The sequence below is a fragment of the Enterobacter vonholyi genome (genome assembly GCF_008364555.1).
In the GTDB taxonomy this organism is placed as follows: domain Bacteria; phylum Pseudomonadota; class Gammaproteobacteria; order Enterobacterales; family Enterobacteriaceae; genus Enterobacter; species Enterobacter vonholyi.
Genome location: NZ_VTUC01000006.1, coordinates 799,007 through 856,677 on the forward strand (window position 1 = coordinate 799,007; position 57,671 = coordinate 856,677).

At 56.0% G+C, this 57,671-nt stretch carries 49 protein-coding genes, 2 tRNA genes and 1 other RNA gene (2 of these 52 running past the window's edge); 18 read left to right on the forward strand and 34 right to left on the reverse strand.

Annotated features, from left to right (window positions below; genetic code table 11):
* On the reverse strand, positions 1 to 587 hold the 5' portion of the coding sequence (gene leuE / locus F0319_RS12555) for a leucine efflux protein LeuE (protein WP_045404924.1). The gene continues 49 nt to the left of window position 1, outside the view; the window shows 587 of its 636 coding nt (coding positions 1-587); its start codon is at positions 585 to 587; the stop codon falls past the left edge of the window.
* 110 nt (positions 588 to 697) lie between these two features.
* The gene (locus tag F0319_RS12560) at positions 698 to 871 is read right to left on the reverse strand and encodes a YciY family protein (RefSeq protein WP_086379783.1); all 174 of its coding nucleotides are present in this window, start codon (positions 869 to 871) and stop codon (positions 698 to 700) included.
* Positions 872 to 1,015: 144 nt separating this feature from the next.
* On the opposite strand from F0319_RS12560, the gene cls reads away from it, so the two are divergent.
* Together cls and F0319_RS12570 are read left to right on the forward strand one after the other, a co-directional pair.
* A complete protein-coding gene (gene cls / locus F0319_RS12565) occupies positions 1,016 to 2,476 on the forward strand; it encodes a cardiolipin synthase (protein ID WP_008502791.1) in 1,461 nt (486 codons plus the stop codon).
* A gap of 33 nt (positions 2,477 to 2,509) precedes the next feature.
* Positions 2,510 to 2,839 carry an HI1450 family dsDNA-mimic protein gene (locus F0319_RS12570; RefSeq protein ID WP_006810881.1) on the forward strand — a complete coding sequence of 110 codons (330 nt, stop codon included), beginning with the start codon at positions 2,510 to 2,512 and terminating at the stop codon, positions 2,837 to 2,839.
* A gap of 31 nt (positions 2,840 to 2,870) precedes the next feature.
* Here F0319_RS12570 and F0319_RS12575 read toward each other — a convergent pair whose 3' ends face one another.
* The 7 genes from F0319_RS12575 to F0319_RS12605 all read right to left on the reverse strand — a co-directional run bounded on the left by F0319_RS12575 (position 2,871) and on the right by F0319_RS12605 (position 10,757).
* A complete protein-coding gene (locus F0319_RS12575) occupies positions 2,871 to 3,740 on the reverse strand; it encodes an ion transporter (protein ID WP_188035101.1) in 870 nt (289 codons plus the stop codon).
* A 14-nt stretch (positions 3,741 to 3,754) separates the two neighbouring features.
* The gene (gene oppF, locus F0319_RS12580; RefSeq protein WP_045404928.1) at positions 3,755 to 4,759 is read right to left on the reverse strand and encodes a murein tripeptide/oligopeptide ABC transporter ATP-binding protein OppF; all 1,005 of its coding nucleotides are present in this window, start codon (positions 4,757 to 4,759) and stop codon (positions 3,755 to 3,757) included.
* On the reverse strand, positions 4,756 to 5,769 hold the full coding sequence (oppD, locus tag F0319_RS12585; RefSeq protein WP_008502788.1) for an ABC transporter ATP-binding protein: 1,014 nt from the start codon (positions 5,767 to 5,769) through the stop codon (positions 4,756 to 4,758). Before oppD ends, oppF begins: the two co-directional genes overlap by 4 nt.
* Positions 5,770 to 5,780: 11 nt before the next feature.
* Positions 5,781 to 6,689 carry an oligopeptide ABC transporter permease OppC gene (oppC, locus tag F0319_RS12590; RefSeq protein WP_008502787.1) on the reverse strand — a complete coding sequence of 303 codons (909 nt, stop codon included), beginning with the start codon at positions 6,687 to 6,689 and terminating at the stop codon, positions 5,781 to 5,783.
* Positions 6,690 to 6,701: 12 nt separating this feature from the next.
* Positions 6,702 to 7,622, reverse strand: coding sequence for an oligopeptide ABC transporter permease OppB (oppB, locus tag F0319_RS12595; RefSeq protein WP_008502786.1), 921 nt, complete (start codon positions 7,620 to 7,622; stop codon positions 6,702 to 6,704).
* An 84-nt stretch (positions 7,623 to 7,706) separates the two neighbouring features.
* Positions 7,707 to 9,338 (reverse strand): oligopeptide ABC transporter substrate-binding protein OppA, encoded by a 1,632-nt coding sequence (gene oppA, locus F0319_RS12600; RefSeq protein WP_111965934.1) that lies wholly within the window; start codon positions 9,336 to 9,338, stop codon positions 7,707 to 7,709.
* 771 nt (positions 9,339 to 10,109) lie between these two features.
* Positions 10,110 to 10,757, reverse strand: coding sequence for a YchE family NAAT transporter (locus tag F0319_RS12605; protein WP_008502784.1), 648 nt, complete (start codon positions 10,755 to 10,757; stop codon positions 10,110 to 10,112).
* A 478-nt stretch (positions 10,758 to 11,235) separates the two neighbouring features.
* Here F0319_RS12605 and adhE point away from each other — a divergent pair, with 478 nt between their 5' ends.
* Positions 11,236 to 13,914: a bifunctional acetaldehyde-CoA/alcohol dehydrogenase gene (gene adhE / locus F0319_RS12610; RefSeq protein ID WP_059446810.1), complete on the forward strand. Its 2,679-nt coding sequence runs from the start codon at positions 11,236 to 11,238 to the stop codon at positions 13,912 to 13,914.
* Between the two features lie 68 nt (positions 13,915 to 13,982).
* Here the strand turns inward: adhE and tdk are convergent, their stop codons facing one another.
* Complete coding sequence (gene tdk, locus F0319_RS12615; RefSeq protein ID WP_111965933.1) at positions 13,983 to 14,597, reverse strand: thymidine kinase; 615 nt, start codon at positions 14,595 to 14,597, stop codon at positions 13,983 to 13,985.
* A 549-nt stretch (positions 14,598 to 15,146) separates the two neighbouring features.
* Between tdk and hns the strand changes: the two genes are divergently transcribed.
* A complete protein-coding gene (gene hns, locus F0319_RS12620) occupies positions 15,147 to 15,560 on the forward strand; it encodes a histone-like nucleoid-structuring protein H-NS (RefSeq protein ID WP_008502781.1) in 414 nt (137 codons plus the stop codon).
* A gap of 203 nt (positions 15,561 to 15,763) precedes the next feature.
* On the opposite strand, the gene galU is transcribed toward hns, so the two are convergent.
* The 3 genes from galU to rssA all read right to left on the reverse strand — a co-directional run bounded on the left by galU (position 15,764) and on the right by rssA (position 18,880).
* Positions 15,764 to 16,672: a UTP--glucose-1-phosphate uridylyltransferase GalU gene (gene galU / locus F0319_RS12625; protein WP_008502780.1), complete on the reverse strand. Its 909-nt coding sequence runs from the start codon at positions 16,670 to 16,672 to the stop codon at positions 15,764 to 15,766.
* 200 nt (positions 16,673 to 16,872) lie between these two features.
* The gene (gene rssB, locus F0319_RS12630) at positions 16,873 to 17,886 is read right to left on the reverse strand and encodes a two-component system response regulator RssB (protein WP_127731313.1); all 1,014 of its coding nucleotides are present in this window, start codon (positions 17,884 to 17,886) and stop codon (positions 16,873 to 16,875) included.
* Positions 17,887 to 17,977: 91 nt separating this feature from the next.
* Positions 17,978 to 18,880 carry a patatin-like phospholipase RssA gene (gene rssA, locus F0319_RS12635; protein WP_149367100.1) on the reverse strand — a complete coding sequence of 301 codons (903 nt, stop codon included), beginning with the start codon at positions 18,878 to 18,880 and terminating at the stop codon, positions 17,978 to 17,980.
* 114 nt (positions 18,881 to 18,994) lie between these two features.
* Here rssA and F0319_RS12640 point away from each other — a divergent pair, with 114 nt between their 5' ends.
* From F0319_RS12640 to F0319_RS12660, 5 genes are all read left to right on the forward strand, one after another.
* The gene (locus tag F0319_RS12640; protein WP_149367101.1) at positions 18,995 to 19,453 is read left to right on the forward strand and encodes a YchJ family protein; all 459 of its coding nucleotides are present in this window, start codon (positions 18,995 to 18,997) and stop codon (positions 19,451 to 19,453) included.
* 46 nt (positions 19,454 to 19,499) lie between these two features.
* Entirely contained in the window at positions 19,500 to 20,342 is an 843-nt protein-coding gene (purU, locus tag F0319_RS12645; protein WP_023312104.1) for a formyltetrahydrofolate deformylase, read from the forward strand.
* A 158-nt stretch (positions 20,343 to 20,500) separates the two neighbouring features.
* A tRNA-Tyr gene (locus F0319_RS12650) sits at positions 20,501 to 20,585 on the forward strand.
* A 35-nt stretch (positions 20,586 to 20,620) separates the two neighbouring features.
* A tRNA-Tyr gene (locus tag F0319_RS12655) sits at positions 20,621 to 20,705 on the forward strand.
* A 45-nt stretch (positions 20,706 to 20,750) separates the two neighbouring features.
* Positions 20,751 to 20,881, forward strand: a non-coding RNA gene (locus tag F0319_RS12660) — RtT sRNA.
* A 96-nt stretch (positions 20,882 to 20,977) separates the two neighbouring features.
* Here the strand turns inward: F0319_RS12660 and F0319_RS12665 are convergent.
* Positions 20,978 to 21,421 carry an Lrp/AsnC family transcriptional regulator gene (locus F0319_RS12665; protein WP_149367102.1) on the reverse strand — a complete coding sequence of 148 codons (444 nt, stop codon included), beginning with the start codon at positions 21,419 to 21,421 and terminating at the stop codon, positions 20,978 to 20,980.
* Between the two features lie 107 nt (positions 21,422 to 21,528).
* On the opposite strand from F0319_RS12665, the gene F0319_RS12670 reads away from it, so the two are divergent.
* Positions 21,529 to 22,425, forward strand: coding sequence for a DMT family transporter (locus tag F0319_RS12670; RefSeq protein ID WP_149367133.1), 897 nt, complete (start codon positions 21,529 to 21,531; stop codon positions 22,423 to 22,425).
* On the opposite strand, the gene narI is transcribed toward F0319_RS12670, so the two are convergent.
* The 5 genes from narI to F0319_RS12695 form a co-directional block, all read right to left on the reverse strand.
* On the reverse strand, positions 22,422 to 23,099 hold the full coding sequence (gene narI, locus F0319_RS12675) for a respiratory nitrate reductase subunit gamma (protein WP_023312107.1): 678 nt from the start codon (positions 23,097 to 23,099) through the stop codon (positions 22,422 to 22,424). The genes F0319_RS12670 and narI overlap by 4 nt on opposite strands.
* Positions 23,099 to 23,809, reverse strand: coding sequence for a nitrate reductase molybdenum cofactor assembly chaperone (gene narJ, locus F0319_RS12680; protein WP_149367103.1), 711 nt, complete (start codon positions 23,807 to 23,809; stop codon positions 23,099 to 23,101). Before narJ ends, narI begins: the two co-directional genes overlap by 1 nt.
* Complete coding sequence (narH, locus tag F0319_RS12685) at positions 23,806 to 25,341, reverse strand: nitrate reductase subunit beta (RefSeq protein ID WP_149367104.1); 1,536 nt, start codon at positions 25,339 to 25,341, stop codon at positions 23,806 to 23,808. Before narH ends, narJ begins: the two co-directional genes overlap by 4 nt.
* Positions 25,338 to 29,081 carry a nitrate reductase subunit alpha gene (locus F0319_RS12690; RefSeq protein ID WP_149367105.1) on the reverse strand — a complete coding sequence of 1,248 codons (3,744 nt, stop codon included), beginning with the start codon at positions 29,079 to 29,081 and terminating at the stop codon, positions 25,338 to 25,340. The genes narH and F0319_RS12690 overlap by 4 nt, the downstream gene beginning before the upstream one ends.
* Before the next feature lie 381 nt (positions 29,082 to 29,462).
* Positions 29,463 to 30,860: a NarK family nitrate/nitrite MFS transporter gene (locus F0319_RS12695; RefSeq protein ID WP_014884177.1), complete on the reverse strand. Its 1,398-nt coding sequence runs from the start codon at positions 30,858 to 30,860 to the stop codon at positions 29,463 to 29,465.
* 309 nt (positions 30,861 to 31,169) lie between these two features.
* Between F0319_RS12695 and narX the strand changes: the two genes are divergently transcribed.
* Positions 31,170 to 32,966: a nitrate/nitrite two-component system sensor histidine kinase NarX gene (gene narX / locus F0319_RS12700; RefSeq protein WP_111965926.1), complete on the forward strand. Its 1,797-nt coding sequence runs from the start codon at positions 31,170 to 31,172 to the stop codon at positions 32,964 to 32,966.
* Complete coding sequence (gene narL, locus F0319_RS12705; RefSeq protein ID WP_008499531.1) at positions 32,959 to 33,609, forward strand: two-component system response regulator NarL; 651 nt, start codon at positions 32,959 to 32,961, stop codon at positions 33,607 to 33,609. Before narX ends, narL begins: the two co-directional genes overlap by 8 nt.
* Positions 33,610 to 33,612: 3 nt before the next feature.
* Here narL and F0319_RS12710 read toward each other — a convergent pair whose 3' ends face one another.
* The 7 genes from F0319_RS12710 to nasR form a co-directional block, all read right to left on the reverse strand.
* The gene (locus tag F0319_RS12710; protein WP_149367106.1) at positions 33,613 to 35,019 is read right to left on the reverse strand and encodes a YchO/YchP family invasin; all 1,407 of its coding nucleotides are present in this window, start codon (positions 35,017 to 35,019) and stop codon (positions 33,613 to 33,615) included.
* Positions 35,020 to 35,066: 47 nt separating this feature from the next.
* Entirely contained in the window at positions 35,067 to 37,592 is a 2,526-nt protein-coding gene (locus tag F0319_RS12715; RefSeq protein WP_149367107.1) for a nitrate reductase, read from the reverse strand.
* A complete protein-coding gene (gene nirB, locus F0319_RS12720; RefSeq protein ID WP_149367108.1) occupies positions 37,589 to 41,575 on the reverse strand; it encodes a nitrite reductase large subunit NirB in 3,987 nt (1,328 codons plus the stop codon). Before nirB ends, F0319_RS12715 begins: the two co-directional genes overlap by 4 nt.
* 13 nt (positions 41,576 to 41,588) lie before the next feature.
* Complete coding sequence (locus F0319_RS12725; protein ID WP_033145769.1) at positions 41,589 to 42,377, reverse strand: ABC transporter ATP-binding protein; 789 nt, start codon at positions 42,375 to 42,377, stop codon at positions 41,589 to 41,591.
* A 9-nt stretch (positions 42,378 to 42,386) separates the two neighbouring features.
* Positions 42,387 to 43,265 carry a nitrate ABC transporter permease gene (gene ntrB / locus F0319_RS12730; RefSeq protein ID WP_111965922.1) on the reverse strand — a complete coding sequence of 293 codons (879 nt, stop codon included), beginning with the start codon at positions 43,263 to 43,265 and terminating at the stop codon, positions 42,387 to 42,389.
* Positions 43,266 to 43,267: 2 nt separating this feature from the next.
* Entirely contained in the window at positions 43,268 to 44,515 is a 1,248-nt protein-coding gene (locus tag F0319_RS12735; RefSeq protein ID WP_149367109.1) for a CmpA/NrtA family ABC transporter substrate-binding protein, read from the reverse strand.
* A gap of 227 nt (positions 44,516 to 44,742) precedes the next feature.
* Entirely contained in the window at positions 44,743 to 45,927 is a 1,185-nt protein-coding gene (nasR, locus tag F0319_RS12745) for a nitrate regulatory protein NasR (RefSeq protein WP_149367110.1), read from the reverse strand.
* A gap of 72 nt (positions 45,928 to 45,999) precedes the next feature.
* On the opposite strand from nasR, the gene F0319_RS12750 reads away from it, so the two are divergent.
* From F0319_RS12750 to F0319_RS12760, 3 genes are all read left to right on the forward strand, one after another.
* The gene (locus tag F0319_RS12750; protein WP_008499522.1) at positions 46,000 to 46,353 is read left to right on the forward strand and encodes a DsrE/DsrF/TusD sulfur relay family protein; all 354 of its coding nucleotides are present in this window, start codon (positions 46,000 to 46,002) and stop codon (positions 46,351 to 46,353) included.
* Between the two features lie 106 nt (positions 46,354 to 46,459).
* Positions 46,460 to 48,244, forward strand: a complete 1,785-nt coding sequence (locus tag F0319_RS12755) for a methyl-accepting chemotaxis protein (RefSeq protein WP_115875486.1) — start codon at positions 46,460 to 46,462, stop codon at positions 48,242 to 48,244.
* Between the two features lie 211 nt (positions 48,245 to 48,455).
* Positions 48,456 to 48,695: a DUF1883 domain-containing protein gene (locus F0319_RS12760; protein ID WP_111965917.1), complete on the forward strand. Its 240-nt coding sequence runs from the start codon at positions 48,456 to 48,458 to the stop codon at positions 48,693 to 48,695.
* 30 nt (positions 48,696 to 48,725) lie between these two features.
* Here the strand turns inward: F0319_RS12760 and F0319_RS12765 are convergent, their stop codons facing one another.
* Positions 48,726 to 49,421 carry a gamma-glutamylcyclotransferase gene (locus F0319_RS12765; protein ID WP_061097960.1) on the reverse strand — a complete coding sequence of 232 codons (696 nt, stop codon included), beginning with the start codon at positions 49,419 to 49,421 and terminating at the stop codon, positions 48,726 to 48,728.
* Between the two features lie 177 nt (positions 49,422 to 49,598).
* On the reverse strand, positions 49,599 to 49,829 hold the full coding sequence (gene chaB, locus F0319_RS12770) for a putative cation transport regulator ChaB (RefSeq protein ID WP_045908986.1): 231 nt from the start codon (positions 49,827 to 49,829) through the stop codon (positions 49,599 to 49,601).
* Between the two features lie 270 nt (positions 49,830 to 50,099).
* Between chaB and chaA the strand changes: the two genes are divergently transcribed.
* Positions 50,100 to 51,200, forward strand: a complete 1,101-nt coding sequence (gene chaA / locus F0319_RS12775; RefSeq protein WP_039024239.1) for a sodium-potassium/proton antiporter ChaA — start codon at positions 50,100 to 50,102, stop codon at positions 51,198 to 51,200.
* 91 nt (positions 51,201 to 51,291) lie between these two features.
* On the opposite strand, the gene kdsA is transcribed toward chaA, so the two are convergent.
* From kdsA to hemA, 6 genes are read right to left on the reverse strand one after another with little or no spacing between them, the layout of a single operon-like run.
* Positions 51,292 to 52,146: a 3-deoxy-8-phosphooctulonate synthase gene (gene kdsA / locus F0319_RS12780; RefSeq protein WP_104950756.1), complete on the reverse strand. Its 855-nt coding sequence runs from the start codon at positions 52,144 to 52,146 to the stop codon at positions 51,292 to 51,294.
* Positions 52,147 to 52,182: 36 nt separating this feature from the next.
* The gene (sirB1, locus tag F0319_RS12785; protein ID WP_024907069.1) at positions 52,183 to 52,992 is read right to left on the reverse strand and encodes an invasion regulator SirB1; all 810 of its coding nucleotides are present in this window, start codon (positions 52,990 to 52,992) and stop codon (positions 52,183 to 52,185) included.
* A 3-nt stretch (positions 52,993 to 52,995) separates the two neighbouring features.
* Positions 52,996 to 53,388 (reverse strand): invasion regulator SirB2, encoded by a 393-nt coding sequence (sirB2, locus tag F0319_RS12790; RefSeq protein ID WP_149367111.1) that lies wholly within the window; start codon positions 53,386 to 53,388, stop codon positions 52,996 to 52,998.
* Positions 53,385 to 54,215: a peptide chain release factor N(5)-glutamine methyltransferase gene (prmC, locus tag F0319_RS12795; RefSeq protein WP_149367112.1), complete on the reverse strand. Its 831-nt coding sequence runs from the start codon at positions 54,213 to 54,215 to the stop codon at positions 53,385 to 53,387. Before prmC ends, sirB2 begins: the two co-directional genes overlap by 4 nt.
* Positions 54,215 to 55,297 (reverse strand): peptide chain release factor 1, encoded by a 1,083-nt coding sequence (prfA, locus tag F0319_RS12800; protein ID WP_021240360.1) that lies wholly within the window; start codon positions 55,295 to 55,297, stop codon positions 54,215 to 54,217. The genes prmC and prfA overlap by 1 nt, the downstream gene beginning before the upstream one ends.
* A gap of 41 nt (positions 55,298 to 55,338) precedes the next feature.
* Positions 55,339 to 56,595, reverse strand: a complete 1,257-nt coding sequence (hemA, locus tag F0319_RS12805; RefSeq protein WP_024907067.1) for a glutamyl-tRNA reductase — start codon at positions 56,593 to 56,595, stop codon at positions 55,339 to 55,341.
* A gap of 201 nt (positions 56,596 to 56,796) precedes the next feature.
* Between hemA and lolB the strand changes: the two genes are divergently transcribed.
* Together lolB and ispE are read left to right on the forward strand one after the other, a co-directional pair.
* Positions 56,797 to 57,408 carry a lipoprotein insertase outer membrane protein LolB gene (gene lolB / locus F0319_RS12810; protein ID WP_047651182.1) on the forward strand — a complete coding sequence of 204 codons (612 nt, stop codon included), beginning with the start codon at positions 56,797 to 56,799 and terminating at the stop codon, positions 57,406 to 57,408.
* Positions 57,405 to 57,671 carry the 5' end (the start) of a 4-(cytidine 5'-diphospho)-2-C-methyl-D-erythritol kinase gene (ispE, locus tag F0319_RS12815; protein ID WP_111965913.1) on the forward strand. 603 nt of this gene lie beyond the right edge of the window, so the window shows 267 of its 870 coding nt (coding positions 1-267); the start codon lies at positions 57,405 to 57,407; its stop codon lies beyond the right edge, outside the window. Before lolB ends, ispE begins: the two co-directional genes overlap by 4 nt.

A 57,671-nucleotide genomic window follows, 5' to 3' on the forward strand; every position in this document is an offset into this window, starting at 1 on the left:
ATTAGCCCGTTCCCCAGCTTTGCCAGTTTCTTTTTTGTTTTCAGATAACGTGTGACAAACGCACCGGAGAAGATCAGGAAGCTCATGTACATAAAGCTTATCAACTCCAGCGTCGTCGCAAGGATCAGGAAAGAAGTGCCGGTACTCTTCGCATTCACGTCAATGAACTGAACGAAGAACGATACGTAGAACAGAATCGCTTTGGGGTTGGTCAGGCTTAACACCAGGGAACGTTTCATGATCATACTGGCAGGTTCGGGGCCGCTCTCATGCGCGTTTTTTTGACGGTTTACCACCGACCAGAGCATTTTGCCCCCCAGCCAGAGCAGATAGAAAGCCCCGAGATAGCGCACGATATTAAACAGTACCGGCGTGGTCTGGATTAATGCCGCGACGCCCGCCCATGCGAGAAACATCAGCACCGCATCGCCAATAAATACGCCCGTAGCGGCGAGATACCCTTTTTTAACACCGTGACCGATCCCGGTTTTTAGCACGAACAGGGTATTCGGTCCTGGCACCAGAACGATAAAAAATGCGCCAACAACATACGTCCAGAAATTCAGTACGCCAAACTCCGCAAACACTTCTCCCTCCTTTTGCTAAACACAACAGGAACAACGCTGCAAATACGCTATCCCCAAAAAATCAGACGCTATAAAATCAGCGGGCACCAGTTACGGTGCCCTCATGTTTCTCAGATATCCTGGACTGCGAACAGCAACGCATTGCGGTGCCGCGTCAATCCACATTTTCTGATGGCGTGAATACGCATATTGCGGCGGGATTGTGCTTCCAGCCAACGAGCCTTGCGACGACTCACCTGTCGCAACATGCGCCAGCGCCCTACTTCTGTTCTACTGCGCTTCATGTCTACAACTCTTAAACTAACTGAGCCGCCATTATAAACCCAACCCGGCAGCAAACCAGCGCTTTTACCTGGCGTTTTTATTTGCCAGATGAATCCTGATGCGTACACTCATAACAATACGCTTTCAAAAGGATTTTTTTACCTATGACAACCTTCTACACCGTGGTGAGTTGGCTGGTCATTCTGGGATACTGGCTGTTAATCGCGGGTGTGACATTACGCATCCTGATGAAGCGCAGAGCCGTACCCTCTGCCATGGCCTGGCTTCTGATCATTTACATCCTCCCGCTGGTGGGAATTATTGCCTATCTCTCTTTTGGTGAGCTTCATCTTGGTAAACGCCGTGCCGAGCGCGCCCGTGCCATGTGGCCCTCCACCGCGAAGTGGCTGAACGATCTTAAAGCCTGCAAACATATTTTTGCCGAGGAGAACAGCAGCGTCGCCTCCTCACTGTTTAAGCTGTGCGAGCGCCGCCAGGGGATTGGCGGCGTTAAGGGCAATCAACTGCAGCTGCTGACCTCGTCTGACGACGTCATGCAGGCGTTAATCCGCGATATTCAGCTGGCTCGTCATAATATCGAGATGGTTTTTTATATCTGGCAGCCCGGCGGGATGGCTGACCAGGTCGCTGAGTCGCTGATGGCCGCCGCGCGGCGCGGCATTCATTGCCGCCTGATGCTTGACTCCGCGGGTAGCGTGGCATTTTTCCGTAGCCCCTGGGCGGGCATGATGCGTAATGCCGGGATCGAAGTGGTTGAAGCGCTGAAGGTGAATCTCCTGCGCGTGTTTCTGCGCCGGATGGATCTCCGCCAGCATCGCAAAATGATCATGATCGATAACTATATTGCCTACACCGGCAGCATGAACATGGTCGACCCGCGCTTCTTCAAACAGGACTCAGGAGTAGGTCAATGGGTTGATTTGATGGCGCGAATGGAGGGGCCGATTGCCACCTCGATGGGCATCGTTTATTCCTGCGACTGGGAGATTGAAACCGGCAAGCGTATCCTGCCGCCGCCGCCGGACGGCAATATTATGCCGTTTGAGGAGGCCAGCGGTCATACCATTCATACCATTGCTTCCGGGCCGGGCTTTCCGGAGGACTTGATCCATCAGGCGCTGCTGACGGCAACCTACTCGGCGCGTGAATATCTGATCATGACGACGCCCTACTTTGTCCCCAGCGACGACCTCCTGCACGCGATCTGTACAGCCGCGCAGCGCGGTGTCGATGTGAGCATCATTTTGCCGCGCAAAAATGACTCTCTCCTGGTTGGCTGGGCCAGCCGGGCATTCTTTAGCGAACTGCTGGCCGCCGGGGTGAAAATTTACCAGTTTGAAGGCGGATTGCTCCACACCAAGAGCGTGCTCGTCGACGGTGAGCTGAGCCTGGTGGGCACGGTCAACCTGGATATGCGCAGCCTGTGGCTCAACTTTGAAATCACGCTGGTCATTGATGATGCCGGCTTTGGTGGCGATCTCGCGGCGGTGCAGGATGATTATATCTCCCGCTCGCGTCTGCTGGATGCCAGACTGTGGGTAAAACGTCCGCTGTGGCAGAGAATTGCCGAACGACTGTTTTACTTCTTTAGTCCGTTGCTGTAAAACGTGCCCAACGATGTTAAACAGGTAGTCATCATGGAAATGGATCTGAACAATCGCCTGACCGAAGACGAAACGCTCGAGCAGGCCTATGACATTTTTCTCGAACTGGCGGTTGATAACCTCGATCCCGCAGACGTGATCCTTTTTAATCTGCAGTTCGAAGAGCGCGGCGGTGCCGAGCTGTTTGACCCTTCAGAAGACTGGGCTGAGCATGTGGATTTCGACCTGAACCCTGACTTTTTTGCCGAAGTGGTAATTGGGCTGGCAGATGAAGACGGTGGTGAAATTAACGATATTTTCGCTCGCGTCCTGCTGTGTCGAGAGAAAGACCATAAGCTGTGCCATATACTCTGGCGCGAATAATAAAAAAGGCTGCGATTGCAGCCTTTTTTATTTACTCCGGCAACGCACTTCCGCAGCGGTTACAAAACCGCGCGTCATGATCATGTTCACCCTGCTGGCAATGAGGACACTTGCGCTGCTGCTTGCGGCTCTGAAACGCGCTGCTCATGTGTGTGGTAATAAGTCCAGTCGGAATGGCAATCACCGAATAGCCAATCAAAATCAGCACTGACGCCACAATGCGGCCCAGCGGCGTGTGGGGAGTAATATCACCATAACCCACGGTCGTGACGGTCACAATCGCCCAGTAGACGGAGGCATTGAGCGTCGTAAAGCCATATTTGGGACCTTCTATTAAATACATCAGCGCGCCGAAAACAATCATGACGATGGCAATAAACGAGTAGAACAGAATGAGCTGATGCCGTGCGCTGACGATTGCACTCCAGAACACGCGCAATGAGGGCATAAAACGAAGTAATTTCAGAATACGTAATACGCGAATAACGCGCATCGCTCGCCAGGCAAAGACATAGCTCAGGCTGATTTCCGGCCACAGCCACATGACGTAGAGCGGCAGAATGGTGGCTAAATCAATAAATCCCCAGAAGCTGAAAACATATCGGGCCGGGTTGGGCCAGGCTATTACCCGGAGGAGATATTCAGCGGTAAAAACCAGGGTAATCGCCAGCTCAAGCCAGACAAAGATGTGCCATTCGTCAAACGTCAGGTGATATTGCGTCCCGGCACCCGATTCAATAAAGATGACGACCACGCTGAGAAGCGCAAATAAACCGCAAAGACCTTCGAAGCGACGTCCGGATACCGTTTCAGGATCGAATAAAAAATGATAAAGCCGCCGACGGGCTGACGTTAATAAACGCGACACAGTAACCTCGCAAAAAATAAGGGCTGACATCATGTCAGCCCTTGCGATTATAACGGGTCTACTTTCAGGCAGGAAACCGCATGTCGGAAACTGCCTTCCAGAACTGGACGCGTTTTCGCACATTCCGGCCCGGCCATTGGGCAGCGCGTGCGGAAGACGCAGCCCGACGGTGGGTTAATCGGTGAGGGCAATTCACCTTCCAGCAGCTGGATGGTCTTATTCTTTTCCAGATCCGGATCGGGGATTGGCACAGCGGACATCAGCGCTTTGGTGTAAGGGTGCAGCGGATTGTGGTACACCTCGTCATAGGTACCCAGCTCCACGGCGTGACCCAAATACATCACCAGCACGCGGTCTGAAATGTGTTTCACTACGGCCAGGTCATGCGCGATGAAGATCAGCGACAGCCCCATTTCACGCTGCAGCTTCTGCAGCAGGTTAACCACCTGTGCCTGAATGGACACGTCCAGCGCGGAAACCGGCTCGTCGCAGATAATCAGCTTCGGTTCGAGGATCAGCGCACGGGCGATACCAATACGCTGGCACTGGCCGCCGGAGAATTCGTGCGGGTAGCGGTTGATGAGGTTAGGCAACAGGCCGACTTTCATCATCATCGCCTTAACGCGATCGCGCACTTCCTGACGAGACATCTTCGGATGATAGGTCCGCAGCGGCTCGGCAATAATCTCGCCGATGGTCATACGCGGGTTAAGGGATGCCAGAGGATCCTGGAAAATCATCTGGATATCGCTGCGCACCTCGCGCCACTCGTCGGGTTTCATGCCCAGCAGATCTTTACCCAGCCAGGCAACTTTGCCGTCGGTCGCTTTTACCAGACCGATAATGGCGCGCGCAAAGGTCGATTTACCGCAGCCGGACTCTCCGACCACGCCCAGGGTTTCCCCTTCGTACAGGCGCAGCGTAACGCCATCCACCGCTTTCAGGGTCTTCGACGGCTGCCAGAACCACTGTTTTCCGTCTTTAATGTCGAAATGCACCTTAAGGTCAGCAATTTCGAGCAGCACGTTGCGTTTTTCATCTAATGCGTTCATACCAGCTCCTCCTGCGGCTTAAAGCAGGCGCGCAGACGGCCTGGTGCAAACTCTTCCAGCGGCGGAGCGCTGTTGCAGATTTCCATCGCGTGCGGGCAGCGCGGCTGGAACGGACAGCCTTTCGGCAGGCGCAGCAGGTTTGGCGGGTTGCCAGGAATGGTGAGCAGGGATTCCCCTTCCGCATCAAGACGCGGCACCGCGTTCAGCAGGCCAATGGAGTACGGGTGAGCTGGCTGATAGAAGACATCGCGCGCTTTGCCATATTCCATCGTTCGCCCGGCGTACATCACCAGCACTTTGTCACATATGCCCGCCACCACGCCCAGGTCGTGGGTAATCATGATAATCGCCGTGTTGAACTCACGCTTCAGCTCGTTCAACAGGGTCATGATTTGCGCCTGAACGGTAACGTCCAGCGCGGTAGTAGGTTCGTCGGCAATCAGCAGCTTAGGCCGGCAGAGCAGCGCCATCGCAATCATCACGCGCTGACGCATACCGCCAGAGAACTCGTGCGGGAACATGCGCATGCGCTTGCGTGCCTCCGGCATTTTCACCGCATCGAGCATTTTGACCGACTCTTCAAAGGCTTCGGCTTTGCCCAGACCTTTGTGCAGCATCAGGACTTCCATCAGCTGCTCACCAACGCGCATGTACGGGTTCAGCGAAGTCATCGGATCCTGGAAAATCATCGAGATCTGTTCGGCGCGCAGCTTGTTCAGCTCTTGCTCCGGCAGGTTGAGGATTTCACGACCGTTGAATTTCGCGGAGCCCCCAATCACACCGTTTGCTGCCAACAGGCCCATTAAAGCAAAGGCGGTCTGAGATTTCCCGGATCCGGATTCACCGACGATGCCGAGCGTTTCACCCGCGCGCAGGTTAAAGTTGAGATCGTTCACGGCGGTCACATCCCCGTCAGGGGTCTTAAAGGTGACGCGAAGATCTTTTACGTCCAGCAGAAGGTCGCTCCGCTGCTGCGCCTGTGGCGCGGTTGCCGTTTCAATAATTGTCATGACGGCGCTCCTTAACGGTCTTTAGGGTCGAGGGCATCACGCAGGCCATCGCCGATAAAGTTAAAACAAAACAGGGTAACGACCAGGAAACCCGCCGGATAAAGCAGCAGCCACGGTGACACTTCCATTGAGTTTGCGCCATCGCTGAGCAGCGCGCCCCAGCTGCTCAGCGGCTCTTGTGTACCGAGCCCCAGGAAACTCAGGAAAGATTCAAACAGGATCATGCTTGGCACCAGGAGTGAGGCATAGACCACCACCACGCCCAGCACGTTAGGAACGATATGGCGAACCACGATATTCCCTGTAGAGACACCGCCTACCTGCGCCGCTTCGATAAACTCTTTGCGTTTGAGACTCAGCGTCTGGCCGCGAACAATACGCGCCATATCCAGCCATGACACCATCCCGATGGCCACGAAGATCAGCAGGATATTCTGACCAAAGAAGGTCACCAGCAGGATGACGAAGAACATAAACGGGAAGGAGTTCAGGATTTCAAGCAGACGCATCATCACCGAGTCCACTTTGCCGCCAAGGTAGCCGGACAGAGAGCCATAGAGCGTCCCCACGATCACCGCCACCAGAGCGGCAGCAATACCGACCATAAGAGAGATACGACCACCGATAGCGACACGCACCAGCAGATCGCGTCCTGAGGAGTCCGTGCCAAAATAGTGGCCAGACTCCATATCCGGCGCGCTGGACATCATGCCCCAGTCGGTGTCGAAATAGGTAAATTGCGACAGCATCGGCGCCAGGGTCACAAACAGCGCGATGATCACCAGAACCACCAGACTCGCAACCGCCGCGCGGTTGTGCATAAAGCGACGGCGCGCGTCCTGCCAGAGGCTACGACCTTCCACTTCCAGTTTTTCACTGAAGTTTTCCAGCGCCTCGCTGTTTTTCTTACTCAACATCATGGCGTGCTCCAGTTAGTAACGGATTTTCGGGTCGATGACGGCGTACAGGACATCAACGATAGCGTTAAAGAGAATGGTCAGCGCACCGACGAGAATAGTCAGGCTCAGTACCAGCGAATAGTCGCGGTTAAGCGCGCCGTTAACAAACAGCTGGCCGATGCCCGGCAGGCCGTAAATTGTTTCGATAACCATCGAGCCGGTAATGATCCCGACGAATGCCGGTCCCATGTAGGAGAGCACGGGCAACAGTGCCGGCTTAAGCGCGTGGCGGAAGATAATCCGACGCATCGGCAGCCCTTTAGCACGCGCGGTACGAATGAAGTTCGAGTGCAGCACTTCGATCATTGAACCACGGGTGATACGCGCGATACTGGCGATGTACGCCAGAGATAATGCCACCATCGGCAAAATCATGAACTTCAATGCCCCGCCGTTCCAGCCGCCGCCAGGCAGCCACTTCAGCGTAATGGCAAATATCATCACCAGTAATGGCGCAACAACGAAGCTGGGTATGACTACCCCGGTCATCGCCACCCCCATTACGGCATAATCCCATTTGGTATTTTGTCTGAGCGCGGCGATAACGCCTGCGGTGACCCCGAAAACGATCGCCAGAATGAATGCCGCAGCACCCAATTTCGCCGAAACCGGGAAGCTGGAGGCCACCAGGTCGTTAACGGAATAGTCTTTATATTTAAATGACGGTCCAAAATCACCGTGGGCCAGCTGCTTCAGGTAATTGAAGTACTGGGTAGAGATAGGATCGTTTAAGTGGTATTTCGCTTCGATATTCGCCATGACTTCTGGCGGCAGCGTACGCTCACCGGTAAATGGACTTCCCGGCGCGAGGCGCATCATGAAGAAGGAAATCGTGATAAGAATAAATAGCGTTGGAATCGCTTCAAGACAGCGACGTAGGATAAATTTCAACATTGCCCGTACCTTCTGGCGTGTGCCTATATAGTGTGACGTTGGTTAGACACCGTGGGGCGAGCGAGCCCGCCCCACTCATTGCCATTAATGCTTGATAATATACAAGTTTTTAACGTAGATATTATCCATCGGGTCTTTACCGGTATACCCACCTACCCACGGTTTCACCAGACGGGCGTTAACGTAGTAGTAAACCGGAACGATCGCGGAATCTTTATCCAGCTGCTGCTCGGCTTTAGAGTACAGTTCTGTACGTTGTGCTTCGTCAGTGGCTTTCAGCGTGTCGCCAATCAGCTTGTCGAATGCCGGGCTCTTATAGTGCGCGGTATTGTTTGAGCTGTCACTCAGCATGGTGTTCAGGAAGGAGGTCGGTTCGTTATAGTCCGCACACCAGCCAGCACGCGCCACGTCAAAGGTACCCTGATGACGGCTGTCGAGGAAGGTCTTCCACTCCTGGTTCTCCAGCTTCACGTTCGCGCCCAGGTTCTTTTTCCAGATCGAGGCGACGGCGATAGCCAGTTTTTTGTGCAGATCGGAGGTGTTGTACAAGAGGCTGAAGGTTAGCGGCTTATCTGCGGTGTAGCCCGCTTCGGCCAGCAGTTTCTTCGCTTCTGCGTTACGCTGTTCCTGAGTCTGTTTGAACCAGTCTGGCTCGGTCAGTTTTGCGCCATCGGTGTATGGAGGGGTATAGCTGTACGCAGGCAGATCGCCCTGGTTTTTCACTTTGTTCACGATGATATCGCGATCCAGTGCCAGCTTCAGCGCGGTACGAACACGTACGTCGGTAAACGGTGCTTTCTGGTTGTTGATTTCATAGTAATAGGTGCACAGGTACGGATCGACGTGAACTTCTTTAGGGATCTCTTTCTTCAGTTTCTGGAACAGTTCAATCGGCATGTTGTTATAGGTCATGTCGATTTCACCGCTGCGGTAGCGGTTAACGTCAGTCACTTCGGACGAAATTGGCAGGTAGGTCACCTGATTAATAACGGTTTTAGCGTTGTCCCAGTATTGCGGGTTACGCTCAAGCACCATACGCTCGTTGACCACCCAGTCTTTCAGCTTATAGGCACCGTTGGTCACGATATTGGCAGGCTGGGTCCATTTCTCACCAAATTTTTCCACGGCAGATTTTGGTACCGGGGAGACGGACGGGTGAACCAGCAGCTTATAGAAGTACGGAACAGGTTCGCTCAACGTCACTTCGAAGGTATTGGCATCGATCGCTTTAACGCCCAGATCGGTGATTGGTTTTTTGCCCGCGATGATGTCATCAATATTGGCGATGTGGCCATATTGAAGGTAGCTCGCATACGGAGAGGCGGTAGTAGGATTCGCCAGACGCTGCCAGCTATAAACGAAATCTTCAGCCGTGACCGGCGTACCGTCGGACCATTTCGCATCCTTACGCAGATGGAAGGTCCAGACTTTGAAATCTTTGTTTTCCCATTTTTCTGCGACACCCGGTGCCGGGTGGCCGTCTACGTCTGTCACCAGCAGGCCTTCGAACAGGTCGCGGTTAACGTTAGACTCAGGAACACCTTCAATTTTGTGCGGGTCAAGAGACTGAACTTCCGCACCGTTGTTACGCACCAGCGTCTGTTTCTCAGCCAGTTGAACACCTGCAGGAACGTCCGCAGCCATTGCAGCGTTGCCCGCGATTAGCGCAGTTAAAATCCCCGCCGCTACCAGATTTTTTTTTGTGATGATGGACATTGTGTTGGTACTCCACTCATTATAATGACTGGCCTTCGCCAGCTGTGTAATCCCCTGTTGGGGCCTGTACAGCGCAGGAGTTTTTTTTGCTGCTGTCAGGTTCTTCTTTTACTGCTTGCTATCACCGACTTTTTTATTACTGACCGCTCGTATGGCCGTCTTGCGTCGATTCTTTACAGGCCTCCCCTGTTTGAGGCCTGGGCTTGGATATCTGAGATGAGAACCATATGAAAATAATTCTCATCTGCTTGTTTTATGCTGCAAAATATTAGGCCGGAAAGTATCAAATGGCGTAAACGTGCGCCAATACATTTTGCAAATTTGTTAAGCAATTCTCTTTTACGGTGAGTACCGTATCGTTGAGGGCAGCCTTGCCGGACATTGAACATCACAAGAAAAACATGACATTCAATAGGATAGAGAAAATTTTCTCTACAAGCGCGTCGCTGCGCTATTATCGAGTGATTTTGTACAAAAATTTAACAACTGGTTATTATTTAGCACATTCATCTAGGGGAATGTTGAAATTACTAATATCATTTCGGTTATCTCTCAGCAAGCCCCAGAGTATCATGTGAGTAAAATAACAGAGCGATCGAAGATTTTCTGTGCAGGCGGGTTTTAGGGGGATTAATAACTTGTTGAAATACAAGCAATGAACATTATTAGTAGAATTTATTATGATATGTGAGCATTTCAACTTTAGTTATAGGATTTACTGATAATGACGTAAAAAAACGGAGCTGTTGCTCCGTTCTTTCATACGAAATATCAGTGCAGCAAACCGGGGAAAATGCTTTTAATTCCCGTCACGATAAATTCAATCCCTAACGCCATCAACAGCAGGCCCATGATACGCGTTATGACGTTAATTCCCGTCTGCCCCAACAGGCGTACAAGCCAGGGCGCCATGCGGAACACTCCCCAACAACAGAGCGCAAAAATGGCAATTGCGACGGAAAAACCGATCAGGTGCATCAGGCTATGGTAACGCGTCCCCCAGACAATGGTTGAACTGATGGCACCAGGACCGGCCATGAGCGGTAAGGCCAGTGGCACCACGCCAATACTTTCGCGGATGGCAGTTTCTGACTTCTCCTGCTTGTTCTGCTTATCCTCGCCGAGCTTACCGCTGATCATGGACATAGCGATGGTTACCACCAGGATCCCACCCGCAATACGGAAAGAATCGATTGAAATCCCGAACAGTTGAAGAATCGTGTCTCCAAGAAAAAGGGAGGTCAGCAATATGATAGCGACCGACAGGTTAGCGGTAAGGTTGGTCTTGTTCCTGGCCGCCGCCGTCTGGTAACTCGTCATACTAATGAAGACAGGAATGATCCCCACCGGGTTGACCAGGGCAAACAAACCAATAAAAAATTTAAAATACGTTGGAAAATCAAAGAGCGTTTGGATCACGTTTTGCTCCGCTTATACACATGCCCGGGACCGACAATTTGTCGTGAGAAATCGCGCTGAAGATACCCTTTTTATCAGCATACTTCACTTGAAATCTGTACCAAAACGTTATCATTTCAGGATGTTAAACATATGTATAATCAATGATAGCGTTGCTTCCAATACTTACTTAATTATTTAACACTGGAAAAATCTCAAAGAAATAACCCTGCTGAAAGGTATCAGCTTGGGGAAAAATTGACACAGATCATGATTTCAGTACTCAGAAGTGAGTAATCTTGGTTACACCCCCAGGGAGGTCACCTGACAAAAAGGGATGATGCTAAGGTAAGGCTCTTTTAGTAAATTAGTGTGCTGACGCAGAAAGTAACTCTTTGTTTTACTTTGTGTTACGCAAGTCGTATCGGCTCTGTCTATACTGTGTGACGTATCGAGCGCTGGTTTACTAAAAGAGTTTAAACATTATCAGGAGAGCATTATGGCTGTTACTAATATCGCTGAACTGAACGCCCTCGTCGAGCGCGTTAAAAAAGCCCAGCGTGAATATGCCAATTTCACCCAAGAACAGGTTGATAAAATCTTCCGCGCGGCCGCACTGGCTGCTGCAGATGCTCGAATCCCTCTCGCTAAAATGGCCGTTGCCGAATCCGGCATGGGTATCGTGGAAGATAAAGTGATTAAAAACCACTTCGCTTCCGAGTATATCTACAACGCCTATAAAGATGAGAAAACCTGTGGCGTGCTGTCTGAAGACGACACCTTCGGTACCATCACTATCGCTGAACCTATCGGCATTATCTGCGGTATTGTTCCGACCACTAACCCAACGTCTACAGCTATCTTCAAATCACTGATTAGCCTGAAGACCCGTAACGCAATCATCTTCTCTCCACATCCACGTGCGAAAGACGCGACTAACAAAGCTGCGGATATCGTCCTGCAGGCGGCGATCGCAGCTGGTGCACCAAAAGATCTGATTGGCTGGATCGACCAACCTTCCGTTGAGCTCTCCAATGCGCTGATGCATCACCCGGACATTAACCTGATTCTGGCGACCGGTGGTCCTGGCATGGTTAAAGCCGCATACAGCTCCGGTAAACCAGCCATCGGTGTTGGCGCCGGTAACACCCCTGTTGTTATCGACGAAACCGCTGACATCAAACGAGCCGTTGCGTCTGTACTGATGTCTAAAACCTTCGATAACGGCGTTATCTGTGCATCTGAACAGTCTGTTGTTGTCGTAGACTCTGTTTACGACGCAGTTCGTGAACGTTTCGCCAGCCACGGCGGCTACCTGCTGCAGGGCAAAGAGCTGAAAGCAGTTCAGGACATTATCCTGAAAAATGGCGCGCTGAACGCCGCTATCGTGGGTCAGCCAGCGTACAAAATCGCTGAACTTGCAGGCTTTACCGTCCCGGCTACAACCAAAATCCTGATCGGTGAAGTGAAAGTTGTCGACGAGAGCGAGCCGTTTGCACACGAAAAACTGTCTCCTACGCTTGCCATGTACCGTGCGAAAGATTTCGAAGACGCGGTAGAGAAAGCTGAGAAGCTGGTTGCCATGGGCGGTATCGGTCACACGTCTTGCCTGTACACCGACCAGGATAACCAGCCAGAACGCGTCGCTCACTTCGGTCAGATGATGAAAACTGCGCGTATCCTGATCAACACCCCTGCTTCCCAGGGTGGTATCGGTGACCTTTACAACTTCAAACTCGCACCTTCCCTGACTCTGGGTTGTGGTTCCTGGGGTGGTAACTCCATCTCTGAAAACGTTGGTCCAAAACACCTGATCAACAAGAAAACCGTTGCTAAGCGAGCTGAAAACATGTTGTGGCACAAACTTCCGAAATCTATCTACTTCCGCCGTGGCTCACTGCCAATCGCGCTGGATGAAGTGATTACTGATGGCCACAAACGTGCGCTCATCGTGACTGACCGTTTCCTGTTCAACAACGGCTACGCTGACCAGATTACCTCTGTGCTGAAAGCGGCTGGCGTTGAAACTGAAGTGTTCTTTGAAGTTGAAGCTGACCCTACCCTGAGCGTTGTACGTAAAGGTGCTGAGCTGGCTAATTCCTTCAAACCAGATGTGATTATCGCACTGGGCGGTGGTTCCCCAATGGATGCCGCGAAAATCATGTGGGTCATGTACGAGCACCCTGAAACCCACTTCGAAGAACTGGCGCTGCGCTTTATGGATATCCGTAAACGTATCTACAAGTTCCCGAAAATGGGCGTAAAAGCCAAAATGATCGCGGTAACCACTACTTCCGGTACCGGTTCAGAAGTTACACCATTTGCGGTAGTAACAGACGATGCGACAGGTCAGAAATACCCACTGGCTGACTACGCGCTGACCCCAGACATGGCTATCGTTGATGCAAACCTGGTAATGGAAATGCCTAAGTCACTGTGTGCGTTCGGTGGTCTGGATGCGGTAACTCACGCCCTGGAAGCCTACGTTTCTGTACTGGCATCTGAGTTCTCTGACGGTCAGGCTCTGCAGGCTCTGAAACTGCTGAAAGAAAACCTGCCAGCGTCCTACAATGAAGGGTCTAAAAACCCGGTAGCACGTGAACGCGTTCACAGTGCAGCAACCATCGCAGGTATCGCGTTTGCCAACGCCTTCCTGGGTGTTTGCCACTCAATGGCGCACAAACTGGGCTCACAGTTCCACATTCCTCACGGTCTGGCGAACGCCCTGTTGATCAGCAACGTTATCCGTTATAACGCTAACGACAATCCAACTAAACAGACTGCTTTCAGCCAGTACGACCGTCCACAAGCACGTCGTCGCTATGCTGAAATCGCTGACCACCTTGGCCTGAGCGCACCGGGCGACCGTACTGCTGCGAAGATTGAGAAACTGCTGGCATGGCTGGAAAGCCTGAAAGCTGAGCTGGGTATTCCTAAATCTATCCGTGAAGCAGGCGTTCAGGAAGCTGACTTCCTCGCTCATGTAGATAAGCTGTCTGAAGATGCCTTCGATGACCAGTGTACTGGTGCTAACCCGCGCTACCCACTGATCTCCGAGCTGAAACAGATTCTGCTGGATACCTACTATGGTCGTGAGTTCAAAGAAGGTGATGTTGCCGCTGTGAAAACAGAAGTTCCTGTCATCAAAGCTGACAAGAAAGCGAAGAAAAGCGCTTAATTGACAGCAGCAGATGAAAAACCCGCCTTAATGGCGGGTTTTTTTATGTCTGAATAACAAGACTGACATTATTTTCTGTTGTCGTGCTGAATCGCCGTCAGCGAGCCTACAGACAACGCTTCTTTATAATGCTTACGGCAGACCGAAACATAGCGTTCATTACCGCCTATCACCACCTGCTCACCATCTGCATAAGGTTTACCAGCCTGGTCAAGACGAAGCACCATACTGGCTTTACGACCGCAGAAGCAGATTGTTTTCAATTCAACAAGTTTATCCGACCAGGCGAGTAAGTACTGGCTCCCGGCAAAGAGCTCACCGCGAAAATCCGTGCGCAGACCGTAACAAAGAACGGGGATATCAAGCTCATCGACCACTTCTGACAGGGCATATACCTGTTCACGCGTCAGAAACTGGCTCTCATCGACCAGGACACAGTGAATCGGCTGTGCAGCATGTTCTGCATGAATGTCTTCAAACAGATCGGTTTTCGGGTTAAAAAGCCTCGCAGGCGACGAGAGTCCTATTCTTGAGCTCACCTTCCCTGCACCAAAGCGATCGTCAATTTCAGCCGTATAAACAACGGTACGCATCCCGCGCTCCTGGTAATTGTACGAGGATTGCAGCAACGCGGTGGATTTCCCGGCATTCATTGCCGAATAGTAGAAATAAAGTTGTGCCATTGGCCGTAAAACCCTAATCAATGTGTAATATTCCCGATGAGTCATTGTACCATATTTTGTCTGGTCATCAGCGATGTAGCACACAGGGGAAGCGTTTCAGCGAGGAGTTTACAACCTTCTTTTTATGAAAATAGCCCGTTAAAACATGTAGTAAACACCCTCTCCTCGGCCAATATGTTATATGTTCAGCAAAACATAACACTGCTTTTTATAGTGGAATCCCCGTTCATTAAAATTCACTATTTATTAACTATTTCAGTCTTAACATCACGGAGGGGAACTAATACAAAAGGCTGATATTTCTCCGCCGCAACTATAATTCCTGCGGGAAATGTCACAAAAAAAAGACACAATCGACCGGGTTAAGCAGCTTCCGGTGATAACAACCGAGACTGCTGGGCGGTGAAATTTAAGTTAGCGTAATTAATAATAGCGCCATTATTTAGTATTTTTTGAATTCCTTACATTCCTGGCTATTGCACAACTGAATTTATGGCTCTATTATTAGGTCAACAAACCACCCCCCATTATAAGTTTGAGATTACTACAATGAGCGAAGCACTTAAAATTCTGAACAACATCCGTACTCTTCGTGCGCAGGCAAGAGAATGCACCCTCGAAACGCTTGAAGAAATGCTGGAAAAATTAGAAGTTGTAGTTAATGAACGTCGCGAAGAAGAAAGCGCTGCAGCGGCTGAAATCGAAGAGCGTACTCGTAAACTGCAGCAATATCGTGAAATGCTGATTGCTGATGGTATCGATCCAAATGAATTGCTGAACAGCATGGCTGCCGCTAAAACCGGTACTAAAGCCAAGCGTGCGGCACGTCCTGCTAAATATAGCTACGTTGACGAGAACGGCGAAACTAAAACCTGGACTGGCCAGGGTCGTACTCCTGCTGTAATCAAGAAAGCGATGGATGAGCAGGGTAAACAGCTGGACGACTTCCTGATCAAGGATTAATCGAGCCATATTCAGAAAAATCCCGCATATTGCGGGATTTTTTTTTAACCTAAATTTGTCGCATACATCCTCTTACACTCTGTCATAAAGCATTATTTAGCAATTTCATCGACTGTACTTTCAGACAGGTTTTTGGGAGTGTTATGGGCATAAAAAAACCGGTGGGCAATGCCTCACCGGTTTCGAACATTTACAACCGTGGCTTATTTCTTAATACCTACGCTCTCTTTGAGCCAGGTTTTAAATTCTTCACCAAGGGTATTGTGGCGGATACCATATTCAACAAACGCCTGCATATAACCGAGCTTATTACCGCAGTCATGGCTCTTACCTTTCATATGGTAGGCCTCAACGGTCTCTTTCTCGATCAGCATATCGATGGCATCCGTCAGCTGGATCTCATCACCCGCTCCTGGAGGCGTTTTAGCCAGCAGAGGCCAGATTTCAGCACTCAGGACATAGCGACCTACAACGGCAAGGTTTGAAGGCGCTACGTCGGCTTTAGGCTTCTCTACGACACCAACCATTGGCACACTTTCGCCCGGCTCAAGGTTAACGCCTTTGCAGTCAACCACACCGTATGCCGTTACGTCTTCAACAGGCTCAACCATAATCTGGCTACTGCCGGTTTCGTCGAAACGTTTGATCATTTCAGCCAGGTTATCCTGAGAAAGATCGGATTCGTATTCGTCCAGAATTACGTCAGGCAGAATTACCGCTACAGGCTCATCACCTACAACAGGATGCGCGCACATAACAGCGTGGCCCAGACCTTTAGCCAGGCCCTGACGAACCTGCATAATGGTGACGTGTGGAGGGCAAATAGATTGAACTTCTTCTAAGAGCTGACGCTTAACACGCTTTTCCAGCATGGCTTCAAGTTCAAAGCTTGTATCGAAATGGTTTTCGATAGAGTTTTTAGATGAATGCGTAACCAGCACAATTTCAGTGATGCCGGCTGCGATACATTCATTAACGACATACTGGATTAATGGCTTATCAACCAGAGGCAGCATCTCTTTAGGAATCGCCTTAGTTGCTGGTAACATCCTGGTCCCCAATCCCGCTACCGGGATAACGGCCTTTCTGACTTTCGAATTTAGGGCAGCCATTCAAATTCTCCTGAGCTGTTCAAGTTTTGAACTTTTATGCAATAAATAACGCGTTGAGTATATCAGCCTCGCCCCGCAGTCCGGGTCTGAAAAGAACGCGTTGCCGATCAATTAGGACAAATACGCATGAATCTGGGCAGCGATAGTAGCACTCCCCGTAAAACACAGGTAAAGCAATCTTAAAATTAAGATCCAATTGCTTATTCCGTGGACAACATTAAGCGTAGCCGTCCCCCGGCGCCCCAAATTTGGCACTGCCAGGAGGAACAGCGGTGGCTAATTTGATTAAGATATGCCGTTCCCAATGTCCCAAGCGGCACGCCATTACTCACCTGAATATGATGTTCACCGGTATTCAGTGAAGCGTTGAGACCTGCTGAGACGAGGATCAGATTTTTTAAACCGCTGTGGTAATAGCCGACCAGCAGCGGGAACTGTCCAGGTAAATTGGCCTGACGAAAAAGCTGGTTTACTTGTTTGAGTAAACTGCCTAACTCCGGTAGCCGTTGTCCCTGATGCGATAACTGTTCCTGCAACAAACCATTAAATAGAGCGCGAAGAAGTAACGCGGCTAATACACCGTTATCCCCTGCCCGGGTGACATCCAGAGAATAAAACGCAAGGTCGGTATCAGATAAAGGTGCGATATCCAGCACCAGTCCGGGCTGGTCAGCAGCTACCAGCTGGCGATAATTTACGCGACAGTGTGAAATAGTTTGCTGCACGGGCGGCTGGAGCTCTTGCAATAGTTTCGCCGCAGCAGGCGGATTACTCACCAGGGCATCCCAGTCCTGGAAAAGACGCTCCTCTTCCTCTACTCGGGAATTAAACATATTGGGATAAAGGCACGCCAGGACCGTTTCACGCAGCCGGTTCAGATCCTTGACCGGTTTAAGCAGAATATCCTGGACGCCAAGACGTAATGCTTTGGCAATATCCGCCATATTCTCTGTGGCAGAGATCACCAGAATCGGCGTCTGGTTACCTTCGTTACGCAGATGTTCAACCAGCTTCAGTCCATTCATGCGCGGCATCGCTATGTCGCAAATCATCAAATCGGGCGTAATGCCGATCATTTTTTCCAGGGCATCGATGCCATCTTCAGCCAGTGACGTCATTGCGCCCAGCGAGGATAACCACGAATCCAGTAGCGATCGGAAAACGGGCTCGTCTTCAACAATCAAAATGTGTTTTCCGGCCAATGGCTGCGTCATGGTTCCTCCCCTGGCTGACAGTAACTAAATAGTGGCATGCGATCGGCACTATCGCCTGTCAGATTTTGCTGAAGTAGTCAAAAAAAGGTGCTTAACGTGCGGTCTGCACAAAAGGCAACAATTCGTCTATTTTCTTTTCGACGGCTAACGAGCCCGCTGCGATGGCGGCCTCAGCCCGATGGAAATCAAGAGTAGAGATTTGCGGACAGTACGGCTGAATAAGGATATCCGGAGGGTCGCCTGCCATACGGTTACGTTTAAGGCGATTCTCGAGTACCTGTATTGACGTGGTCATGATTTCTATCGCCGTCGGCGCGGTAACCGAGCGTCGCGCGGCCATACGCCCGATTCTGCCGCGCAGGCGCTCGTGCCAGGCCAGTTTCTCGTCCTCGGCATCTTCGCTCTGCAGATTGACCGGCATGAGGTCCTGTTGCATCAGGTGGGCATCGTGCTGCAGATCGACGGCAATCACGATATCCGCCCCCATTGCACGGGTCAGAGAAATGGGAACCGGGTTAACGACGCCACCATCGACAAGCCAGTAACCGTTGTGTGGGACAGGCGCCATGAGCCCCGGCATACTGCAGGAGGCGCGCACGGCAAGATGGATATCCCCTTCGGTTAGCCAAAGTTCGCGTCCTGTACTGAGGTTCGTCGCGACGGCGCCGAAAGGCATCTGACAATCAGTGAAGTCTTCGAGAGGCATAACCTGGCGGAACTGGTTAAAAACGCGTTCGCCGCGCAACAGTCCACCACGCTGCCAGGAGAGGTCCATCAGACGCAGCACGTCCCAGTAGCTGAAGGAACGCACCCAAGTCTCGAGTTCCGTAAGCTTTCCGCACGCGTAAGCGGATCCGACAAGCGATCCGATTGAACATCCTGCGACAATATCTACGGCAATGCCCATCTTGTTTAAGGCATTAATCACGCCGATGTGTGACCATCCCCGGGCTGCACCTGAGCCCAGCGCCAGTCCAATTTTAACCTTTCTCATTAGCCCTGTTTTACTTCCCCTGGATTCCTGACATAGCGTCAACGCAACAGCTCAGTTAACATAGTGCTACCCGAAGCGTTTTACGCCTTTATTTTTTGTTCCAGGAAGAGAATCGTGTCTCAACTCTGCCCTTGTGGTAGCGCTCTGGAGTATAGCCTATGTTGCCAGCGATATCTGTCTGGCGATCAGGTTGCACCAGACCCGTCACACCTCATGCGTTCACGTTACACTGCTTTTGTGATCAAAGACGCAGACTACCTGATTAAAACCTGGCATCCCTTCTGCCACGCTGCCGAATTCAGAAAGGACATCGAAGCCGGCTTCGCGAACACGCAGTGGCTCGGCCTCACCGTCTATGAATCCTCTCCAGGCAGTCATGTTGATGAAGGTTACGTCAGCTTTGTAGCCCGTTTTAACGAGAATAATAAACCGGGGGCCATTATCGAACGTTCCCGGTTCTTAAAGGAAAGCGGGCAGTGGTATTATATTGACGGAACGCGCCCACAGTTTGGTCGTAACGATCCCTGCCCGTGTGGTTCAGGTAAAAAATTTAAAAAGTGTTGCGGGCAGTAATGCCTGACAACCCAGACTTCGCAAATACAAACAGGATTTCCCGGCGATGCAATCATTACAACGTAAAGTTCTGCGCACCATCTGTCCCGATCAAAAAGGGCTGATCGCACGAATTACCAACATTTGCTATAAACATGAACTGAATATCGTGCAGAACAACGAGTTCGTTGACCACCGTACCGGCCGCTTCTTTATGCGTACCGAACTGGAAGGTATTTTCAACGACACCACTCTGCTGGCCGATCTGGACAGCGCGCTTCCGGAGGGTTCCGTGCGCGAACTGACCCCAGCCGGTCGACGCCGCATCGTGATCCTGGTGACCAAAGAAGCACACTGTCTTGGCGACCTGCTGATGAAAGCAAACTACGGCGGTCTGGACGTCGAAATTGCTGCCGTTATTGGCAACCACGAGACGCTGCGCACGCTGGTCGAACGCTTTGATATTCCGTTCGAGCTGGTCAGCCACGAAGGCCATACGCGTGAAGAACACGACGATTTGATGGCCCAGGCCATTGAAGCGCATAACCCGGACTACGTGGTGCTGGCGAAATACATGCGCGTGTTAACGCCATCTTTCGTGGCGCGTTTCCCGAACAAGATCATCAACATTCACCACTCGTTCCTGCCGGCCTTTATTGGTGCGCGTCCATACCACCAGGCGTACGAGCGTGGCGTTAAGATTATTGGCGCGACAGCCCACTACGTGAATGACAACCTGGACGAAGGTCCCATCATCATGCAGGACGTGATTCATGTGGATCACACTTACACCGCTGAGGACATGATGCGTGCAGGGCGTGACGTTGAGAAGAATGTGTTAAGCCGCGCGCTGTATCAGGTGCTGGCCCAGCGTGTCTTCGTTTACGGCAACAGAACCATCATTCTTTAATCTTTCGGAAAATGAATTGATTAGCTTTGCGCCTTTACGGATAAAAAGCAGGCAAACAGCTTCATTTCCCTAAAGGAATGCTTTACAGGGGCGTCTCATTTGATATGATGCGCCCCGCTTCCAGCAGGAAGCAGGCCAGTAAAAAAGCATTACCCCGTGGTGGGGTTCCCGAGCGGCCAAAGGGAGCAGACTGTAAATCTGCCGTCATCGACTTCGAAGGTTCGAATCCTTCCCCCACCACCATCTCTCAGCACGACCTCAAAAATTGAATTACCCCTGGTGGGGTTCCCGAGCGGCCAAAGGGAGCAGACTGTAAATCTGCCGTCATCGACTTCGAAGGTTCGAATCCTTCCCCCACCACCATCACTTCAAAATGACTCTGAATCTCCTTTTTGCACCAGGCATCATGCCTTTCCGTAAAGGGGAAGGATGAGAAGCTTCGACTAAGATTCGATTCGAGCGCAGCGAGAAAGCGTTGCCGCAGGCAACGACCCGAAGGGCGAGGCGCAACGCGCCGAGTAATCCTTCCCCCACCACCATCACTTTCCCGAATAATCCAAAAAATCAATTTAAAACTAAACCGAATCCGTCGTTGCAGGCCAGGTAAGGCACAGCCGCCCCCCGGCAACAGATGGTTACATCGGTGGCAAACGACGCATGACCGGTGAACTTTTCACAATCGACGTATTACACTGGGCATGTTCCGCCAGCCCATCCAGCAGCGCATCAAGCTGTTCGATTGATCGCACCACCAGCCTGATGACAAAGCAGTCCACCCCGGTCACCTTGTCGCTCTCAATACACTCCGGCATCGCCTGAATATACTTATCCACCTTATGCAACAACCCCGGCAAAGGCCGCACGCGCACCAGCGCCTGCAGCGTATACCCCAGCGCCGCCAGGTTCACCCGAGCACCATAACCCTGAATCACACCGCGCTCTTCCAGCCTTTTAAGACGTTCTGCCGTGCTGGGAGACGTCAGACCGATGCGGCCGCTGAGCACCTTCAACGACATGCGCGCATCCTCAACCAGGCAGGCTAAAATTTGTCGGTCTATATCATCAAGAAGGTAATCCATCGCTTTCACCTAATTTTAAAAAGCCATTACTGCATTTCACCTTATCTCATCCCTGTAAAACCCGACAGCGATTTTCGACAATAACGTCATTACTCAGGAGGTGGATGATGCGTGATTTACATAAAGGCGTCTGGCAAATGAGCCTGGCGATGTTAATTTCCGGCTCTATCGGTGCGTTTGTTTTGCTCAGCGGCCTGCCGGTGACGGAAGTGGTGTTCTGGCGCTGTCTTATCGGGGCAATGGCGCTTTTTATTTTTATCCGGGTGAGTCAAAAGCCCTTTAGCCTCCTCACCCGCACCACGCTGATGCTGGCTATTCTCGGCGGCGTAGCGCTCGTGGTGAACTGGCTGCTGCTCTTCGCGGCCTATGAACGGATCTCGATTGGTCTTTCGACCGTGGTCTATAACACCCAGCCGTTTATGCTGGTCCTGATGGGAATGTTTTTAGGTGAACGCGTCAGCCTGGTGAAATGGGGCTGGCTGTTCCTCGCTTTCGGCGGCGTGGTGATCTTGCTCTCCAGCGAGCTGACCGGCGCGCATGGCAGTGAATGGCTCGCCGGAATCGGCCTGGCAATGGCCGCGGCCTTCTTCTACGCGCTGACGGCAATCATTGCGCGCAAGCTGAAAACAATCGCGCCGCAGCATATTGCCTTTATCCAGGTGCTGACGGGCGTCGTGATGCTTTTGCCGTTTGCCAGCATGCCGTCATTCTCAGGTGATTTTCCCTGGCCGATCCTGCTGACGCTGGGCATCGTCCATACCGGCATTATGTACCAGTTGCTCTACAGCGCGATCCAGAAGCTGCCTACGCCCATTACCGGCTCCCTGTCGTTTATCTATCCGGTGGTGGCGATCGTTGTCGATAATCTGGTGTTCGGACACTCGCTGAACCTGACGCAGCTCGCGGGCGGCGCGCTGATCCTTTTTGCTGCAGCGGGCAACAACCTGGGCTGGGGCGAAAAAAAACCCCGCGAGTGCGGGGTTGGTATCAAAACGGCGAATTAGCGACGGGCGCGCACAATCTGGTATTTGCGCGTCAGGTACTCCACCGGCGCGCTCCAGATATGCACCAGACGAGAAAACGGGAACAGCACAAACAGCGTCATTCCCAGCACCAGGTGAACGCGGAAGATAAACGCCACGCCGTCCAGGTGCGCGGAGGCTCCGCCGTGGAAGGTCACCACGGACTGCGCCCAGCCGACCAGCTTCATCATTTCGCTCCCGTCCATATGCTGTGCCGAGAACGGAATGGTCAGCAGGCCCAGCGCGCACTGCACCATCAGCAGGGAGAGGATCAGAATATCCGCGGCGGTCGTGGTCGCACGCACGCGCGGGCTGAACAGGCGACGTTTCAGCAGCAGCAGGCCCCCCACCAGAGTCATCACTCCGCAGGCACCACCGGCGATCATCGCCATCTTCTGCTTCACCTCAATCGGTAGCCATGCTTCATACATCCAGTGCGGCGTCAGCATGCCGAGGAAGTGACCGGCAAAAATCCCCAGAATACCGATGTGGAACAGGTTAGAGCCCACATGCATCCCTTTACGATCCAGCATCTGGCTGGAGGCCGCACGCCAGGTGTACTGGCCGTAGTCGTAGCGCAGCCAGCTTCCCACCAGGAACACGGTGCCCGCGATATACGGGTAAATGTCAAAGAAGAACATATTCAGGAAGTGCATTAGTGCCGTCCTCCGTTAGAGATATTCAAATATTGCGGGGCAACCGCGCCGGCAAAGCGACGCTGGTGGGCGGAGATTTCAGACTCGCCGCAGTTCTGGTCAGCAAAGAATTTCACCTGCTCTTCTTCCCAGACCGCATCCAGCGCTTGTGGAGTATCGTCCCGTGCTTCATCCGCGATTTTCTCCGCCACTTTTTCACTGTCGACCGAGGCGTTGGCCAGCTTCACCAGCAGATCGAACAGCACCGCATAGCAGCTCTCGCGCTGCTGAAGACGCGCGCCGAGCAGCGCCAGGATCGGCGCGACATCCTGCAGACCACCCAGCGCCTCCTCTTTCGGCAGCTGCGCCAGGTACTCCAGATACAGCGGCAGATGATCCGGCAGCTCGCGGCTGTCGAGCTGCAGGCCGTGCTGTTCGTACTGGGCCATCAGGTCCACCATCGCCTGCCCGCGGTCACGGGACTCACCGTGAACGTGTTCAAACAGCAGCAGCGAGGTCGCACGCCCCCGGTCAAACAGCTGGCTGTAGTCCGACTGGGCATCCAGAAGGTCGCGCGCCAGCAGATCGCGGAGGAAAACGCCAAGCCGCTGGGCATCGTCTTTATCCAGGTTTTCAGATGACGCGAGCGCGTCAAAGAGCTCCTGCTGATGCTGCGCAAGCGCAGCATCCGGGTACTCGAGCAGGCGCGAAACAATGACAAGTTCAATCATGAGTGCGGCTCCGTTTTACTGGTCACATCCATGGCGTCGATGCGGCGGCTGTTGAACAGGTTGAATTTGCTGTCTGAACCGTGGCAACCGTCGCCAAAGGTAAAGCCACAGCCATTTTTCTCCGGGAAGGCCTCGCGGGCCAGCTCTCGGTGGCTGCTCGGCACCACGAAACGGTCTTCGTAGTTGGCTATCGCCAGATAGCGGTACATCTCTTGCGCCTGCGCTTCGGTCAGACCGACCTCTTCCAGCGCGCGGGTATCGATCACGCCGTCTACGGTTTCCGCACGTTTAAAGTGACGCATCGCCAGCATACGCTTCAGCGCGAGCAGGACCGGCTGGGTGTCCCCTGCGGTCAACAGGTTCGCCAGGTACTGAACCGGAATACGCAGGCTTTCAACGTCCGGCAGGATGCCGTTGCTGCCCAGTTCGCCCGCGTCAGCCGCGGACTGAATCGGCGACAGCGGCGGCACGTACCAGACCATCGGCAGGGTGCGGTATTCCGGGTGCAGCGGCAGCGCGAGCTTCCAGTCCATTGCCATTTTGTACACCGGTGACTGCTGCGCCGCGTCAATCACGCTCTGCTGCACGCCGTCCTTCAGCGCCTGCTCAATCACCTTCGGATCGTTCGGATCGAGGAACACGTCCAGCTGACGCTGATACAGATCTTTCTCGTGCTCGGTGCTCGCGGCGTTTTCAATCGCGTCCGCGTCATACAGCAGCACGCCGAGGTAGCGAATACGGCCTACGCAGCTTTCTGAGCAGACTGTCGGCATTCCGGCTTCGATACGCGGGTAGCAGAAGATGCACTTCTCAGACTTGCCGCTTTTCCAGTTGAAGTAGATTTTTTTGTACGGACAGCCGGTGATGCACATACGCCAGCCGCGGCACTTGTCCTGGTCGATCAGCACGATGCCATCTTCTTCACGCTTGTAGATGGCACCGCTTGGGCAGGTCGCCACGCACGCCGGGTTGAGGCAGTGCTCGCACAGGCGCGGCAGATACATCATGAAGGTGTTTTCGAACTGGCCGTACATCGCCTTCTGCATATTCTCGAAGTTCTGGTCTTTGGCGCGTTTCTCGAACTCGCCGCCCAGAATCTCTTCCCAGTTTGGACCGCTGACGATCTTGTCCATGCGCTGACCGGTGATCAGCGAGCGAGGACGGGCAATCGGCTGGTGTTTGCTTTCCGGCGCGTTGTGCAGGTTCTGGTAGTCGTAATCAAACGGCTCGTAGTAATCGTCGATGCCCGGCAGGTGCGGGTTGGCGAAGATTTTTCCCAGAAGCCAAGCGCGGTTGCCCATGCGCGGCTGCAGCTTGCCGTTGATTTTACGGATCCAGCCGCCCTTCCACTTCTCCTGGTTTTCCCAGTCGGTCGGGAAGCCGGTGCCCGGCTTGCTTTCCACATTGTTGAACCAGGCGTATTCCATACCTTCACGGCTGGTCCAGACGTTTTTACAGGTGACCGAGCAGGTATGGCAGCCGATGCATTTATCCAGATTCAGCACCATGCCGACTTGTGAACGAATTTTCATTTTACGCTCTCCTGTACCTGGTCATTACCTTCGCCGTCTAACCAGTTAATGTTCTTCATCTTACGTACCACCACGAACTCATCGCGGTTCGATCCTACGGTGCCGTAGTAGTTAAAGCCGTAGGCCAGCTGTGCATAACCACCGATCATGTGGGTCGGCTTAGGCGTAATGCGGGTCACGGAGTTGTGGATCCCGCCGCGCTGCTCGGTGATCTCTGAACCGGGCAGGTTAACGATACGTTCCTGCGCGTGGTACATCATGGTCATCCCGGCCGGTACGCGCTGGCTCACCACCGCACGCGCCGTCAGGGCGCCGTTGCTGTTGAACACTTCAATCCAGTCGTTATCTTCAATACCCAGGTCTTTGGCGTCCGTTTCGCTCATCCAGACAATCGGACCGCCGCGCGACAGGGTCAGCATCAGCAGGTTGTCGCTGTAGGTGGAGTGGATACCCCACTTCTGATGCGGCGTCAGGAAGTTCAGCGCCTTCTCAGGGTTACCGTTCGATTTCGCGCCCATCACCGCTTTCACGGAGCGGGTGTCGATTGGCGGACGGTAAACCAGCAGGCTTTCACCGAAGTCGCGCATCCACTGGTGATCCTGATACAGCGACTGACGGCCTGACAGGGTGCGCCACGGGATCAGCTCGTGAACGTTGGTGTAGCCCGCGTTGTAGGACACATGCTCATCTTCCAGGCCTGACCAGGTCGGGCTGGAGATAATCTTGCGCGGCTGGGCCTGAATATCGCGGAAGCGGATTTTCTCTTCCTCTTTATTCGCCGCCAGGTGCGTATGGTCGCGACCGGTGAACTCGCTCAGTGCCGCCCAGGCCTTCACCGCAACGTGGCCGTTAGTTTCCGGGGCCAGGGTCAGGATCATCTCTGCAGCATCAATCGCCGTGTTCAGCATTGGCTGGCCTTTCGCCGGGCCGTCCGCTTTGGTGTAATTGAGCTTGCGCAGCAGATCCATTTCGCTCTGGGTGTTCCAGGCGATCCCTTTCCCGCCGTTACCGATTTTCTCCATCAGCGGGCCGATAGAGGTAAAGCGCTCGTAGGTTGCCGGGTAGTCGCGTTCAACCGGAATAATGTGCGGCGCGGTCACGCCCGGGATCAGGTCGCATTCGCCTTTTTTCCAGTCCTTCACGTCCAGCGGCTGCGCCAGTTCGGCGGCAGAGTCGTGCTGGATTGGCAGCGTCACCACGTCGGTCTCTTTGCCCAGGTGCCCCACGCAGACTTCGGAGAATTTCTTCGCGATGTCTTTGTAGATATCCCAGTCGCTTTTCGATTCCCACGCCGGGTCAACGGCCGCAGACAGCGGATGAATAAACGGATGCATATCCGAGGTATTCATGTCGTCTTTTTCGTACCAGGTCGCGGTTGGCAGCACGATGTCGGAGTACAGGCAGGTGCTGGACAGACGGAAGTCGAGGGTTACCACCAGATCCAGCTTGCCGTCGAGACCGTTATCTTTCCACTCCACCTCTTCCGGCTTCACGCCGCCCTGCTTGCCGAGATCTTTCCCCTGGATACCGTTTTCGGTACCGAGCAGGTATTTCAGCATGTACTCGTGGCCTTTACCGGACGAGCCCAGCAGGTTGGAGCGCCAGATGAACAGGTTGCGCGGGTGGTTTTTACCGTTCTCCGGCTGTTCCGCCGCGAAGCGGATTGAGCCATCCTTCAGCGATTTCACGGTGTAATCCACCGGCGACATGCCCGCTTTCTTCGCCGCTTCCGCAATGCGCAGCGGGTTAGTGCCCAGCTGCGGCGCCGATGGCAGCCAGCCCATGCGCTCGGCGCGCACGTTGAAGTCAATCAGGTGGCCGCTGTAGCGGGATTTATCCGCCATCGGCGAGAGCAGCTCCTGCGCGGTGACCGTTTCGTAGCGCCACTGGCTGGAGTGGTTATAGAAGTAGGAGGTGCTGTTCATGTGGCGTGCCGGACGCTGCCAGTCGAGGGCAAACGCCAGCGGCTGCCAGCCGGTCTGCGGACGCAGTTTTTCCTGGCCCACATAGTGCGCCCAGCCGCCGCCGCTCTGACCAACGCAGCCGCAGAAGATCAGCATGTTGATCAGACCGCGATAGTTCATATCGAGGTGATACCAGTGGTTCAGACCGGCACCGACGATGATCATCGAACGGCCGTGCGTTTTGTCCGCGTTTTCTGCGAACTCGCGTGCGATACGGGTAATGTGCGCGCGTGGCACGCCGGTAATCTGTTCCGCCCAAGCCGGAGTGTAGGCCTTCACGTCGTCATAGCCGGTTGCGCAGTTTTCATCGCCCAGACCGCGCTCCAGACCGTAGTTCGCCATGGTCAGGTCATAAACGGTGGTGACCAGCGCGGTAGAGCCGTCGGCCAGCTGCAGGCGCTTAACCGGCAGTTTGTGCATCAGAACGTTTTTCAGTTCAACCTTGTTGAAGTGCTCTGAACCTTCGCCGCCGAAGTACGGGAACCCGACCTCGGCGATCTCATCCTGGCTGCCCAGCATGCTGAGGCGCAGCTCAGTCTCTTCGCCGGTGGTGCCGTTACGTTGCTCAAGGTTCCACTTGCCCTTCTCGCCCCAGCGGAAGCCGATAGAGCCGTTTGGCGCCACCAGCTCGCCGTTGCTGTTATAGGCAACGGTTTTCCACTCAGGATTATTTTCCTGACCCAGCGCGTCCACCAGATCGGCAGCACGCAGCGTACGTCCTGCGGCATAGTACCCGTCACGCTCTTCCAGCATGACCAGCATTGGCATGTCGGTGTAGCGGCGGACGTAGTCGGTGAAGTACTGGCTTGGCTTATCAAGATGGAATTCGCGCAGCATGACGTGACCCATCGCCATCGCCATCGCGGCATCGGTACCCTGTTTCGGTGCCAGCCACAGATCGCAGAGCTTGGCGATTTCCGCGTAGTCAGGGGTGACCGCCACGGTTTTGGTGCCTTTGTAACGGACTTCGGTAAAGAAGTGCGCATCCGGCGTACGCGTCTGCGGCACGTTAGAGCCCCAGGCGATGATGTAGCTGGAGTTGTACCAGTCGGCGGACTCCGGCACGTCGGTCTGTTCGCCCCAGGTCTGTGGAGACGCCGGCGGCAGGTCGCAGTACCAGTCGTAGAAGCTCAGGCAGGTACCGCCGATAAGTGACAGATAGCGCGCGCCGGAAGCGTAAGAGACCATCGACATCGCCGGGATCGGCGAGAAGCCCGCCACGCGGTCAGGACCGTAGGTTTTGACGGTGTAGACGTTGGATGCGGCAATCAGCTCGTTCACTTCTTTCCATGAGGAGCGAACGAAACCACCGCGACCGCGAGCCTGCTTGAAGCTTTTTGCTTTGTCCGCGTCTTCGATGATGGATGCCCAGGCATCCACCGGATCGCTGTGCTGCACTTTCGCTTCACGCCACATCTTCATCAGGCGCTTGCGCATCAGAGGGTATTTCAGACGGTTAGCGCTGTAGAGATACCAGGAGTAGCTGGCGCCACGCGGGCAGCCGCGCGGTTCGTGGTTTGGCATATCCGGGCGGGTGCGCGGGTAGTCGGTCTGCTGCATTTCCCAGGTCACCAGACCATTTTTAACGAAAATCTTCCAGCTGCATGAGCCAGTACAGTTCACGCCGTGGGTCGAACGGACGACTTTGTCATGCTGCCAGCGCTGACGGTAACCGTCTTCCCAGTCCCGGTTGGTATCCAGAACCTGGCCGTGCCCATCGGCAAAAGTTTCACCTTTCTGTTTGAAGTAGCGAAACCGGTCCAAAAATTTGCTCATCGGGTATCTCCTGTATGGAGCCTGTGGCTCTCTAAATCGACATTGCTGATTTGCAGCGAAGGTAACGCCCTGAAAGAGGGGGATAATTGATAACGATCAAGACGAGGAGGGACTCTCAGGCGAGGGGTTACACCGAATACCACCAAAGCGGTATCTTCAAAAAATTCATATCTATATGAAAAATAACGTTAATTTTATTTCATCGTACAAAAAGCCAGTCGAAATTTAACATCTCAGGTATTAAGGGGTAGACCCACCTGCAAAGCGATGGCGATCGCAGTGTCACCGCAGGCGTCCACCGTAAAAGCCGTAAGTATGTTGTAACTATTATTCAGGCTAAAAAAAACGCGGCCCGAAGGCCGCGTAAACGGATAATCACACTTACTTATTTTTCTTGGTATTTCGGCCATATACCAGCCACGTAATCACAACGCAGGCGATATAGAAGACGAGGAAAACCTTCATGGCACCGGCCGGAGAGCCGGTCAGATCCAGAGAGATACCGAACGCTTTCGGGATAAAGAAGCCGCCAATCGCGCCGATGGCTGAGATAAAGCCCAGCGCCGCAGCCGTATCCGTCGCCGCTTCGCGCATTGCCTGCTCTTCGCTCCCGCCCTGCGCTTTCACGCGGTCCATCGTCAGCTTACGGAAGATCACGGAGATCATCTGGAAGGTGGACGCACTCCCCAGCCCCGCCGTCAGGAACAGCACCATAAACACGCCGAAGAAGGCGATGAAGTTACCGCCCTGTCCGTCGGCCGGCAGCGTGAGGAACAGCAGCGCGCAGAAGACCGCCATCACCACGAAGTTAACCAGCGTCACGCGGGTACCGCCCAGACGGTCAGACACCATGCCGCCCAGCGAGCGAGCGAGGGCGCCAATAAATGGGCCGAAGAAGGCGAATTGCAGGATCTGCACGTCCGGGAACTGCGTTTTCGACAGCATCGCGAAGCCCGCCGAGAAGCCGATAAACGAACCGAAGGTCGCCAGATACAGCAGCGCCATCACCCAGAGGTGTCCACGCTTCAGCACCGGCAGCTGTTCGCTCAGCGACGCCTTCGACGCGGACAGGTCGTTCATAAAGAACCAGGCTGCGAGGGTGAAGACCACCAGGAAAGGTACCCAAATCCAGGCGGCGTTCTGCAGATAGAGGGAAGAACCATCCGCCTGCTCAACGCCACCGCCGCCAAAGGCCGCAAAAATAGAAACAGAGATCGCCAGCGGGGCAATCAGCTGCATCACGCTCACGCCCATATTGCCCAGACCGCCGTTAATACCCAGCGCGCCGCCCTGCTTCGCTTTCGGGAAGAAGAAGCTGATGTTTGCCATACTGGAGGCGAAGTTCGCACCCGCAAAACCGCACAGCAGGGAGATAATCACGAACACGCTGAACGGCGTAGAGGTATCCTGCACCGCGAAGCCGAGCCAGACGCAGGGGACGATCATGATGCCCGTACTGAATGCCGTCCAGCGACGGCCGCCAAAGACCGGCACCATAAACGCGTAAGGCACACGCAGCAGCGCGCCTGACAGCGACGGCAGCGCGGTCAGCATAAACAGCTGATCGGTCGTAAACGTAAAACCCACTTTCGGCAGGTTTACCGCCACCGCACTAAACAACATCCATACGCAAAACGCCAATAACAAACACGGCACGGAAATCCAAAGATTCCGGCTTGCTACACGATGGCCGCGCTGTTGCCAGAACGCCGGATCCTCTGGACGCCAGTCTGTAATAACGGCACCATTTTCCCTTTCGGGAGCGGATGAGTGACTCATAGACACCTCTGATTCTCGAATGATGCTGCAAACATTAGGGTTTTAGGGCGGCGGTAAGTTGATATAAATCAAAGGAAAAGTGGGAGGATTTGCGGCGCAAAATAAGGTCTCACCCTTAGTGAGTAGGCTAATTCGGTAAAAAAGACGTGGTTTTTCACGGCACTGACGGTTCCTGGCTACTCCCACCTCCTTCCCCCTACTCCGTTGGCAATTTAGGGGTAATCCTTTATTGGTATGGGTATACTCCAGGGTATGCACCAGAATAGCGCCATTCCTGCAAGCAGGCCACGTCAGGAGCACGCCACCTCTATGTTAAAAAGATGTTTATCTCCGCTGACGCTCGTGAATCAGCTAGCCCTGATTGTTTTGCTGTCCACCGCCATCGGCGTGACCGGCATGGCGATCTCCGGCTGGCTGGTACAGGGAGTACAGGGTAATGCGCATGCCATCAACGAGGCAGGCTCGCTACGCATGCAGAGTTATCGCCTGCTGGCGTCGGTCCCCCTGACGCAGGACGATCGGCCTCTGATTGATGAAATGGAGCGCACGGTCTTCAGCCCCGAGCTGGAAAACGCCGCCATCCGCGCCGGTCAGCAGTCCCAGCTTAACGCCCTTCAGGGTTACTGGCACACCCAGCTGCAGCCCGGGCTGAAACAGGCTCGCAGCACAGAAACCGTTGCGCAGGACGTTGCGGGGTTCGTCTCACGTATTGATGCGCTGGTCTCCGCTTTTGACCAGACGACCGAATTACGCATCGACCGGGTGGTGATGGTGCACCGCGCAATGGCGCTGTTTATGGGGCTGCTGCTGATCTTCACCATCGTCTGGCTCCGCGCGCGGCTGCTGAACCCGTGGAAACAGCTGCTGGCGATGGCCCGCGCGGTGACCGCACGCGATTTTACCCAGCGCACGCACATCAGCGGGCGCAACGAGATGGCCATGCTTGGCCAGGCGCTCAACACCATGTCGGCAGAGCTCTCCGAGAGCTACGCGGTACTGGAACAGCGCGTTCAGGAAAAAACGGCGGGACTGGAGCAGAAAAACGAGATCCTATCCTTCCTGTGGCAAGCCAACCGCCGTCTGCACATGCAGGTGCCGCTATGCGAGCGCCTCTCTCCGGTGCTGAACGGCCTGCAAAATCTGACCCTGCTGCACGACCTTGAGCTGCGCGTCTACGACGTGGAAGACGAAGATAACCATCAGGAATTTACCTGCCAGTCGGATATGTCGTGCGATGACAAAGGCTGCCATCTTTGCCCTCGTGGCCTGCCGCCGCTGACGTCCGGCGGCACCACCCTGAAGTGGCGCCTGACCGACAGCCACACTCAGTACGGTATTCTGCTGGCAACGCTGCCAGCCGGGCGTCACCTGAGCCACGACCAGCAGCAGCTGGTCGATACGCTGGTCGAACAGCTAACGGCCACGCTGGCGCTCGACCGGCATCAGGAAAAGCAACAGCAGCTTATCGTCATGGAGGAGCGCGCAACCATCGCCCGCGAGCTTCACGACTCTATCGCCCAGTCGCTCTCCTGTATGAAAATGCAGGTGAGCTGCCTGCAGATGCAGGATGCAGAGATGCCGGAAAGCAATAAGCAGCTGCTTAGCCAGATCCGCAACGAGCTGAACACCTCCTGGGTGCAGCTTCGCGAGCTGCTGACCACCTTCCGCCTGCAGCTGACCGAGCCGGGCCTGCGTCCGGCGCTGGAGGCCAGCTGTCATGAATTTAGCGCCCGGCTGGGGTTCCCGGTGAAGCTTGACTACCAGCTGCCGCCGCGGTTTGTCCCCTCCCATCAGGCCATACATTTACTGCAGATCGCCCGTGAAGCGCTGAGCAACGTGCTCAAGCATTCCGGCGCGACGGCGGTAACGGTCACCGTCAGCCAGCACAACAACCAGGTGAAGCTTACGGTTCACGACAACGGCCGCGGCGTGCCGGAAAATGCCGAACGCACTAACCACTATGGTTTAATCATTATGCGAGACCGCGCCCAAAGCCTGCGCGGTGATTGCCAGGTTCGCCGGAGAGAGACGGGCGGCACGGAAGTTGTCGTCACCTTTATTCCCGAGAAACCGCTTACAACTGCTCAAGGAGAAACCCATGACTAATCAGGAACCGGCATCCATCCTGTTGATCGACGACCATCCGATGCTGCGTACTGGCGTAAAACAGCTGGTCAGCATGGCACCCGATATCACCGTGGTTGGCGAAGCCAGCAACGGCGAACAGGGCATTGAGCTTGCCGAATCCCTCGATCCCGATCTGATCCTGCTCGATCTGAATATGCCGGGCATGAACGGTCTGGAGACCCTCGACAAGCTGCGGGAAAAATCGCTTTCCGGGCGCATCGTCGTCTTTAGCGTGTCGAACCATGAAGAGGATGTGGTCACGGCGCTGAAGCGCGGGGCGGATGGTTATCTGCTCAAAGACATGGAGCCGGAAGACTTGCTTAAAGCGCTGCAGCAGGCTGCGGCAGGCGAGATGGTTCTCAGCGAAGCCTTAACGCCGGTGCTGGCCGCCAGCCTGCGCGCCAACCGCGCCACCTCTGACCGCGACGTCAGCCAGCTAACGCCGCGCGAGCGCGACATTCTCAAGCTCATTGCCCAGGGGCTGCCGAATAAAATGATCGCCCGTCGTCTGGACATCACGGAAAGTACGGTCAAAGTGCACGTGAAGCATATGTTGAAGAAAATGAAGCTTAAATCCCGCGTCGAAGCCGCGGTGTGGGTGCATCAGGAACGCATTTTTTAAGGGCTACTCATCCGGCAGCAGCTTCCAGCGCGGATCGTCGTCAGGCAATGCGACCAGCGGCTGCACCACAGCAAGCGCGATCTCATTGGACGAGACGCGCTGGCCTTTCTCATCTTCCACCACCGCCGACAGGTGCCAGCGGTTTGTCGCCCCTTCGCTGTCATCCCAGGCAGGCATAATCACGCTCCAGCCGTCTGTGCTGTTGCTTTTCGCCGGTGACGTCAGGCTCAATGCCTGCGTATCCCCCTGCCAGTGGATCTGACGAATGCCGTGCGTGCTGCGGACCTGGAGCTTCAGCATGACGGTCTCGCCCCCTTTCAGATCCCACGGCGGCGTTGCCAGCCACACGGACAGCGTTTTGCGCTGACGGAACTCCATCACCGGCAGGCTATTACGCTCCGGCGAGTCGTAGCGGCTTCCGCGGAGGGATCGCGTGGCGGCGACTTCACCGGCGGAAAGCTGTTTCACCAGCGGCACGCCAAAGCGATAGTTGAGCTTCAGCCCGAGGTTATTCTGGCTCTCGCCGCTTTCGCCCTGCTTGTGCCCGGCAGTCAACGTGACCAGCGGGACGGGGGTGTAGTTAAGCCCCAGATTCACCGCTACCGGATTGTGGTAGCCGGTTCCGCTGTTGAAGAGATCGACGTTATCGCCAAAGTATTGCTCGAAGCTGATGCTGGTGTTCAGGTGATGGAACCACGGCAGCCAGGCTTTAGCGGTGACGTCATAGCCGCGCGCCATGCGCTGCTCCTGGAGGTCAGAGCGATCGCGCCAGCCGGCAAAGGGCTGATAATAGTTGGCTGACAGGCGCAGATTTTCCCCCCACGCTTCCGCGCCCAGCCCGGCACGCTGCAGGTTTTCATCCAGCAGGTTATCGTAAAAAGTGTTGTAACCCAGCAGCCATTTCCCGGCGACCCAGCGCTGGCCGATTCCAGCGTTACTCACCAGGCCATCCGTCTGCTGGGTCAGGCCAAGCTGGCTCCAGCTTAGATAACGGTTGTTATCATTCCACGGGATAAACCAGCTCCCGCTGCTGCCGTTAAATTTGCCATCGTTATCCACCAGTAAGTTCACGCTGGCGTTCCCCCAGGGCGAAAGCCAGGATTCAATCTGCTGGTTCACTTCGCCGCTTACCGCGTCTCGCACCTGACCAAACGCGAACTGACGCGCCTGCTCGCTCGTTGTCAGGCCATTGTCGGTCATGCTGGCTTCACCAAAGGCTTTCGCCATTTCGGCCAGATGCTTCTCCCCCTCGCCGGTTGGGGCGGCCATACCGAGGTCGGGCAGATTATCCCCGTCATTATCAAAGGGATTTTGTACCTGCTGGATAAAGGAATTCGGCGCACCGTGAACGGCTCCGACCGTAAGAAGGGGGAGTAAAAACAGCAAACGAATGCGAGACGATACAGCCATCAACGTCGTCAATAAGAACCTGTGTTTATGAATAAACTCTTATTATGTTAACGCGATAAGCCCTGAAATGCAGTCCTGGCGGACATTTCAGGATTATCCTGAAACAGCCCTTTCAGCTCCGGCACGCAGGAACCACAGTTCGTACCACAGCGCAGCTTCGCCCCCAGCGCGTTGACGGAATCACACCCTCCGACGATCGCCTCCCGTATCGCATTTTCCCCGACGCTGAAACAGCTGCAGATGATGCGTCCCGGATCCGTTTCCTTCCCGACGCTCTGTCCGTTCAGCAAGGCGTGACGTTCTGAGGCCAGCACGGGTGGGGATTGAAAAGCGGCCTCAATCACCGTATGCGCCAGCGCCGGTAACGCGGTGCCCTCCCAGAAGCCCAGCATCAGCTGGCCTTCATGCCAGGCCAGCACGCTGCTGCGTTCGCCGGTTTGGGCAACCTGCAGCTGCCAGCCCCGGACGCCGGCGTATTCCATTACCCTCGACAGCAAAGGTTTATCGCACGCCACCGTCAGACGTAAGGCTTTGCGCCACCAGTAAACGGAAGAAGGCATTTCCGGCCATTCCCGGGCATAGAGTTCCCCCTGCCAGGCAGGCTGCCATGGCAGAATTCTGACCGCGGTTTGTTTACTCTCCGGCTGGCCCGAAACCGGATCGCAGCGCCCTTCCACCAGCGCATTCACCTTTCCCTGGCGGGCAAACTCAGCGTTCCAGTGCATCGGGGCAAACGCCTCGCCTTCCCGTATCCCGTCATTGATTCGTACTCTGACGACCATCACGCCGCGCGGCGAGCTAATTCGCGCCAGCTGGCCGTCGCACAGGGAAAGCCGAACGGCGTCTGCGGGGCAAACCTCAACAAACGGTTCGGCGATATGCTGCATCAGTCTGGCTACGTATCCCGTTCGGGTCATGGTATGCCATTGATCGCGGATGCGCCCCGAGTTAAGAATCAGCGGGTACAACGCGCTGACCGTCGCACCGTGCGACAGAGGATTAACGGGAACAATGTTTCGACGCGGGAAATCCCCCGTCGGCCACTGATAAGGCTCAAGCTGATCCCACTCCTCACGGGTTAGCGCAGCCAGGTCATGAAGATTCAATGCCCGCGCGCCGTCATTTTCAAAGGCCGTCAGCGCCGCATGTTCGCAAAAAATCTCGTGCGGATGTTGCCAGGCAAAGGCCTCGCCGTAGCCCAGCCGCTTCGCTACCTGCGCGACGATCCACCAGTCCGGCTTCGCCTCGCCCGGCGCAGGCAGAAACGCGCGCTGGCGTGAAATGCGCCGCTCGGAATTGGTCACCGTCCCGTCCTTTTCTCCCCAGCCCAAAGCCGGAAAACGGATATGGGCGAACCGGCTGGTGTCGGTATCGTTCTTCACCTCAGAGACCATCACCAGCGGGCAGCCCGCCAGCGCCTGACACACCGCGTGGCTGTCCGGCAGCGACACGGCGGGGTTAGTGCCCATAATCCACACCGCCTTCACCTCACCGCGGGCAATGGCGTCAAACAACTCCACCGCCATCAGCCCCGGCGTCTGCGCCAGCCGTTCCGTTCCCCAGAAACGCGCCACCCGCGAAAGATCGTTCGGCTCAAAGTTCATGTGTGCCGCCAGCTGGTTCGCCAGCCCGCCAACTTCCCTTCCGCCCATCGCGTTTGGCTGTCCGGTCAGCGAAAACGGGCCGCAGCCCGGACGGTTGAACTTCCCGCTGGCAAGATGAACGTTAATAATAGCGTTACACTTGTCGCTGCCGCTGGCGGACTGGTTGATACCCATGGTGTAGAGCGTAATTGCGCGAGGCGCGGTGATAAACCAGTCGTAAAAGGTACCAATGTCTTCTGACGGAAGATCGCAAAACGCCGCCACGCGGGCAATCGGCCACGCCTCGGTCCCCTGAATCAGATTGAGCAATCCTACAAACAGGCCGGCGTCGCTGCCGGGGGCGAGCGCCAGATGCAGGTCAGCAATATCACAGGTGGCGGTTCTGCGCGGATCGATTACCACCACCTTCATCTGCGGGTTGTTGCGCTTCGCCTGCACCAGCCGCTGATAGAGCACCGGATGCGTCCAGGCCGCGTTTGAACCCACCAGCACCACCAGATCGCTGTTTTCGACGTCCTCGTAGCTGCACGGCACCACGTCTTCGCCGAAGGCGCGCTTGTAGCCAACCACCGCCGAAGACATGCAGAGCCGGGAGTTGGTATCGATGTTTGCCGCACCGATAAACCCTTTCATCAGCTTGTTGGCGGCGTAGTAGTCCTCGGTAAGCAATTGTCCGGAGGCGTAAAACGCCACCGCCTGCGGTCCCCATGTGTCGATAATCTCCCGCAGACGCTCCCCTGCCGCGTTCAGCGCCTGCGCCCAGTCCACCTCAAGTCCGTCAACAACGGGGCGCAGCAATCGCCCCTGTAACCCCGTCGTTTCCCCCAGGGCCGATCCTTTCACGCACAGACGTCCCAGGTTCGCAGGATGGGTTTCATCTCCCCGAACGCTGACCGCTTCACCTTCCACGCTGGCAACTACGCCGCAGCCGACCCCGCAGTAGGGGCACGTTGTCCGGGTTTCCGTCATGAAGCCTCCGCACGCATTACCAGGGCGTCGCTGCCAACCCATACCTTGCCGTTTTCAATTTTCACCGGCCAGGCGCGCACCGCGGGTTCGCCGTTCTCTACCTGACAGCCGTCGCGCAGGCGAATGCGCTGCTTATACAGCGGTGAAATCACCACCGGCTCGCCCGCCGCATCGCCAAGAATGCCGCGTGAAAGCACGTTCGCATTACCGCCCGGTTCCCGATCGTCGAGGGCGTAAACGGTTTTGCCAAAACGGAAGAGCGCAATCGGCTTACGTCCAAGCCGCGCGCCGATGCCCGCCTGCTCGGGGATATCGTCGATGCCGCAAATTTCCTGCCAGCGCTTGCTTTCATCCGGCGCGGTGTCGTTCACCGTCGTGCGGAACAGCGCCAGACGGTTGGGATCGTTAAGCGTGGTTTGCCATTCGCACTGATAGGTTTCCACCACCCGGGCCATCTCCTGCTCCAGCTCGTGGGCGATACCCAGGCTGTCGTTGAGGATCACCTCCCGCAGGTAGTCGAGACCGCCTTCCAGGTTATCCATCCAGGTGCTGGTGCGCTGCAGGCGATCCGCCGTGCGGATGTAGAACATCAGGAAGCGGTCGACGGTGCGGATTAACGTTTCGTCATCCAGATCGCTGGCAAAGAGATCCGCATGGCGCGGCTTCATCCCGCCGTTGCCGCACAGATAGAGGTTCCAGCCTTTATCGGTGGCAATCACCCCCACGTCTTTGCTCTGCGCCTCCGCGCACTCGCGGGTGCAGCCGGAGACCGCCATTTTGATTTTGTGCGGCGCGCGCAGCCCCTTGTAGCGGTGCTCAAGCCTGACCGCGAGGCCGGTGGAGTCCTGCACCCCGTAGCGGCACCAGGTTGAACCGACGCAGGATTTCACCGTGCGCAGGGATTTCCCGTAAGCGTGCCCGGTTTCAAACCCGGCCTCCACCAGCGCCTGCCAGATCGCCGGCAGCTGTTCCAGAGTGGCGCCGAAAAGGTCGATACGCTGTCCGCCAGTAATTTTGCTGTACAGGCTGTAGCGTTTCGCAATCTGCCCGATGGCGATCAGCCCGTCCGCGGTCACTTCCCCCGCCGGCATGCGCGGCACGATGGAGTAGGTACCGTCTTTCTGGATATTGGCGAAGTAGCGGTCATTGGTGTCCTGCAGCGGCAGGTGTGCCGGTTTCAGCAGATACTCGTTCCAGCACGAGGCAAGCACTGACCCCACCAGCGGCTTACAAATTTCGCATCCGTGTCCCTGTCCGTAGCGGCTGATAAGCTGGTCAAAGGTGCGAATATGGTTGACGCGCACGAGGTGGTAAATCTCCTGGCGCGAGTACGGGAAGTGCTCGCAGATGTCCTTTTTCACCTCCACGCCCTGCTCAGCCAGCTGGAACTCCATCACCTGCTTCACCAGCGCGCTACATCCCCCGCAGCCGGTCGCCGCTTTGGTGCACTGCTTAACGGCGCCGATATCCGTCGCGCCCGAGCTCACCGCCCGGCAGATATCGCCCTTGCTGACGTTATGACACGAACAGATTTGCGCGCTTTCCGGCAGCGCCGCCACGCCGAGCGCTTTCGGCGCGCTGCCTGACGACGCGGGTAAAATCAGCGTTTCCGGCTCTTTTGGCAGGGCTATCCCGTTAAGCATCATCTGCACCAGCGTGGCGTATTCGCTGGCGTCACCCACCAGCACGCCGCCGAGCAGCGTTTTGCCGTCGTGGCTGACCACGATTTTCTTGTAGATTTGCTGCGGACCGTGCGTCCACTGATAGCTCAGCGCCCCCGGCGTGCGCCCGTGAGCGTCGCCGAACGAGGCGACGTCCACGCCGAGCAGCTTGAGCTTAGTGCTCATATCCGCGCCGGCGAAGGTTTTATCCTCACCCGCCAGCGCGGCGGCGGCCACCCGCGCCATCTGATAGCCGGGCGCGACCAGACCGAAGATTTTCCCTTCCCACAGCGCGCATTCGCCGATGGCCATCACGTCCGGATCGGAGGTCTGGCAACCGTCGTCAATGCAGATCCCGCCGCGTTCGCCGATAGCCAGCCTGCTGCTGCGCGCCAGCGCGTCCTGGGGACGAATGCCGGCAGAAAAGACCACCATGTCCGTTTCCAGCTGTTCGCCATCGGCAAAGCGCAGCACCAGCCCGCCGTCCGCCGTGGCGATCTCCGTTGTCGCTTTACTGGTGTGAACGCCGACGCCCAGCGCCTCAATTTTCTTGCGCAGCATCATCGCGCCGTCGTTGTCGAGCTGGACCGCCATCAGGTTAGGCGCAAATTCCACCACGTGGGTTTCCAGCCCGAGCTGCTTCAGGGCATTCGCCGCCTCCAGCCCGAGCAGGCCGCCGCCAATCACCACGCCGCGGCGCGAGCCCGCCGCATGCGCCGCAATGTTGTCCAGGTCGTCAAGGGTGCGGTAGACAAAACAGCCCGGCAAATCGTTGCCCGGCACGGGCGGCACGAACGGGTATGAGCCGGTCGCCAGCACCAGCTTGTCCCAGTGGGTTTCGTGCCCGCTGGCGGTGCGTACAACGCGCGCGTCGCGATCGATAGCGACGACCTGCTGCGACAGGCGCAGCTCAATGCCGTTGTCGGCAAAGAAATTCCCCTCCACCAGCGAGAGCGACGCCGCGCTGCGGCCGCCAAAATATTCCGACAGATGCACGCGGTCGTAGGCGGCATAGCGCTCCTCGCCAAAGACAACGATCTGATACTGCTTATGCAGATTGCGGTTAACGCAGTCTTCGAGAAAATGATGGCCGACCATACCGTGCCCAACCACCACCAGAGTAGGTTTTGTCATAGCATTGTGTCCTGCAACCTGCGGTTGCGTAGTAAAACGATCGAACAGCCAGTCCGCGTGGGCGGGCGCAGCCGTTGCCAGTAAATCGGTAAATGTTGCCGCGCTGCGGCAGTCGCCCATCAGCAGTACGCCAGCCAGCGCCCCCTGATTGATCAGTAAACGGCGATAGTGACGGGTCAGCGGATCCCATGCGCTCCAGACCACGTCGCCCTCCCGCTCTGCCGCGCGACCGAGACTGAACAGCTCCACGCCGGTCACCTTGAGGCGTACGCCGTTGTCAGTCAGGACAAACGGCGCGGTGACGTCCCCAGCCAGCCGCGCGGCAAGGATATCCGCCTGCGCCAGACAGGGGGCGACCAGGCCAAACGTCTGGCCGTCAATTTCGCAGCACTCGCCAATGGCGTAGACGTCCGGCTCGGAGGTTTGCATCTGGTGATCCACCACGATGCCGCGCGCGCAGCGAATGCCGCTGGCCTGCGCCAGCGCGACGCTGGGCTGCACGCCGGTCGCTAGCACCACGCGCGCGGCGGCGATACTGCGTCCGTTTAGCAGCGTCACGCTATTTCCGTTCACCGCTGCGATGCCAGAGACGAGCTCACAGCGCACGCCCCGCGCCGCCAGCGCCTCTTCCAGCAGCATTCCCGCCTGCCGATCCAGCTGCTGCTCCATCAGCCACGGACCGCGATGAACAAGCGTGACCTCGTCACCTGAACGCGCCAGCGCTGCCGCCGCCTCAACCCCGAGCACGCCGCCGCCCAGCACCACCGCCGGACCGACGATCGCCTGAATGGCCCGGGTATCTTCCAGGGTACGGAACGTGAACACATGCGGCGCATCGCAGCCGGGGATTGGCGGAATAAAGGGCGTTGATCCGGTGGCAAACACCAGCGCATCCCAGTCCAGCGTGCTGGCGGCGGTTTGCACTTCCCGCGTGTCCACGTTTACGGCGATCGCCTTTTCGCCCCGCAGCACCGTCACGCCGCGCGCCTGGTACCAGTCGTCATCCTGAAGACAGATGTCTGCAGCGTGCTTTTCACCGCCCAGCACCGGCGAAAGCTGGATGCGGTTATAGGCATGTTCCGGCTCGTCACCGATGACGGTGATAGCGAAACGACCGGCAGCACGCCCGGTGAGCGAGGCAATCAGCCGCGTAGCCGCCATGCCATTTCCGATAATGACCAGTCGCATCAAAGCCCCCTCGCTACGCCGCTTTTGGCTGCTTTTCATAGAGGAAATGAAGGATCTGCTGGCGCATGTGGTGATAGCGGCTGTCGTCCGCCAGCTGCACCCGGTTGCGCGGGCGCGGCAGATCGACGCGCAGGATCTCCCCGACGGTCGCCGCCGGGCCGTTGGTCATCATCAGCACGCGATCGGAGAGCAGCACCGCCTCGTCCACGTCGTGGGTAATGAGCACGATGGTGGTGTTCAGCGCCTGCTGGATCTGCATTACCGAGTCCTGCAGATGAGCACGCGTCAGCGCATCGAGCGCGCCGAAGGGTTCATCCATCAGCAGCACTTTCGGCTTCATCGCCAGCGCGCGGGCAATCCCGACGCGCTGCTTCATGCCGCCGGAGATCTCCCCCGGGCGCTTGTGCAGGGCGTGCCCCATCTGCACGCGGTCGAGATTGTGTTCAATCCACTCCCTGCGCTCCGCCTTGCTCATGCTGTGGCGAAACACGTGATCTACCGCCAGGGCCACGTTGTCGAAGCAGGTGAGCCACGGCAGCAGCGAGTGGTTCTGGAACACCACCGCGCGCTCCGGCCCCGGCCCGGCGATTTCGCGGTTGTCACAAATCAGCCCGCCTTCCGTCGGCAGGGTAATACCGGCGATGAGGTTCAGCAGCGTCGATTTGCCGCAGCCAGAGTGCCCAATCAGGCTCACGGTTTCGCCCTCGTGGATATCAAAAGAGACGTTCTGCAGCGCCAGAAACTCGCCGCTGGCGGTGGAAAAACGCTGGCTCACGGCCTGGACCTGAATTAATGGTTTCATGTTCGCTCCTTATTTTTCCTGCCAGCTAAAGCGCCGGGCGATCAGCATCAGCCCCTGCTCCAGCAGCAGCCCGACCACGCCAATGATGACGATGGCGATGAGAATGTTTTCGACGTTGAGGTTGTTCCACTCGTTCCAGATCCAGAAGCCAATCCCCAGCCCTCCGGTCAGCATCTCGGCGGCGACAATCACCAGCCAGGCGATGCCGATGGAGAGGCGCACCCCGGTCAGCACCGCGGGCAGCACCGCCGGGAAGAGAATGCGGCGCAGGATGGTCCACTCGGAAAGCTGCAGCACCCGGGCAACGTTGAGGTAGTCCTGCGGAATGCGGCGCACGCCTTCGGCGGTGTTGATCACCATCGGCCAGATAGAGCAGATAAAAATGGTCCAGCTCGACGCGGGCTCCGCTTTCTGGAACAGCAGCAGGCCGATGGGCAGCCAGGCCAGCGGGCTAACCGGGCGTAACAGCGCGATCAGCGGGCCGAACATGCGCGAAAAAAAGGTGAAGCGGCCAATCAGGAAGCCGAGCGGGATCCCGGCGAACGCGGCCAGGCCAAAGCCCACCGCCACGCGCTGTAATGAAGCGAGCACGTTCCAGCCGATGCCCATATCGTTAGGCCCGTCGCGATAAAACGGATCGGCAAACAGAGTAATGGCGGAATCGAGCGTGCTGAGCGGCGTCGGGAAACCTTTGCTGTTAATCGCCGCCAGCTGCCACAGCACGACCAGCAGTCCCAGACCGATTAACGCCGGAATGATGCGCTGAAGGATCGCGTTAATCCGACGCGCAAACGTCGGCGTACGGCGGCGAACCTGCACCGGAGGGAGGACAATCACCTCCCCACTCTCTGGCGTATCTGGTGATTTCGTCTTTTGCAGATGCTGCATAATCAGGCCCCTTTACGATGAATGGCGAAACGGCTGGCGTATCCTTCCGGGTCGGTACCGTTCCAGACGGTGCCGTCCATAAATGTGCTGCTGCGTAATGGTGAAGTCGGTGTGGTGATGCCCCCCACCGCCGTGGCGGCATCCTGCCAGACAGCGGTCTGGTTAATGCGCTGTGCAATACCCGCGTAGTCCGGCGCGGTTTTGAGCAAGCCCCAGCGGCGGAACTGGGTTAAGAACCACATACCGTCGGAGAGATATGGGTAGCTGACGGCCCCCTCGTTGAAGAAACGGATCGGGTGCGCGTCCTGCCAGCGCTGGCCCAGGCCGTTGTCGTACTCGCCGAGCATTCGCCCGGTGAGAAACTGTTCCTTGCAGTTGAGCCACGCCCGGCGGGAGAGGATCCGCGCGGTCTCGCGCTTGTTTTCCGGGGAGGCTTCGATCCAGCGTGCGGCCTCCAGCACCGCGCTGACCAGCGCCCGCGCGGTGTGCGGGTTTTTCTCCACCCAGTCGCGACGCGTGCCGAGGATTTTTTCCGGATGGTCGGCCCAGACAGACTGTGACGTCGCGGCGGTAAAGCCGATGCGGTCGTTAATCGCCCGCGCGTTCCACGGCTCGCCGACGCAAAAGCCGACCATGTTGCCAATGCGCATGTTCATCACCATCTGCGGCGGCGGCACCACCACCGTGCGCACGTCGTCAAAGGGGTTAATGCCCGCGCTGGCCAGCCAGTAGTAGAGCCACATGGCGTGCGTCCCGGTCGGGAAGGTGTGCGCGAAGGTGTAGGTGCCGGGCGCCTGCTGACCAATTAGCTTTTTCAGCCCGTCAAGGTCTCGAACGCCCTTCTCCGCCAGATCGCTGGAAAGCGTAATCGCCTGGCCGTTCTGATTAAGCGTCATCAGGTTTGCCATCTGCTGCGGCTTGCCGGCAATGCCCAGCTCCAGGCCGTACAGCAGGCCGTAGAGAATGTGCGCGGCATCAAGCTCGCCCGCCACCAGCTTGTCGCGCACCGCCGCCCAGCTCGCCTCTTTGGTGGGCACGATGGTAATGCCGTATTTTTTATCAAAGCCTTTCAGCGCCGCGATAACCACGGGCGCGCAGTCGGTCAGCGGGATAAACCCGATGCGCACTGTTTCCTGCTCCGGTTTATCCGAGCCTGCCGCCCATGCGGCCTGCATGATACCCGGTAACAGCATTGCGCCACTCGCCAGCATGCTGGCCTGCAATAAACGCCGTCTCGACAAATCCGCCATGACCACTCCTGAATAAAAACCAAAAAAAAGCGCCCACGATGCCGAAGCACCAGTGGACGCCTTTATCCCGAAGACGAATGCACCGCCGTTGGCGCATCGTCAAAAATGGTTAATCTGACAATGCAAAGCGAATGCCAGGTTTTAACACGCGGTTTTCGCGGTGTATCCCGCTTTACCCTCAGGTTTACGCACCTCAATCAGGCACAAAATGCCCGCTGATTGTGCAGCTACTCCTTTGGTATTACCTGCCACAAATTCTTCACCATGAGCAGCGCGCGGGCGATATCCACCATCCTTTGGTTCTTATCCATCGCCATTTTGCGCAGCGCCGTCCAGGCCTGTTCCTCACTCATATTCTGGTGGGTCATCAAAACGCTTTTCGCTTTATCTATGACTTTGCGCTCTTCAAGCGTATCGCGCAGCGACGCAAGCTGGCGCGAGAGCTGTTCTATCTCACGCGCCTGCTGGCGCACCAGGGTGAGCAACGGTTTTTCCGGGTACTGTATCAGCGGATCGTCCTGCTCATCGGCGGGAGGCACGTACTCATCGTTACGGAAAATACGCTCGTCCACCGCCGTCATCAGATCGGCGATGAGCGTCTCCTCCAGCGCGCGCAGATGCTCAAGGCGCGCGGTTTGCAGCGCAAACCAGGCCAGTGCGGTATGGCCGTTATCGGCGGCGGGCTGGCGGGTGCAGGCCACCCTTCGTAGCTGCTCCGTTTCACGATCGGGCTGGCAGTTTAAGGCAAAGGTGGCCTGTACCTCAGCGTGGCTGTGCGAGAGAAAGATTTCAAAGCAGGCCTGCTGCCCGTCGATGCGGTCAACCAGCCTCTGGCGAGTCACATCATCGAAAAAACCCTGCGTGAAGCCAATCGCCCCCAGCGCCCGCTCCTGTCCCGCCAGCTCCTTGCCCTGCATCAGGCTATAAAGCGCGACAAAACGTCCTGCGATTTGCGGATCGTCAATGCTGTCATTAAGCTGCGGTACGATACTGAGCAGATGGCGAAGCATGCGGGAGTAGTGTTCCATCGCCTGGGGTGCCGTTACCGTTTGCTGAATAACTCCTTCGCGCAGCGCGGGAAGCATATCCAGGCTCAGGAGCGCTCCGCCGATGCGTTCACAGACGGCACTTCCCGGAATCGGCGACTGTGTTTCAAGAATGCCGTAAAGGGCTGCGAGGATTTCATCCACCAGCGCCCGGCTGGCTTTGCATTCGGGGGCGTAAAGCTTACCCTGTGAGCAGAGCCAGACGTTGGACGCCCCGCGCTCGCACTGTAACATGTGCACCAGTTGGCTAATGCCGTGCACAAGCTCGCCAAGCTGTGCCAGCTTGCTTAGGTGCTCCCGGCGCATCATCTTTGCGCGCTCGAGCCATTCGGCAGCGCCTGGCGAAATGCCAGCCATTAATGTCATGCTTTCTCTCCGGAACAGCGAAACTCGGGAAAGCTAAGCAATATTCGTGCCTTTATAAGAACAGGAGTCAACATGCAAAAGATTGTGATCGTCGCCAACGGTGCGGCCTACGGCAGCGAATCCCTTTTTAACAGCCTGCGCCTGGCGATTGCGCTGCGTGAAAAAGAGAGTGACCTCGCGTTACGACTCTTTTTAATGTCGGACGCGGTCACCGCGGGCCTGAAGGGACAAAAACCAGCCGAGGGCTATAACATTCAGCAGATGCTGGAGATCCTGACCGCGCAAAACGTACCGGTGAAGCTTTGCAAGACCTGCACCGATGGCCGCGGTATTACCGGTCTGCCGCTGATTGATGGCGTAGAGATTGGTACGCTGGTTGAGCTGGCCGAGTGGACGCTGTCCGCGGATAAAGTATTAACTTTTTAATAATAAACCCGTAAAAATATTATTTTCTTATGGACGCGGTTTCAGCATCAAGTTTACCTGCGGGGTTGCCGATAGGCATGGAAACAACACAGCAGGTATTTCACTTATGTTCAGATCGATTCGTGCACGCATCATCGCGACGACGGCAGGCTGTCTGGTCGTCGCACTTCTCCTTAATACCGTTATTAACTTCCAGGTCACGCGCCAGGATAACCAGCAGTCCCAGCGCGATATTCTGACCAGCACCAGCGCCAGCCATAACATGGCGATTGCCGACTGGGTAAAAAGCAAGATGGCGGTGATCGCCTCCGCGCAAACCGTTGCGTTGAGTGAAGACCCGGTTCCGGTGTTTAAACAGCTTGCGCAGGCGGGTGGCTTCACCAACGTTTATGTTGGCTACGCCAGCAAAACGGCGAAATTCTCTGAACCGGCGGGTGTCCCGGCGGACTATGACCCGACTATCCGCCCGTGGTATCAGCAGGTGGTCAGCACGGACGGTCCGGTTGTCACCGCGCCCTACGTTGACGCGGGGACCGGCAAACTGGTGGTAACCTTCGCCGTGCCGGTAAAAGAGAATGGTACGCTGAAAGCGGTGGTGGCGGGCGATGTGGCGATGGACAGCGTGGTGGCTAACGTGCGCGGGATCCATCCAACCCCGGCCAGCAGCGGGTTGCTTCTGAACAGTGACGGCAGCGTGATTGCCGCTAACGATCCGGCGCTCACGCTTAAACCATTCGCGGAGACGATCAAAGGCATTGATTTTGCTGCGCTGAAAAGCGGTAACCTAGTCGACGGAACGCTGAACGGCGCTGAAAAAACCTTCGTGGCGACAGCCGTGCCGGGCACAAACTGGCTGTTAGTCGTCGCGCTCGACAACGGTGATGCCACCTCCGGCATGCGTTCCCTGCTTAAAGCCTCGGCGATTTCGCTGGTGATCCTGGCACTGTTGAGCGCGGCCATTGTGCATTTCCTGATTGCCCGCCTGCTCAAGCGTTTGTCAGACATTCGCGACGCGATGCACAACATTGCTAACGGGACTAACGATCTGTCCCAGCGCCTGCCGGACAACGGCGAGGACGAGGTTGCGCAGATTGCGCAGGCCTTTAACGCCTTCAGCGATAAGCTGTCGGTGGTGATGGTGCAGCTCCGTGATGCCAGCGAGTCGGTGAAAAACGCCGCTCAGGAGATTGCGGCGGGTAACCAGGATCTTTCCGGACGTACCGAGCAGGCCGCATCCAGCCTGCGCGAGACGGCCAGCGCCGTGGAGCAGATCACCGCCTCCGTGACCCAGTCGAACGAATCGGCGGCAGAAGCGAATGATCAGGCGAGCAAAGCCTCAGCGGCCGCGGCGCGCGGCGGCGAGGTGGTATCCCAGGCGATCAGCACCATGCAGTCCATCGAAGTCGCGTCGGCTAAAATTGGCGATATCACCAGCGTGATTGATGGCATCGCGTTCCAGACCAACATTCTGGCGCTGAACGCCTCCGTCGAGGCGGCCCGTGCCGGCGAGCAGGGGCGCGGGTTTGCCGTGGTGGCGGGCGAAGTGCGTAATCTGGCGAGCCGCAGCGCCCAGGCGGCGAAAGAGATCAAATCCCTGATTGACTCCACCACCGACAGCGTGGCGACCGGCTCCCGCTACGTGCATCTGGCCGGGGAAAGCATGGATGAGATCCGCTCCAGCATCGGCAGCGTCTCCGGTATCATGCGCGAAATCTCCATCGCCACCAGCGAGCAGATGAAAGGGATTCATGAGATTAACCACGCGGTGACCCATCTCGACAGAATGGTTCAGCAGAACGCCGAGCTGGTCGTGCAATCCGCCGCCGCTGCGGGCGCCCTGCAGAGCCAGGCGGGCGACCTTGCTGAAACAGCCGGTCATTTCCGCATTTAATTTTCTCGCGGCGCGCGTTTAGCGGGTAAAACGCGCGCCAGCTGAAATTTTGAGGGATTTTGTCATTTTTGTTTAATCGTTATGCCATTTTTTGATCAAAATCAGCATCCCACCCCCTCCCCTTTGGTGTTATGCCATGAGTGAATTGTGAACAACATCACGCTCGGATATGGCTGCAGGGAGAGCGTTGTTTAAGACTACGGGGTAAAAAATGGCACTGGTAAAAACAAGTTTGAAACTGTTTGGCGGGGATACGGTGGTGGTGCGTTGCTCAGAACGCTGTCGTATTCATCTGATGAGTTCGAAAGCACAAAAACAGTCCCAGGCGGATATTCTCACCGTACAGGATGATAAGGCCTGGCTTACAGTGCCCTACACCGGCACATGGGATGTGCTGATTGACAGCCACAGTCAGTCTCTGGAGCATTCCATCAGCTACGTGGCAGCATAATATTAAACGCCCGGCAAGCCGGGCGTAATATCAGGCAAAACCCGGTCGCAGCGTGCCGTTGAGCGGGTTCCCTTCCAGCAGCGCCTTCACCTTCACCACCAGTTCATTCAGACAATCGTCCTGCATGCCGAGGCGGGTCAACTCCTGATCGAGGGAGAAGAGATACTGCGCGTTGGTACCCAGCGGTCCGCTGGCGGCGGCAATTAACGGAGCAATCACCTGCGTGCGGGTATCCGCTTCATACAGCGGATGGCGGGGGTCCATGATAAACACCAGCGCATTGACGGTGCGTCCGTCGTCCAGTTCCAGCTTGCACCAGCTTGGCATGTAGCAGCCGGTGATCATCTCGCGCTTCCAGAGCAGCGTAAGCTCCTCTTCCAGCGTGGCATCCGGCAGGCGATACGCCACGCCAGTGGTGCGCCCGCCCTCTTTCAGTGCAAGCATGCGCCCGGGCTGGCACGCGCTGCCGCGTCCGGCCGTCAGACGCAGGCAAAATGCGCGGTGCCAGCCAGGCAGCGTTCCCGTTGCCGATTCGACAAATTCGAGCGCCGGGTTCCACATCAGGGAGCCGTAGCCAAAAATCCATACCGGGCCATCATCCGGGCGGCAGGCAAGCGTGGCAGCGAGCGACGCCGCACGTTGTTCAGCTGACCAGAGAAGCGATTCCTCAATAGCACCAAATGCCGTCTTACAATCTGCCTTCATTAAGAAATCACGCGTTAACACTTTCCACCTCCGCCACTGCATGCTTCCTTGCGACATCTGTAATTCGCCTTCCCGGCCTTAGGTGCTGGTCATTTTACCAGCAGTTGAATAACGATAAGCAATTAGCGGACCAGTTGCAATACAGCGGCAATTCAACCGCCTGAAAAGTCAAAATGAAGGCAGCGAATTATTTCACGGCTATTTCTTTTTATGCCATTTATCGTCGTCTCCTTTTTCATATTCATGTTTTACGGCGGCCCAGGCGACTTTGTGGGCCGTCTCTTCACGGCTGGCATCATCCCGGCGATCTTCCTTGTCTTTGTATTGATCCCAGGCGCTGTTAAACGCCTCTTTATAGATATCCTGCGCGTGAGCGGGCAGCACGTTTTGCACGTTATCGGGTAATTCGCGTTTCGTTTTATATGGCATCACTCACCTCTCTTTTGCTTAAAGAGATAAGTGTGGACGACGATATGCCAGCGTGCCACCCGGCCTTAATTTATGGATTAACATTACATGTAATTAGTTGTTATTTAATAAATATTATGTGAAAGCTGTCAATTACAGGAGTCAGGCGTTAAATTTATGAAAAAGGGTAAAATTAAGTAAAAAATAAAGGGTATTTAACAGAGATCTGTTAGTTTAATGCCCTTAAAAATCTATCTATAATTACAAGCACCTGCATTGATGGAGAAGCACATGACAGCAACACACGAGGCGGTAAAGACCCGCCACAAGGAGACGTCACTCATTTTCCCGGTTCTGGCACTGGCTGTGCTGCTCTTCTGGGGAAGCAGTCAGTCACTGCCAGTGGTGGTTGGTATCAATATTCTTGCCCTGGTCGGCATCTTAACCAGCGCATTTAGCGTCGTTCGCCATGCGGACGTCCTGGCCCACCGTCTGGGCGAGCCGTATGGTTCTTTAATTCTCAGCCTTTCCGTTGTTATTCTCGAAGTTAGCCTGATTTCCGCGCTCATGGCGACCGGCGATGCAGCGCCGACGCTGATGCGCGATACGCTTTACTCGATCATTATGATTGTGACGGGTGGTCTGGTGGGCTTCTCTCTGCTGTTGGGTGGGCGTAAATTCGCGACCCAGTATATGAACCTGTTTGGCATCAAACAGTATCTGATTGCCCTCTTCCCGCTTGCCATTATCGTGCTGGTCTTCCCGATGGCGCTGCCGGGTGCAAACTTCTCCACCGGTCAGGCGCTGCTGGTCGCGCTGATTTCCGCCGCCATGTACGGCGTGTTCCTGTTGATTCAGACCAAAACGCACCAGAGCCTGTTTGTGTATGAGCATGAAGACGACGGCGACGACGATGATCCGCACCACGGTAAGCCGTCGGCCCACAGCAGCGCGTGGCATACGGTTTGGCTGATCGTACATCTGATTGCGGTGATTGCCGTTACCAAGATGAACGCTAACCCGCTGGAGACGCTGTTAACCGAGCTGAACGCGCCGGTGGCGTTTACCGGCTTCCTGGTGGCGCTGCTGATCCTTTCCCCTGAAGGGCTGGGCGCGCTGAAAGCGGTGTTGAATAATCAGGTGCAGCGCGCAATGAACCTGTTCTTCGGCTCCGTGCTGGCGACGATTTCACTCACCGTACCGGTGGTGACGCTGATTGCCTTTATGACCGGTAACGAGCTGCAGTTTGCGCTGGGTGCGCCGGAGATGATCGTGATGGTAGCATCATTGCTGCTGTGCCAGATTTCGTTCTCCACCGGGCGCACCAACGTGCTGAACGGAGCGGCGCATATGGCGTTGTTTGTTGCGTATCTGATGACGATATTTGCGTAAGAGTGGGCCGGTGCAGGCTGATGCCCCCACCCTAACCCTCTCCGCCAGGGAGAGGGAGGCATAAAAAAACCCGCCGAAGCGGGTTTTTTTATTATTTGCTGGTATCCAGCTCGTCGAAGCTCTTCACCAGATCGTCAATCGCTTTGATCTGTTTCAGGAACGGCTCAAGCTTATCCAGCGGCAGCGCGGATGGACCGTCGCATTTTGCGTTATCCGGATCCGGGTGCGCTTCAATGAACAGGCCAGCCAGGCCGGTTGCCATACCGGCGCGCGCCAGTTCGGTCACCTGAGCACGGCGGCCGCCGGACGCGGCGCCAAACGGGTCGCGGCACTGCAGAGCATGGGTCACGTCGAAAATCACCGGAGACTGGTTAGAGACGTTCTTCATTACGCTGAAGCCCAGCATATCCACGACCAGGTTGTCGTAACCGAAGTTTGCACCACGGTCGCACAGGATGACCTGATCGTTACCACCTTCGATAAACTTATCGACGATGTTACCCATCTGGCCCGGGCTGACGAACTGTGGTTTTTTCACGTTGATCACGGCACCGGTTTTCGCCATCGCGGCCACCAGGTCGGTCTGGCGAGCCAGGAATGCCGGGAGCTGAATCACGTCCACCACGTCTGCCACCGGCTGCGCCTGGGAGGCTTCATGCACGTCGGTGATCACTTTCACGCCAAAGGTCTGCTTCAGCTCCTGGAAAATTTTCATACCCTCTTCCAGGCCCGGGCCACGGTAAGAGTTGATGGAGGAGCGGTTGGCTTTGTCAAAAGAGGCTTTAAACACGTACGGGATGCCCAGCTTCTGGGTCACGGTAACGTAGTGTTCGCAGATACGCATGGCGAGATCGCGGGATTCCAGCACGTTCATGCCGCCAAACAGTACGAACGGCAGGTCGTTTGCTACCTTGATATCACCAATGCTAACCACTTTTTGTTTCATAGGATCGCCTTATTCAGGTATGAATCGGAATTAAGATTAATGCAGTGTAATTTGTTTGTGCGAGATCGCGTTGATCTGCGCACGAATCATTTCGCTAATAGGGTCTTCCGGGCACTGCTCGACGAAATAGCTCAGATCGTTCAGCGCCACGTGCTCGCAGTCGAGCTGGGCATAAATCAGCCCTCGGTCGCGGATTTCGTACGGATCTTCCGGGTTGAACTGCAGCAGTACTTCACTGGCGCGCAACGCCAGCTCCATCTGACGCTCTTCCATTAACGCGGACTTTAGCGTGTCCAGCAGCTTACGAATGACCTCTGCGTTATCCGCCTCGTCGAGATCTTCGTTGAAGAGTTCAGCCACCGGGCTAATATTGCCTTTCAGCCATACGTCCAGCGTATGTTCATCCAGCGTGTCGCCGTTGAAAGGATTAATGAGCCACATTTCGCCGTCCAGCCACTCAGCACGCAGGATCATCTGCGTCGGGAAAATGACCGGGACCAGCGGAATATCCAGACGGTGCGCGACCCACAGCAAAATAGAACCCAGCGCCACGGCGCTGCCCTGACGATTTTTTAAGACCTGGTCCAGCCATAATGCGTCAGACAGGCGATACACGCCCCGCGTGTCGCAGAAACCCCATTCGCCGTAGAAAAGCTCAAGCAGCTTCTCTAATTGCCAGTCTTGCGGTCGCGCCTGATTAATCTCTTCACGCGCCAGGCTGACCAGATTCTCCAGCTCATCGTAGACAAACTGCGACGTAAAATCGTCGCGAATCATCTCTGAAATCAGGATCATGCCATCGCAAAGCGGCACTTTATTAAATTCGAAATCGGCTAAGGACCTCATGACTTACCCCAGTAACGGTATTCTTGTGGTGGCGAGTTTAATGATGATGTACAGCACCACCAGACCCAGCAGAAAGGCGATAAACCCGACCTGCTGGCTGCGCGGACGACGACGCCCAAGCGCGATAAAACCCAAAACGATGTAGATGATAACGCCAAACAGCTTTTCAGTCAGCCATGCGTCTTTATCAGTAAATGGCAGATAGCCGGTCTTCCACATAAGCCCGGCACCGGAAAGGAGCAACACCGTGTCAATACAGTGTGGCGCGATACGCACCCAGCGGGCATCCATCAGCGGATTGTTGCTGTAGCGCCACCAGTAACGGACGATGAAAAAGGTGATGGTCAGCGCAACGGAAATCAAGTGGACGGTAATAAGTACGGTAAAAAGGCTCATAACCACTGCCCCAGCGTCAGGCGCTCGTTGCCGCCGTAGTCGCGGCAGGTTTCGACAGCGGCGTAGCCTGCTTGCATAAACAGCGCTCGCACGGCTTCCCCCTGCGTCCAGCCATGCTCCACCAGCAGCCAGCCACCGGGAAGTAAATGTTGTCGTGACGTTGTCACAATGTGATCAAGATCGGCTAATCCCGCGTTGGCAGCAACCAGCGCCGTGAGCGGTTCAAAGCGAACATCTCCCTGCGCAAGGTGCGGATCATGTTCGTCGATGTAGGGAGGATTGCTGACAATCATCGCAAATGAACGATTCTCAAGCGCGGCAAACCAGCTGCTTTGCAGCACCGTCACGTTACTGAGCCCGATTCGTTCCACGTTACGCTGCGCCAGCGTGACCGCATCAGGCATCACGTCCACCGCCGTAACGGTGCAGTCCGGCCGCTCGCTGGCGAGCGCCAGCGCGATGGCCCCGGTACCGGTACCGAGATCGAGAATGCTGCAGGCCTCCGCAGGTAAACGCGCCAGCGCCTGCTCAACCAGACACTCGGTGTCCGGACGCGGGATCAGCGTTGCCGCCGAAACGTACAGCGGTAACGACCAGAACTCGCGCTCGCCGACAAGGTGCGCCACCGGCTCGCCGGTTTTACGGCGGGCAAGCAGCGCGGCGAGCTGTGCTTCCTGTTCCGCGGTCAGTTCAGTTTCGCCGAAGGCCAGCAGGTACGTGCGGGCTTTACCCGTCACATGCTCAAGCAAAATTTCGGCATCGCGTTTAGGGCTTTCACTTTCGGAAAGCTCACCGGCAGCCTCACGTAACCAGCGCTGAAAATCCATTATTCCTGCTCGGACAGTGCCGCCAGCTGGTCGGCCTGGTATTCCTGCACGATAGGCTCAATCAGCATGTCCAGCTTGCCTTCCATCACCTCGTCCAGACGGTACAGCGTCAGGTTGATGCGGTGGTCGGTTACGCGCCCCTGCGGGAAGTTGTAGGTGCGGTTTCGGTCGCTGCGATCGCCGCTGCCCAGCAGGTTACGACGCGTGGATGCTTCCGCCTGCTGGCGTTTCGCCATTTCGGCCGCGTGGATACGCGCGCCCAGCACCGACAACGCTTTGGCTTTGTTTTTATGCTGGGAACGCTCGTCCTGACATTCGACAACTATACCGGTTGGCAGGTGGGTAATACGAATAGCGGAATCGGTGGTGTTAACGTGCTGACCGCCCGCGCCAGAGGAGCGGAAAGTATCAATACGCAGGTCCGCCGGATTGATGTCCGGCAGTTCCGCTTCCGGCAGCTCCGGCATCACCGCCACCGTGCAGGCGGAGGTGTGAATGCGGCCCTGAGATTCAGTGGCCGGTACGCGCTGCACGCGGTGACCGCCGGATTCAAACTTGAGACGTCCATACACGCCGTCGCCGCTGATCTTGGCGATAACCTCTTTATAGCCACCGTGTTCGCCTTCGTTGGCGCTCATGATCTCCACGCGCCAGCGACGCGACTCGGCGTAGCGGCTGTACATACGGAACAGATCCCCGGCAAACAGCGCCGCTTCGTCACCGCCGGTACCGGCGCGAACTTCCACAAAGGCGTTACGCTCATCGTCCGGATCTTTCGGCAGCAGAAGCACCTGAAGCTGCTGCTCCATCTCTTCAGAACGCGCTTTCGCATCCTGCAGCTCTTCCTGCGCCATCTCGCGCATTTCAGGATCGTCGAGCATCATCTGCGCGGTTTCGATATCTTCCTGAACCTGCCGCCAGTCGGTAAAGCATTTAGAAACATCACTTAACTGCGCGTATTCACGTGAAAGGGCGCGAAAACGTTCCTGGTCCGCAATGGTCCCGGCATCCCCGAGCAGCGCCTGTACTTCTTCATGGCGCTCGTGCAGAGCTTCCAGTTTAGCGACGATAGAAGGCTTCATAGGCGTAAGTGCACCTTGTCTTAGAAAATGGGTATAGGGCGCTATTCCAGCCCGAGGCTGTTGCGCAGAATAGTCAGGCGTTCATCATCCCCGTCACGGGCGGCCTGCTGAAGAGATTTGGTTGGTGCATGGATAAGGCGGTTGGTCAGTTTCCACGCCAGATCCTGCATAATTGCGTGCGCGTCACCACCCTGTTCAAGGGCCGCTAACGCTTTGGCAGTCAGGTCGTCACGCACCTGCTCCGCCTGTCCGCGATACTCGCGGATGGTCTCGCTGACGCTTTGCGCGCGCAGCCAGGCCATAAACTCACTGGTTTCCTGCTCAACGATGGTTTCCGCCTGAACCGCCGCCGCTTTACGCTGCGCGAGGTTGTGCGAAATGATGCTTTGCAGGTCATCCACGCTGTAGAGGTAGGCGTTAGGCAGCTTGCCCACTTCCGGCTCTACATCGCGCGGGACGGCGATATCCACCAGCAGCATCGGCTGATTACGACGGGACTTCAGCGCACGCTCCACCATCCCTTTTCCGATAATCGGCAGCGGGCTGGCGGTAGAGCTGATGATAATGTCCGCCTCTTTCAGGCGTTCATCGATGTCGCTCAGGGCAACCACCTCTGCCCCCACTTCATCCGCCAGCACCTGCGCGCGTTCGCGGGTGCGGTTAGCGATGATCATCTTTTTCACTTTATGCTCGCGCAGATGGCGCGCCACAAGTTCGATGGTTTCGCCCGCGCCCACCAGCATCACGGTGACGGTAGAAAGGGATTCAAAGATTTGGCGTGCAAGGGTGCAGGCCGCGAAAGCAACAGAAACCGCACTGGCACCAATGTCGGTTTCGGTTCGTACACGCTTCGCCACGGAGAACGACTTCTGGAACATGCGCTCCAGCTCGCTGGCCTTCAGATGCCCTTTTTGTGAGTCGGCAAACGCTTTTTTCACCTGACCGAGAATTTGCGGCTCGCCCAGCACCAGCGAATCCAGACCGCTGGCCACGCGCATCAGATGGCTGACGGCATCGTTGTCCTGATGCCAATACAGGCTGTTACGCAGCTCGTCTTCGTTGAGATTGTGGTAGTCGCATAGCCAGCGGATCAGCGCTTCGTGCAGGTTGTCCTGCTCTTCCACGCTTAAATAGAGCTCGGTACGGTTGCACGTCGAGAGCACCACGCCACCCTGCACCATCGGCTGTGCAAGCAGGCTGTCCAGCGCCAGGTCAAGCGTATCCGGCGAAAACGTTACGCGTTCTCGCAGCGAAACCGGGGCTGTTTTGTGGTTGATACCGAGTGCTAATAGGGTCATGTTGAGCGGGAGTAGTACCAGCGTTAATAAGGTTAGCAGAACGCATCATACAGGATGCGCGAGATCAATAAAAGAGACAGCCCCCTTTCGGAGTAATAGGTTACACAGCGCTTTGAGATAATTTGAACGTAGACGGTAGCCCCCTTCGACGCTAGCATTAACAGTCATAACTGCAACGTATCTCAAGGATTTGTCCTCATTATGACCCGACTGATTCGCCTGCTGCCGCTGGCAGCACTGGTTCTGACCGCCTGTACCGTCACCCAACCAAAAGGCCCGGGCAAAAGCCCTGACTCGCCTCAGTGGCGTCAGCACCAGCAGGACGTCCGTAATTTGAACCAGTACCAAACCCGCGGTGCCTTCGCTTATCTTTCTGACGAGCAAAAGGTTTATGCCCGCTTCTTCTGGCAGCAGACGGGGCAGGACAACTACCGCCTTCTGCTGCTGAACCCGCTGGGCAGCACCGAACTGGAGCTTATCGCCAAACCGGGCGAAGCGCAGATCACCGATAACAAAGGCCAGCACTATACCGCGACCGATGCCGAAGAAATGATTGGCAAGCTGACCGGGATGCCTATCCCGCTCAACAGTCTGCGCCAGTGGATCCTGGGCCTGCCGGGTGACGCCACCGACTACACCCTGGACGACCAGTACCGTCTGAGCCAGGTGAACTACACCCAGAACGGCAAAACCTGGAAAGTGGTGTACAGCGCCTATGACAGTAAGAGTAAACCGTCGCTGCCATCGAATATGGAACTGACTCAGGGAAGCCAGCGCATCAAGCTGAAAATGGACAACTGGATCGTTAAATGATGACCCACTGGCCCTCTCCGGCGAAGCTAAACCTGTTTTTATACATTACCGGCCAGCGCGCTGACGGCTATCACACGCTGCAGACGCTGTTTCAGTTTATTGACTATGGCGACACGATCTCCATTGAACAGCGCCAGGACGGGCAGATTTGCCTCCTGACCCCGGTCGAGGGCGTGGCGCATGAGGAGAACCTGATCGTGCGCGCCGCGCGTCTGCTGATGAAAGCCGCAGCGGAATCGGGCCGTCTACCCGCGGGAAGCGGC

What these genes read in the sequence shown, in the direction of transcription:
- F0319_RS12560 (WP_086379783.1), bottom strand. Translation starts at nt 871, where the DNA reads ATGAAGCGCAGTAGAACAGAAGTAGGGCGCTGGCGCATGTTGCGACAG.
- cls (WP_008502791.1), top strand. Translation starts at nt 1,016, where the DNA reads ATGACAACCTTCTACACCGTGGTGAGTTGGCTGGTCATTCTGGGATAC.
- F0319_RS12570 (WP_006810881.1), top strand. Translation starts at nt 2,510, where the DNA reads ATGGAAATGGATCTGAACAATCGCCTGACCGAAGACGAAACGCTCGAG.
- F0319_RS12575 (WP_188035101.1), bottom strand. Translation starts at nt 3,740, where the DNA reads ATGATGTCAGCCCTTATTTTTTGCGAGGTTACTGTGTCGCGTTTATTA.
- oppF (WP_045404928.1), bottom strand. Translation starts at nt 4,759, where the DNA reads ATGAACGCATTAGATGAAAAACGCAACGTGCTGCTCGAAATTGCTGAC.
- oppD (WP_008502788.1), bottom strand. Translation starts at nt 5,769, where the DNA reads ATGACAATTATTGAAACGGCAACCGCGCCACAGGCGCAGCAGCGGAGC.
- oppC (WP_008502787.1), bottom strand. Translation starts at nt 6,689, where the DNA reads ATGATGTTGAGTAAGAAAAACAGCGAGGCGCTGGAAAACTTCAGTGAA.
- oppB (WP_008502786.1), bottom strand. Translation starts at nt 7,622, where the DNA reads ATGTTGAAATTTATCCTACGTCGCTGTCTTGAAGCGATTCCAACGCTA.
- oppA (WP_111965934.1), bottom strand. Translation starts at nt 9,338, where the DNA reads ATGTCCATCATCACAAAAAAAAATCTGGTAGCGGCGGGGATTTTAACT.
- adhE (WP_059446810.1), top strand. Translation starts at nt 11,236, where the DNA reads ATGGCTGTTACTAATATCGCTGAACTGAACGCCCTCGTCGAGCGCGTT.
- tdk (WP_111965933.1), bottom strand. Translation starts at nt 14,597, where the DNA reads ATGGCACAACTTTATTTCTACTATTCGGCAATGAATGCCGGGAAATCC.
- hns (WP_008502781.1), top strand. Translation starts at nt 15,147, where the DNA reads ATGAGCGAAGCACTTAAAATTCTGAACAACATCCGTACTCTTCGTGCG.
- galU (WP_008502780.1), bottom strand. Translation starts at nt 16,672, where the DNA reads ATGGCTGCCCTAAATTCGAAAGTCAGAAAGGCCGTTATCCCGGTAGCG.
- rssB (WP_127731313.1), bottom strand. Translation starts at nt 17,886, where the DNA reads ATGACGCAGCCATTGGCCGGAAAACACATTTTGATTGTTGAAGACGAG.
- rssA (WP_149367100.1), bottom strand. Translation starts at nt 18,880, where the DNA reads ATGAGAAAGGTTAAAATTGGACTGGCGCTGGGCTCAGGTGCAGCCCGG.
- purU (WP_023312104.1), top strand. Translation starts at nt 19,500, where the DNA reads ATGCAATCATTACAACGTAAAGTTCTGCGCACCATCTGTCCCGATCAA.
- F0319_RS12665 (WP_149367102.1), bottom strand. Translation starts at nt 21,421, where the DNA reads ATGGATTACCTTCTTGATGATATAGACCGACAAATTTTAGCCTGCCTG.
- F0319_RS12670 (WP_149367133.1), top strand. Translation starts at nt 21,529, where the DNA reads ATGCGTGATTTACATAAAGGCGTCTGGCAAATGAGCCTGGCGATGTTA.
- narI (WP_023312107.1), bottom strand. Translation starts at nt 23,099, where the DNA reads ATGCACTTCCTGAATATGTTCTTCTTTGACATTTACCCGTATATCGCG.
- narJ (WP_149367103.1), bottom strand. Translation starts at nt 23,809, where the DNA reads ATGATTGAACTTGTCATTGTTTCGCGCCTGCTCGAGTACCCGGATGCT.
- narH (WP_149367104.1), bottom strand. Translation starts at nt 25,341, where the DNA reads ATGAAAATTCGTTCACAAGTCGGCATGGTGCTGAATCTGGATAAATGC.
- F0319_RS12690 (WP_149367105.1), bottom strand. Translation starts at nt 29,081, where the DNA reads ATGAGCAAATTTTTGGACCGGTTTCGCTACTTCAAACAGAAAGGTGAA.
- F0319_RS12695 (WP_014884177.1), bottom strand. Translation starts at nt 30,860, where the DNA reads ATGAGTCACTCATCCGCTCCCGAAAGGGAAAATGGTGCCGTTATTACA.
- narX (WP_111965926.1), top strand. Translation starts at nt 31,170, where the DNA reads ATGTTAAAAAGATGTTTATCTCCGCTGACGCTCGTGAATCAGCTAGCC.
- narL (WP_008499531.1), top strand. Translation starts at nt 32,959, where the DNA reads ATGACTAATCAGGAACCGGCATCCATCCTGTTGATCGACGACCATCCG.
- F0319_RS12710 (WP_149367106.1), bottom strand. Translation starts at nt 35,019, where the DNA reads ATGGCTGTATCGTCTCGCATTCGTTTGCTGTTTTTACTCCCCCTTCTT.
- F0319_RS12715 (WP_149367107.1), bottom strand. Translation starts at nt 37,592, where the DNA reads ATGACGGAAACCCGGACAACGTGCCCCTACTGCGGGGTCGGCTGCGGC.
- nirB (WP_149367108.1), bottom strand. Translation starts at nt 41,575, where the DNA reads ATGCGACTGGTCATTATCGGAAATGGCATGGCGGCTACGCGGCTGATT.
- F0319_RS12725 (WP_033145769.1), bottom strand. Translation starts at nt 42,377, where the DNA reads ATGAAACCATTAATTCAGGTCCAGGCCGTGAGCCAGCGTTTTTCCACC.
- ntrB (WP_111965922.1), bottom strand. Translation starts at nt 43,265, where the DNA reads ATGCAGCATCTGCAAAAGACGAAATCACCAGATACGCCAGAGAGTGGG.
- F0319_RS12735 (WP_149367109.1), bottom strand. Translation starts at nt 44,515, where the DNA reads ATGGCGGATTTGTCGAGACGGCGTTTATTGCAGGCCAGCATGCTGGCG.
- nasR (WP_149367110.1), bottom strand. Translation starts at nt 45,927, where the DNA reads ATGACATTAATGGCTGGCATTTCGCCAGGCGCTGCCGAATGGCTCGAG.
- F0319_RS12750 (WP_008499522.1), top strand. Translation starts at nt 46,000, where the DNA reads ATGCAAAAGATTGTGATCGTCGCCAACGGTGCGGCCTACGGCAGCGAA.
- F0319_RS12755 (WP_115875486.1), top strand. Translation starts at nt 46,460, where the DNA reads ATGTTCAGATCGATTCGTGCACGCATCATCGCGACGACGGCAGGCTGT.
- F0319_RS12760 (WP_111965917.1), top strand. Translation starts at nt 48,456, where the DNA reads ATGGCACTGGTAAAAACAAGTTTGAAACTGTTTGGCGGGGATACGGTG.
- chaB (WP_045908986.1), bottom strand. Translation starts at nt 49,829, where the DNA reads ATGCCATATAAAACGAAACGCGAATTACCCGATAACGTGCAAAACGTG.
- chaA (WP_039024239.1), top strand. Translation starts at nt 50,100, where the DNA reads ATGACAGCAACACACGAGGCGGTAAAGACCCGCCACAAGGAGACGTCA.
- kdsA (WP_104950756.1), bottom strand. Translation starts at nt 52,146, where the DNA reads ATGAAACAAAAAGTGGTTAGCATTGGTGATATCAAGGTAGCAAACGAC.
- sirB1 (WP_024907069.1), bottom strand. Translation starts at nt 52,992, where the DNA reads ATGAGGTCCTTAGCCGATTTCGAATTTAATAAAGTGCCGCTTTGCGAT.
- sirB2 (WP_149367111.1), bottom strand. Translation starts at nt 53,388, where the DNA reads ATGAGCCTTTTTACCGTACTTATTACCGTCCACTTGATTTCCGTTGCG.
- prmC (WP_149367112.1), bottom strand. Translation starts at nt 54,215, where the DNA reads ATGGATTTTCAGCGCTGGTTACGTGAGGCTGCCGGTGAGCTTTCCGAA.
- prfA (WP_021240360.1), bottom strand. Translation starts at nt 55,297, where the DNA reads ATGAAGCCTTCTATCGTCGCTAAACTGGAAGCTCTGCACGAGCGCCAT.
- hemA (WP_024907067.1), bottom strand. Translation starts at nt 56,595, where the DNA reads ATGACCCTATTAGCACTCGGTATCAACCACAAAACAGCCCCGGTTTCG.
- lolB (WP_047651182.1), top strand. Translation starts at nt 56,797, where the DNA reads ATGACCCGACTGATTCGCCTGCTGCCGCTGGCAGCACTGGTTCTGACC.